The 56084-nt window shown below is 73.0% G+C and carries 53 protein-coding genes, 1 pseudogene and 1 riboswitch (2 of these 55 cut by a window edge); of the genes and pseudogenes, 29 read left to right on the top strand and 25 right to left on the bottom strand.

The window, feature by feature from the left end; translation table 11 throughout:
- Positions 1 to 1148: the 5' portion of a uracil-xanthine permease family protein gene (locus ACZ68P_RS22230; RefSeq protein WP_471008727.1), read on the bottom strand. 253 nt of this gene lie to the left of the window's left edge; the window shows 1148 of its 1401 coding nt (coding positions 1-1148); it begins with the start codon at positions 1146 to 1148; its stop codon lies beyond the left edge, outside the window.
- Between the two features lie 574 nt (positions 1149 to 1722).
- Here ACZ68P_RS22230 and ACZ68P_RS22225 point away from each other — a divergent pair.
- From ACZ68P_RS22225 to ACZ68P_RS22210, 4 genes are all read left to right on the top strand, one after another.
- Positions 1723 to 3255 carry a nucleobase:cation symporter-2 family protein gene (locus tag ACZ68P_RS22225; RefSeq protein WP_471008725.1) on the top strand — a complete coding sequence of 511 codons (1533 nt, stop codon included), beginning with the start codon at positions 1723 to 1725 and terminating at the stop codon, positions 3253 to 3255.
- Between the two features lie 56 nt (positions 3256 to 3311).
- On the top strand, positions 3312 to 4019 hold the full coding sequence (locus ACZ68P_RS22220; protein WP_471008722.1) for a transcriptional regulator: 708 nt from the start codon (positions 3312 to 3314) through the stop codon (positions 4017 to 4019).
- A 318-nt stretch (positions 4020 to 4337) separates the two neighbouring features.
- Complete coding sequence (locus tag ACZ68P_RS22215; protein ID WP_471008719.1) at positions 4338 to 5996, top strand: catalase; 1659 nt, start codon at positions 4338 to 4340, stop codon at positions 5994 to 5996.
- A 231-nt stretch (positions 5997 to 6227) separates the two neighbouring features.
- On the top strand, positions 6228 to 6608 hold the full coding sequence (locus ACZ68P_RS22210; protein ID WP_471008717.1) for a VOC family protein: 381 nt from the start codon (positions 6228 to 6230) through the stop codon (positions 6606 to 6608).
- A 25-nt stretch (positions 6609 to 6633) separates the two neighbouring features.
- Here ACZ68P_RS22210 and ACZ68P_RS22205 read toward each other — a convergent pair whose 3' ends face one another.
- Positions 6634 to 8640, bottom strand: a complete 2007-nt coding sequence (locus ACZ68P_RS22205) for an FAD/NAD(P)-binding protein (RefSeq protein ID WP_471008714.1) — start codon at positions 8638 to 8640, stop codon at positions 6634 to 6636.
- Positions 8637 to 9722, bottom strand: coding sequence for an amino acid ABC transporter permease (locus tag ACZ68P_RS22200; protein ID WP_471008712.1), 1086 nt, complete (start codon positions 9720 to 9722; stop codon positions 8637 to 8639). The genes ACZ68P_RS22205 and ACZ68P_RS22200 overlap by 4 nt, the downstream gene beginning before the upstream one ends.
- An 832-nt stretch (positions 9723 to 10554) precedes the next feature.
- Here ACZ68P_RS22200 and ACZ68P_RS22195 point away from each other — a divergent pair.
- Positions 10555 to 11478 (top strand): ABC transporter substrate-binding protein, encoded by a 924-nt coding sequence (locus ACZ68P_RS22195; protein WP_471008710.1) that lies wholly within the window; start codon positions 10555 to 10557, stop codon positions 11476 to 11478.
- Positions 11479 to 11587: 109 nt separating this feature from the next.
- On the top strand, positions 11588 to 12655 hold the full coding sequence (locus tag ACZ68P_RS22190; RefSeq protein WP_471008709.1) for an LLM class flavin-dependent oxidoreductase: 1068 nt from the start codon (positions 11588 to 11590) through the stop codon (positions 12653 to 12655).
- Positions 12656 to 12720: 65 nt separating this feature from the next.
- On the opposite strand, the gene ACZ68P_RS22185 is transcribed toward ACZ68P_RS22190, so the two are convergent.
- The 6 genes from ACZ68P_RS22185 to ACZ68P_RS22160 all read right to left on the bottom strand — a co-directional run bounded on the left by ACZ68P_RS22185 (position 12721) and on the right by ACZ68P_RS22160 (position 18513).
- Complete coding sequence (locus ACZ68P_RS22185; protein ID WP_471008707.1) at positions 12721 to 13620, bottom strand: TauD/TfdA dioxygenase family protein; 900 nt, start codon at positions 13618 to 13620, stop codon at positions 12721 to 12723.
- 69 nt (positions 13621 to 13689) lie between these two features.
- Entirely contained in the window at positions 13690 to 15039 is a 1350-nt protein-coding gene (locus ACZ68P_RS22180; RefSeq protein WP_471008704.1) for an LLM class flavin-dependent oxidoreductase, read from the bottom strand.
- A 106-nt stretch (positions 15040 to 15145) separates the two neighbouring features.
- Positions 15146 to 16102: an ABC transporter permease gene (locus tag ACZ68P_RS22175; protein WP_471008703.1), complete on the bottom strand. Its 957-nt coding sequence runs from the start codon at positions 16100 to 16102 to the stop codon at positions 15146 to 15148.
- Positions 16099 to 16992, bottom strand: a complete 894-nt coding sequence (locus ACZ68P_RS22170) for an ABC transporter ATP-binding protein (protein WP_471008701.1) — start codon at positions 16990 to 16992, stop codon at positions 16099 to 16101. The genes ACZ68P_RS22175 and ACZ68P_RS22170 overlap by 4 nt, the downstream gene beginning before the upstream one ends.
- A gap of 5 nt (positions 16993 to 16997) precedes the next feature.
- A complete protein-coding gene (locus ACZ68P_RS22165) occupies positions 16998 to 18068 on the bottom strand; it encodes an ABC transporter substrate-binding protein (RefSeq protein ID WP_471008698.1) in 1071 nt (356 codons plus the stop codon).
- Between the two features lie 361 nt (positions 18069 to 18429).
- Complete coding sequence (locus ACZ68P_RS22160) at positions 18430 to 18513, bottom strand: putative leader peptide (RefSeq protein WP_365715794.1); 84 nt, start codon at positions 18511 to 18513, stop codon at positions 18430 to 18432.
- A gap of 183 nt (positions 18514 to 18696) precedes the next feature.
- Positions 18697 to 18804: riboswitch (ZMP/ZTP riboswitch) on the top strand.
- Between the two features lie 72 nt (positions 18805 to 18876).
- Here ACZ68P_RS22160 and ACZ68P_RS22155 point away from each other — a divergent pair.
- Complete coding sequence (locus ACZ68P_RS22155) at positions 18877 to 19707, top strand: bifunctional 5,10-methylenetetrahydrofolate dehydrogenase/5,10-methenyltetrahydrofolate cyclohydrolase (RefSeq protein ID WP_471008810.1); 831 nt, start codon at positions 18877 to 18879, stop codon at positions 19705 to 19707.
- 226 nt (positions 19708 to 19933) lie between these two features.
- Complete coding sequence (locus ACZ68P_RS22150; protein WP_471008696.1) at positions 19934 to 20674, top strand: hypothetical protein; 741 nt, start codon at positions 19934 to 19936, stop codon at positions 20672 to 20674.
- A gap of 52 nt (positions 20675 to 20726) precedes the next feature.
- Here the strand turns inward: ACZ68P_RS22150 and ACZ68P_RS22145 are convergent, their stop codons facing one another.
- Together ACZ68P_RS22145 and ACZ68P_RS22140 are read right to left on the bottom strand one after the other, a co-directional pair.
- Positions 20727 to 22004: an SWIM zinc finger family protein gene (locus ACZ68P_RS22145; protein WP_471008694.1), complete on the bottom strand. Its 1278-nt coding sequence runs from the start codon at positions 22002 to 22004 to the stop codon at positions 20727 to 20729.
- Complete coding sequence (locus ACZ68P_RS22140; protein WP_471008692.1) at positions 22001 to 24925, bottom strand: DEAD/DEAH box helicase; 2925 nt, start codon at positions 24923 to 24925, stop codon at positions 22001 to 22003. The genes ACZ68P_RS22145 and ACZ68P_RS22140 overlap by 4 nt, the downstream gene beginning before the upstream one ends.
- A gap of 499 nt (positions 24926 to 25424) precedes the next feature.
- Between ACZ68P_RS22140 and ACZ68P_RS22135 the strand changes: the two genes are divergently transcribed.
- The 3 genes from ACZ68P_RS22135 to ACZ68P_RS22125 all read left to right on the top strand — a co-directional run bounded on the left by ACZ68P_RS22135 (position 25425) and on the right by ACZ68P_RS22125 (position 27382).
- On the top strand, positions 25425 to 26525 hold the full coding sequence (locus ACZ68P_RS22135) for a fatty acid desaturase family protein (RefSeq protein ID WP_471008690.1): 1101 nt from the start codon (positions 25425 to 25427) through the stop codon (positions 26523 to 26525).
- A gap of 45 nt (positions 26526 to 26570) precedes the next feature.
- Positions 26571 to 26750, top strand: coding sequence for a hypothetical protein (locus ACZ68P_RS22130; protein WP_471008688.1), 180 nt, complete (start codon positions 26571 to 26573; stop codon positions 26748 to 26750).
- 80 nt (positions 26751 to 26830) lie between these two features.
- Complete coding sequence (locus ACZ68P_RS22125; RefSeq protein ID WP_471008685.1) at positions 26831 to 27382, top strand: MOSC domain-containing protein; 552 nt, start codon at positions 26831 to 26833, stop codon at positions 27380 to 27382.
- Positions 27383 to 27412: 30 nt separating this feature from the next.
- Here ACZ68P_RS22125 and ACZ68P_RS22120 read toward each other — a convergent pair whose 3' ends face one another.
- The 4 genes from ACZ68P_RS22120 to ACZ68P_RS22105 form a co-directional block, all read right to left on the bottom strand.
- Positions 27413 to 28804: a tannase/feruloyl esterase family alpha/beta hydrolase gene (locus tag ACZ68P_RS22120; protein ID WP_471008683.1), complete on the bottom strand. Its 1392-nt coding sequence runs from the start codon at positions 28802 to 28804 to the stop codon at positions 27413 to 27415.
- Between the two features lie 362 nt (positions 28805 to 29166).
- Positions 29167 to 30027 (bottom strand): hypothetical protein, encoded by an 861-nt coding sequence (locus tag ACZ68P_RS22115; RefSeq protein WP_471008680.1) that lies wholly within the window; start codon positions 30025 to 30027, stop codon positions 29167 to 29169.
- Positions 30028 to 30273: 246 nt separating this feature from the next.
- The gene (locus ACZ68P_RS22110) at positions 30274 to 30594 is read right to left on the bottom strand and encodes a hypothetical protein (protein ID WP_471008678.1); all 321 of its coding nucleotides are present in this window, start codon (positions 30592 to 30594) and stop codon (positions 30274 to 30276) included.
- Positions 30595 to 30716: 122 nt separating this feature from the next.
- A complete protein-coding gene (locus tag ACZ68P_RS22105; RefSeq protein WP_471008676.1) occupies positions 30717 to 31328 on the bottom strand; it encodes a class I SAM-dependent methyltransferase in 612 nt (203 codons plus the stop codon).
- A 184-nt stretch (positions 31329 to 31512) separates the two neighbouring features.
- On the opposite strand from ACZ68P_RS22105, the gene ACZ68P_RS22100 reads away from it, so the two are divergent.
- The 8 genes from ACZ68P_RS22100 to ACZ68P_RS22065 all read left to right on the top strand — a co-directional run bounded on the left by ACZ68P_RS22100 (position 31513) and on the right by ACZ68P_RS22065 (position 40375).
- Positions 31513 to 32349, top strand: a complete 837-nt coding sequence (locus tag ACZ68P_RS22100) for an MHYT domain-containing protein (protein WP_471008674.1) — start codon at positions 31513 to 31515, stop codon at positions 32347 to 32349.
- Positions 32350 to 32442: 93 nt separating this feature from the next.
- Positions 32443 to 35265 carry a sensor histidine kinase gene (locus ACZ68P_RS22095; protein WP_471008672.1) on the top strand — a complete coding sequence of 941 codons (2823 nt, stop codon included), beginning with the start codon at positions 32443 to 32445 and terminating at the stop codon, positions 35263 to 35265.
- A complete protein-coding gene (locus ACZ68P_RS22090) occupies positions 35262 to 35696 on the top strand; it encodes a roadblock/LC7 domain-containing protein (RefSeq protein WP_471008670.1) in 435 nt (144 codons plus the stop codon). The genes ACZ68P_RS22095 and ACZ68P_RS22090 overlap by 4 nt, the downstream gene beginning before the upstream one ends.
- Positions 35697 to 35889: 193 nt before the next feature.
- On the top strand, positions 35890 to 36276 hold the full coding sequence (locus ACZ68P_RS22085; RefSeq protein ID WP_471008808.1) for a DUF742 domain-containing protein: 387 nt from the start codon (positions 35890 to 35892) through the stop codon (positions 36274 to 36276).
- The gene (locus ACZ68P_RS22080) at positions 36257 to 36874 is read left to right on the top strand and encodes a GTP-binding protein (RefSeq protein ID WP_471008667.1); all 618 of its coding nucleotides are present in this window, start codon (positions 36257 to 36259) and stop codon (positions 36872 to 36874) included. The genes ACZ68P_RS22085 and ACZ68P_RS22080 overlap by 20 nt, the downstream gene beginning before the upstream one ends.
- Positions 36875 to 37004: 130 nt before the next feature.
- Entirely contained in the window at positions 37005 to 37418 is a 414-nt protein-coding gene (locus ACZ68P_RS22075) for a roadblock/LC7 domain-containing protein (RefSeq protein WP_365715780.1), read from the top strand.
- A 134-nt stretch (positions 37419 to 37552) separates the two neighbouring features.
- On the top strand, positions 37553 to 38779 hold the full coding sequence (locus ACZ68P_RS22070; RefSeq protein ID WP_471008665.1) for a DUF6397 family protein: 1227 nt from the start codon (positions 37553 to 37555) through the stop codon (positions 38777 to 38779).
- A 48-nt stretch (positions 38780 to 38827) separates the two neighbouring features.
- Entirely contained in the window at positions 38828 to 40375 is a 1548-nt protein-coding gene (locus ACZ68P_RS22065) for an ATP-dependent DNA ligase (RefSeq protein WP_471008662.1), read from the top strand.
- A 72-nt stretch (positions 40376 to 40447) separates the two neighbouring features.
- Here ACZ68P_RS22065 and ACZ68P_RS22060 read toward each other — a convergent pair whose 3' ends face one another.
- On the bottom strand, positions 40448 to 40945 hold the full coding sequence (locus tag ACZ68P_RS22060; RefSeq protein WP_471008805.1) for a DUF6328 family protein: 498 nt from the start codon (positions 40943 to 40945) through the stop codon (positions 40448 to 40450).
- 118 nt (positions 40946 to 41063) lie between these two features.
- Between ACZ68P_RS22060 and ACZ68P_RS22055 the strand changes: the two genes are divergently transcribed.
- Positions 41064 to 41819, top strand: coding sequence for a DUF6766 family protein (locus ACZ68P_RS22055; RefSeq protein ID WP_471008659.1), 756 nt, complete (start codon positions 41064 to 41066; stop codon positions 41817 to 41819).
- A 144-nt stretch (positions 41820 to 41963) separates the two neighbouring features.
- Here ACZ68P_RS22055 and ACZ68P_RS22050 read toward each other — a convergent pair whose 3' ends face one another.
- A complete protein-coding gene (locus ACZ68P_RS22050; RefSeq protein ID WP_471008656.1) occupies positions 41964 to 42413 on the bottom strand; it encodes a hypothetical protein in 450 nt (149 codons plus the stop codon).
- Between the two features lie 86 nt (positions 42414 to 42499).
- On the opposite strand from ACZ68P_RS22050, the gene ACZ68P_RS22045 reads away from it, so the two are divergent.
- Positions 42500 to 43354 carry a DUF3592 domain-containing protein gene (locus tag ACZ68P_RS22045; RefSeq protein WP_471008654.1) on the top strand — a complete coding sequence of 285 codons (855 nt, stop codon included), beginning with the start codon at positions 42500 to 42502 and terminating at the stop codon, positions 43352 to 43354.
- A gap of 53 nt (positions 43355 to 43407) precedes the next feature.
- On the opposite strand, the gene ACZ68P_RS22040 is transcribed toward ACZ68P_RS22045, so the two are convergent.
- Positions 43408 to 44199, bottom strand: a complete 792-nt coding sequence (locus ACZ68P_RS22040) for a class I SAM-dependent methyltransferase (protein WP_471008652.1) — start codon at positions 44197 to 44199, stop codon at positions 43408 to 43410.
- Positions 44200 to 44535: 336 nt separating this feature from the next.
- Between ACZ68P_RS22040 and ACZ68P_RS22035 the strand changes: the two genes are divergently transcribed.
- The 4 genes from ACZ68P_RS22035 (at position 44536) to ACZ68P_RS22020 (ending at position 47398) form a co-directional block, all read left to right on the top strand.
- On the top strand, positions 44536 to 44910 hold the full coding sequence (locus ACZ68P_RS22035) for a hypothetical protein (protein ID WP_471008650.1): 375 nt from the start codon (positions 44536 to 44538) through the stop codon (positions 44908 to 44910).
- 229 nt (positions 44911 to 45139) lie between these two features.
- Positions 45140 to 45922 (top strand): polysaccharide deacetylase family protein, encoded by a 783-nt coding sequence (locus ACZ68P_RS22030; protein WP_471008648.1) that lies wholly within the window; start codon positions 45140 to 45142, stop codon positions 45920 to 45922.
- Between the two features lie 439 nt (positions 45923 to 46361).
- A complete protein-coding gene (locus ACZ68P_RS22025) occupies positions 46362 to 47030 on the top strand; it encodes a hypothetical protein (protein WP_471008646.1) in 669 nt (222 codons plus the stop codon).
- Entirely contained in the window at positions 47027 to 47398 is a 372-nt protein-coding gene (locus tag ACZ68P_RS22020; protein ID WP_471008643.1) for a peptidase inhibitor family I36 protein, read from the top strand. The genes ACZ68P_RS22025 and ACZ68P_RS22020 overlap by 4 nt, the downstream gene beginning before the upstream one ends.
- Positions 47399 to 47546: 148 nt before the next feature.
- On the opposite strand, the gene ACZ68P_RS22015 is transcribed toward ACZ68P_RS22020, so the two are convergent.
- Both ACZ68P_RS22015 and ACZ68P_RS22010 read right to left on the bottom strand, forming a co-directional pair.
- Positions 47547 to 48002, bottom strand: coding sequence for a peroxiredoxin (locus ACZ68P_RS22015; RefSeq protein ID WP_471008641.1), 456 nt, complete (start codon positions 48000 to 48002; stop codon positions 47547 to 47549).
- A 52-nt stretch (positions 48003 to 48054) separates the two neighbouring features.
- Positions 48055 to 48621, bottom strand: coding sequence for a PadR family transcriptional regulator (locus tag ACZ68P_RS22010; RefSeq protein WP_471008638.1), 567 nt, complete (start codon positions 48619 to 48621; stop codon positions 48055 to 48057).
- A 77-nt stretch (positions 48622 to 48698) separates the two neighbouring features.
- Here ACZ68P_RS22010 and ACZ68P_RS22005 point away from each other — a divergent pair.
- Both ACZ68P_RS22005 and ACZ68P_RS22000 read left to right on the top strand, forming a co-directional pair.
- Positions 48699 to 48779, top strand: a pseudogene (locus tag ACZ68P_RS22005) (TetR family transcriptional regulator); the annotation flags it as partial.
- A 136-nt stretch (positions 48780 to 48915) separates the two neighbouring features.
- Positions 48916 to 49401, top strand: coding sequence for an SRPBCC family protein (locus tag ACZ68P_RS22000; RefSeq protein WP_471008635.1), 486 nt, complete (start codon positions 48916 to 48918; stop codon positions 49399 to 49401).
- Between the two features lie 114 nt (positions 49402 to 49515).
- On the opposite strand, the gene ACZ68P_RS21995 is transcribed toward ACZ68P_RS22000, so the two are convergent.
- Positions 49516 to 51189 carry an extracellular catalytic domain type 2 short-chain-length polyhydroxyalkanoate depolymerase gene (locus ACZ68P_RS21995; RefSeq protein ID WP_471008632.1) on the bottom strand — a complete coding sequence of 558 codons (1674 nt, stop codon included), beginning with the start codon at positions 51187 to 51189 and terminating at the stop codon, positions 49516 to 49518.
- Between the two features lie 169 nt (positions 51190 to 51358).
- On the opposite strand from ACZ68P_RS21995, the gene ACZ68P_RS21990 reads away from it, so the two are divergent.
- The gene (locus ACZ68P_RS21990) at positions 51359 to 51880 is read left to right on the top strand and encodes a tetratricopeptide repeat protein (protein ID WP_471008631.1); all 522 of its coding nucleotides are present in this window, start codon (positions 51359 to 51361) and stop codon (positions 51878 to 51880) included.
- A gap of 22 nt (positions 51881 to 51902) precedes the next feature.
- Here ACZ68P_RS21990 and ACZ68P_RS21985 read toward each other — a convergent pair whose 3' ends face one another.
- Positions 51903 to 52235 carry a cupin domain-containing protein gene (locus ACZ68P_RS21985; protein WP_365714051.1) on the bottom strand — a complete coding sequence of 111 codons (333 nt, stop codon included), beginning with the start codon at positions 52233 to 52235 and terminating at the stop codon, positions 51903 to 51905.
- A 184-nt stretch (positions 52236 to 52419) separates the two neighbouring features.
- On the opposite strand from ACZ68P_RS21985, the gene ACZ68P_RS21980 reads away from it, so the two are divergent.
- Positions 52420 to 53043, top strand: coding sequence for a histidine phosphatase family protein (locus ACZ68P_RS21980; protein ID WP_471008629.1), 624 nt, complete (start codon positions 52420 to 52422; stop codon positions 53041 to 53043).
- Between the two features lie 248 nt (positions 53044 to 53291).
- Here the strand turns inward: ACZ68P_RS21980 and ACZ68P_RS21975 are convergent, their stop codons facing one another.
- From ACZ68P_RS21975 to ACZ68P_RS21965, 3 genes are all read right to left on the bottom strand, one after another.
- Positions 53292 to 54947, bottom strand: coding sequence for an acyl-CoA dehydrogenase family protein (locus ACZ68P_RS21975; protein ID WP_471008626.1), 1656 nt, complete (start codon positions 54945 to 54947; stop codon positions 53292 to 53294).
- Positions 54931 to 55548 (bottom strand): TetR family transcriptional regulator, encoded by a 618-nt coding sequence (locus tag ACZ68P_RS21970; protein ID WP_471008624.1) that lies wholly within the window; start codon positions 55546 to 55548, stop codon positions 54931 to 54933. The genes ACZ68P_RS21975 and ACZ68P_RS21970 overlap by 17 nt, the downstream gene beginning before the upstream one ends.
- A 162-nt stretch (positions 55549 to 55710) precedes the next feature.
- Positions 55711 to 56084: the 3' portion of a TMEM165/GDT1 family protein gene (locus tag ACZ68P_RS21965; RefSeq protein ID WP_471008621.1), read on the bottom strand. Its footprint extends 211 nt past the window's final position; 374 of the gene's 585 nt are visible here — the last part of the coding sequence; its start codon lies off the right edge, out of view — the gene reads right to left on this strand; it ends in the stop codon at positions 55711 to 55713.

Below are 56084 nucleotides of genomic sequence, written 5' to 3'. Positions count from 1 at the left end.
ACACCGAGCACGGTGATGACCGCGAAGACGACCATGGCGGTGCCGCCGATGACCGCCGACGGGACGACGCTGATGGCGCGGGTCACCGGGGCGAGGAAGCCGATGGCGATCAGGACCACGCCGGCCGCGGCGGTGACGTACCGGCTGCGGACACCGGTGACGCGGACGATCCCGATGTTCTCACCGCTCGTCACCATCAGCGGCAGGCCGAAGAATCCGCCGAAGAGGGAGGTGAGCGCGTCACCCCGGACGGTCTGGGGGACGGCGGTGCGCCGGTCGATGTCCTTGCCGACGGCCTCGGCGTTGATGACGGTCTGGCCGGTGGCCTCCGCCATCGAGGCGAGGCTGTAGAGCATCAGCGGCAGCGCGGCGAGGAGGTTGAACTGCGGCGAACCGAACGGCATCAGCTGCGGCAGGCTGACAAGGCCGCCGTCGGCGGCGCGTGCCAGGTCCATGTGCCCGAGGAGGGCGGCCAGCACGGTGCCGGCGAGGAGCCCCAGCATGACGGCGAGCTGACGCAGCACGCCGGTGAACAGCAGGTAGAAGACGACGGTGAAGCCGATCGTCGCCATGCCGAGGAGAAGGTTGGAAGGGTCGGCGAAGCCCGGCTCGCCGGGGCGTCCGGTGACCAGGACGGCGCCGACCTTCACCAGGTTGACCCCGACGATGACGATCATCGTGCCGATGACGAGGGTCGGGAAGAAGGCGAGGAGCCGTGAGAAGAGGGGCAGCACGACGAAGACGAAGAGGGCGGTGAGGATGACCGCGCCGGTCGCCGTGCGCGGCCCGTGCTGCTCGGCGATGGCGAGGAAGAGGATGAGCGGCGCGCCGCCCGGCAGCATCACGAAGGGCAGCCGGGGTCCGAACTTCCACGGCCCGAGCGACTGGATCAGGGATCCGGCGCCGGAGAGCACGAAGGCCGCGGAGAGCAGGTCGACCGTCAGGCCGGGATCGAGCCGGAGGGTGGCGCTCATCAGGAAGATCGCCGATATGGGTGTGGCGGCCATGACGAGGACGTGCTGGATCCCGAAGAGCAGGATCCGGCCCCAGGGGCGGGACTCGTCGACCGGGTGGACGGGTGCGGGGTCGGTGGGCTCCGGCGTCGGTGACGGATCCGTACCGGGAAGGGTCTGGCGGGGACTGGACACGTTCGAGCTCCGATCGGCGTTCGACACGCTCTGGTTCAGCCGCGATCCGGCCCTGGACGGGGAGCCAAATCGATTTGGCCAAATCGATTTGGCCGTCAGTATGGGAGGGTGGAAGACAGCCGTCAAGGGTCCCGGCCGTCGAGGCCCGGTCCCTGACCGGCTGACGAAGCCTCAGATCAGGGCAACGGAATCCGCACTTGCACGGCCCTTTGACCATCGATTCGTAAGTTACCGAAGGGTTTTGCTTCAAGAGCTGCGATCCAGGGCCTTGCGCGGTGCCGTGCCCGTCGGCAAGGATCTGTTTCCGGCCCGGGCCTTCGCCCGGCCCCCTCACGCCTCCACGTCTGGACGCCTGGCCGCGCACCGGCAACCCCGTGCCGCCAGCCGGTGCACCGCCTGATCCGCGCGGTCGCCCGTACGCCCCCTTCGAGGCCTCCCCAGCGAACCGCCGGTCCCGCGATCCCCCCGCTTCGGCGCGCCCGGCGTCGCGCCCCTTCTCGTTCACCTACCTCAAGGCAAGGCAGAGATGGCACCACCGGCCTCACGCCGACGACCCCCCACCACCGTGCACCCGGTGGACGAGGTCCTCCCGCTCCCCACCCTCGCGCTCTACGGATTCCAGCACGTCCTGGCGTTCTACGCCGGTGCCGTGCTCGTGCCGGTGATCCTCGGCAGCAGCCTCGGGCTCTCGCGGCAGGAACTCGTCTACCTCATCAACGCCGACCTGGTCACGGCCGGCATCGCCACCATCATCCAGGCGTGGGGCTTCTGGCGGATCGGCGCCCGGCTGCCGCTCGTCCAGGGCGCGACCTTCACGGCCGTCTCCCCCATGATCGCCATCGGACAGGGCGCGGGCGGCGGAACCGCCGGACTGCTCGTGGTCTACGGCGCCGTGATCACCGCCGGCCTCGCGGCCTTCTTCCTCGCCCCCTTCGCCGGGAGGCTGACCGCGTACTTCCCGCCGATCGTCACCGGGACGCTCCTCACGGTCATCGGCATGGTCCTCATACCCGTCGCGCTCCAGGACGTCGGCGGCGGTTCGGGCCTGGTCGACGGGCCGCACTTCGGGGCGCCCGCCCACCTCGCGTACGCCGGCGGAACCCTCCTCTTCATCCTGCTCGTGATCCGCTTCGGCGGACCGTTCCTGCGCAGCATCGCGGTCCTGCTCGGCCTGGTGGGCGGCACCGCCGTCGCCTGGCTGCTCGGCGACGCGGACCTCGGCGCGGTCGACCAGGCCGACTGGCTCGGGGTCAGCACGCCCTTCCACTACGGCCTGCCCACCTTCTCGGTCTTCCCGATGCTGGCGATGGTCGTCGTCGTGCTCATCACCATGGTGGAGACCACCGGGGACGTGTACGCCATGGGCGAGATCACCGGGCGGAAGGTCGACGGCGAGACGGTCAGCCGCGCGCTGCGAGCCGACGGCGTCGCCACCGTGCTCGGGGGCGTCTTCAACTCCTTCCCGTACGTGGCCTTCGCGGAGAACATCGGTCTCGTCAGGATCTCCCGCGTCACCAGCCGGTTCGTCGTGGTCGCCGCCGGTGTCTTCATGATCCTCCTCGGCCTGGTCCCCAAGGCCGGCGCCGTCGTGGCATCCGTCCCGCACCCCGTGCTCGGCGCCGCCGCCGTCGCGATGTTCGGCATGGTCGCCTCCGTCGGCATCCAGATCCTCACCAAGGTCGACCTGCGGGAGGAGCGCAACGCCCTCATCCTGGCCGTCAGCCTCGGCGCCGCGATGCTCCCGACCGCCGTCCCGCCGTTCTTCGAGCGCATGCCCACCGAGGTACGGGCCGTCCTCGGCAGCGGCATCACCCTCGGCACGCTGACGGCGGTCCTGCTCAACCTGTGCTTCCACGTCTTCGAGAACCGGCGCGGCAAGGAGGACATCGACTGGGACGGCCTCGCCGCGTACGACGAGAGCCGGCCGACGGACGACGAAGGACTCGACGGCCTCGCCCCGTACGGCGACGGCGGTGCGGGCCGCGGTGACGGCCACGCCCCGCACGGCGGCGGCCGCGCCGACCATGGGGACGGCCACGTTCCGTACGACGGCGGCCGCACGCCGTACGACGACGGGACGGGTCCGCAGAGCGCATCGGCCCGCTGACCCGCCCCCGCTCCGGCAGGCCCGCCGCCTCCGTAGCCGTCCCCGAGGATCCGCCCGTGCTCCACCCCCCGTTCTCACCCGCCCAGGCCCGGGCCGCCCGTCTCCGCATCGGCCTGACTCCCGAACAGGTCGCCGCCGCCATGGCGCAGCTGGGGGTGCGCCGCCCGGTCGAGTCCGTCACGGCCTGGGAGTCCGGGGCGGTGGCGCCTTCGGAGGGAGAACTCCTCGCGCTGGCCGACGCGCTGTGGTGCCCCGTGCCCACGCTCATGGCCCTGCGGCCGCGGTCCCTGCGCGAGCACCGGCTGGCCAGGGGCTTCAGCGCCGAGCGGCTGGCGCTGCGCATCGGCATGCCCGTCACCGACTACGTCCGTGCCGAGGGCGACCACCGGTGGAGCGGAACCGACGTCCAGACCGTGCTGCTCGCCGACGCTCTCGGCCTTGAACCGGACGAGGTGGTCCGCGTCATCGGACGGGCCGGTGAACTCGACGGACTGCTCCGCCAGGCCGTCGAGGGCCGGTGGAAACAGCACACCGCCTCCCTCGCGCGGCTCGTCGACGCGCCCGAGCGCGGCGTCGCGCAGGCGCTGCGCACCCTGCACCAGGAGTACGCGCGCTTCGGCGAGCGCTACCGGGGGCATCTCGTCGCCCGCAGCGACGACGCCCGGCTGAAGGAGATCGCCACCGAGCGCGCGCGCTGGTTGCGCGGCCTGTCGGACCGCTTCCTGCACCTGGTCGGCCACGGCACCGGGCCGCCTCCGTCCTGAACGGCGCCCTCGCCACGGTGACCGAGGCCGGGACGGACGGGCGGTCGGCGGCCACCGTACGGGAGGCGTGAATGACCCTGCGTACACCTCGTGCGGACCGCGGACCGCGGGCCAGGCGCGGGACTGGTCCGTCGGGACGACGCCCGTACGGCCCCCCGTGCGCCACGGGAGAGTGGTTCCCGCCCGAGGCGACAGCGCGTGCGAACAGCCCGCGACTGCGTGAGGATCGATAGTGCGGGTACCAGGAGGCTGCCGCGCCGGTCGGCCGTGCGCCGAGGCGGCGCCGCTGCCACGTGCAACCTTTCGAAGGAGCCGGCCGTGACTGACGTATCAAGCATGGGATCCCCGCCCGACGACGACCGCCCGGTCCTCACCGACCGCCAGGGACATCCGATCTACGACAACCAGAACCAGCGCACGGTCGGCGCCCGGGGCCCGGCCACCCTGGAGAACTACCACTTCCTGGACAAGATCAGCCACTTCGACCGGGAGCGCATCCCCGAGCGGGTGGTCCACGCCCGCGGCGTGACCGCGTACGGCTACTTCGAGGCGTACGGAGCCTGGGGCGACGAGCCGATCAGCCGATTCACCCGGGCCAAGCTGTTCCAGGAGCGCGGCAAGCGCACGGACGTGGCGGTCCGCTTCTCCACCGTCATCGGCGGACGCGACTCCTCCGAGGCCGCCCGTGACCCCCGCGGCTTCGCCGTGAAGTTCTACACCGAGGACGGCAACTGGGACCTGGTCGGCAACAACCTCGGCGTCTTCTTCATCCGGGACGCCGTGAAGTTCCCCGACGTGATCCACTCCCTGAAGCCGGACCCCGTCTCGCACGAGCAGAAGCCCGCGCGGATCTTCGACTTCATGTCGCAGACCCCCGAGTCCATGCACATGCTGGTGAACCTCTTCAGCCCTCGTGGCATCCCGGCCGACTACCGGCACATGCAGGGCTTCGGCGTGAACACCTACAAGTGGGTCGACGCCGAGGGCAAGACCGTCCTGGTCAAGTACCACTGGATGCCGAAGCAGGGCGTCCGCAGCATGACCGAGGAGGACGCGGCCAACGTCCAGGCGGAGAACCTCGGCCACGCCACGAAGGACCTGTACGAGGCGATCCGCCGCGGCGACCACCCCGAGTGGGAGCTGCTGGTCCAGATGATGGAGGACCACGACCACCCCGAGCTGGACTTCGACCCGCTCGACGACACCAAGACCTGGCCCGAGCAGGACTTCCCGCCCAAGCCGGTCGGCCGGATGGTGCTCGACCGCACGGTGGACAACTACTTCGCCGAGAACGACCAGATCGCCTTCGGTACGGGCGTCCTGGTCGACGGTCTGGACTTCTCGGACGACAAGATGCTGGTCGGCCGCACCTTCTCCTACAGCGACACCCAGCGCTACCGCGTCGGGCCGAACTACCTCCAGCTGCCCGTCAACCAGGCCAAGAACGCCGACGTGCGCACCAACCAGCGCGACGGCTTCATGGCGTACCACGTCGACGGCCAGGGGGAGAACCCCGAGGTCAACTACGAACCGTCGATCACCGGTGGCCTGCGGGAGGGCCAGTACCCGACGCACGACGAGCAGGGGCCCGAGATCCAGGGGCGCCTCACGCGCAAGCGCATCCCGCGGACCAACGACTACCAGCAGGCCGGCCAGCGCTACCAGCTGATGCAGGACTGGGAGCGGGACGACCTCGTGCACAACTTCGTCTCGCTGATCTCCCAGTGCGACCGGGCCGTGCAGGAGCGCATGGTGTGGCACTTCCTCCTGGTGGAGAACGAGCTGGGCCTGCGCGTCGGCGAAGGTCTCGGCATCGGCCCGTCCGACGTCTCCCACCTGCAGCCGCTCGCCGGTCAGACCCTGACGGACGACGACCGCAAGCGTCTGGAGAACCTCGGCAGCAACCCGCCGCGCGATGTCGAGGGCCTCACCATGACGCACTGCGTCCCGGACGAACGGCACGTCGTGACCCGCTGAGCCCGGCGCCCGACCCGCACGGGCCCCGGCCGCGAGGAGGCGGCCGGGGCCCGCGCGTGTGCCGGGACGCGTCGCCTCCACCGCGTCCTGGCGGACGCCTTCCGCCGGGCGCCCCGCCGATCAGCGCCTCCGCGGTGACACGGCGGTGTTACGGCGGTGACACGGCGCGAAGGCGGGTAGCGGCACCCTATGGAGCCATCCCAGCCATCCCAGCCACTGCCGCGGCGCACCTTGACCGCGACCGTCCTCGACGCGCCCGACGCCCGGGAAATCGCCGCGTTCTACGGCGCGCTGCTCGGCTGGCCGGTGAAGGACGACGAGCCGGACTGGGTGACGCTCGCTCCGCCCGGGGGAGGAGCCGGACTCTCGTTCCAGAGCGAGCCGCACTTCGTCCGGCCCCGGTGGCCGTCCACGCCCTCGGCGCAGCAGATGATGGCGCACCTGGACATCGAGGTGGACGACCTGTCCGCCGCCGTCGGGCACGCTCTCGCGCTGGGTGCGACGCCCGCCGGGTTCCAGCCACAGGACGACGTCCGCGTCCTGTACGACCCGGTGGGGCATCCGTTCTGCCTCTGGACCCGAGGCGGAACGGAGGCGCCACCGGGCCCCTGACAGGGACGATCGCCGCCCCCGACCGCTACCGCCTCGTGCTGTGCTCACGCGTCTGGACCTGAGCGGCCGGGGCCGGGCGGCGCACCACGTCCGCCGCGGCGCCCGGCCCCGGCGGCGACAGGGCGCGGAGCAGGGAGCGGGCCACCGCGTCGTTCTCCCGGAAGGCCGGGGCGTCGGTGCGGGGGCGGGCGAAGGCGGCGACGTCCCGGGCGTTGGTCGGCGCGCCCAGGGCGACGCGCCGGGGATGGGGTCCTCCCAGGGAGGCGTCGTGCATGCGGCTGCCCCCGGCCGTGACCGCGAGCAGGCCGGTGCGATGGGTGTGGGTGGCGTCGGCGACGACCTCCTCCGTGACGGCGCCGGCACGGTGCAGGCCCCGCAGGAGCGGGTCCTCGGTCCGGTCGAGCGACGGCCGTGGCAGGTACGCCTCGATCAGGGCCGTGGCGTGGACGGTGTGGCCCGGCACGGTGGCGCTCGTCCCGGTGAAGGTGCCCGTGGTCTCGTTCGCACCGACCCGCAGGTCCGCGCCGAGGAACCGGACGACCCCGGCCCGGGAGAGGGCGAGCAGTTGCCGCAGCCGGAACCCGGGCGGCCCTGAGGCGAGGAAGGCGAAGAAGCCCTGCCACCAGCCGTCGAGCCCCTCGGCCACGGACCGAGCGGTCAGCCGGCCGCCCGCGACGAGCCGGGGCAGGTGGCCGTAGAGGGAGAGCAGCGCGTGGAACGCGCCGAGGTCGGCGCTGTGGGCGGGGTCCTCGCGCCGGGTGACGTCCCGGGTGATGTGATCGCGCAGATGCTCCTGGAACGCCTCGGGCGTGGCGAAGACCTGCCCGGCCAGCGGCCGGTCGAGGGCCTCGAAGTCCAGCCGGTCCGCCGGGTCGGGTACGGCGGCGGCGACGAGGGCCTCCCTGGAGGCGGAGTACCAGTCCGCCCGGTCGTAGGCGGCGAGGAAGTCCGGCCACGCCATGCGCGTCCGCCCCGGATGGGCGTGGAACAGCTCGTGGTAGTGGCCGAACCCGATCTCCTTGGCCATCAGCGGCCACACGTCGCGACGCAGGTCGAGGGGACGGTCGAGGGCGAGCAGCGCGTCGACCGCTTCGGGGCCGAAGTGGCGGGGCAGCGCGGGGCGGGGCCCGCGCAGCCGGTAGCCCGTCTTGGAGTGGTACGGCACCCCGCGCCGTGATCCGACGTGCAGGACCGGCTCACGCCCGGACGGCAGGTAGGTGAGCGTGCCGTCGGGCTCGGTCCGGTAGCCGCCGCCCCGCCCTTCGGTGAGCAGCACCATCAGGTCGACGAAGGCGAGCCCGAAGCCGCGCAGGATGACGTGCTCACCGGACCGTACCCCCGACAGGTCGGCGTCGGACGAGAACGCCGGCGGGAGGTGGAACAGGCCGTGCCGACGGGCGAACGCGGCAAGGTCCAGGTGTTCGGCGGCCGGCGTGGAACCCAGGTGCCCCTGGGCGAGGACGACCAGGTCGGCGGTGAGCGGGGTGGCGCGCCCGGCCAGGCGCACGTACTGCGGTCCCTCGGGCGGACCGGTGACGGCCGTCGCGGTGGTGGGGTGCCACTCGACGGTGACGGACGGCGGAAGGTCGGCGAGAGCCTTGCGGAACACCCACTCCAGATAGGAGCTCTGGGCCCGGCGGGTGGGGAAGTCGCCCGGCCGCAGGGCGCGCAGTTCGGCGAGGACCTCCGGGTCGGAGGGTTCGGCGTACGGCGGGAAGCGCGGCCCGCGGCCGGAGAACTGCGCGGCCCATGCGGCCAGCGACGGCCCGGGCCGCACGGGACCGTCGATCGTCGAGGTCTCGTCGGTGAAGAGGGTGACGTCCTCGGCCATGGAGTTCATCCGCAGCAGCGGGGACTGGTCGTGCCGCCACACCCTGCCAGGACCCGGCGGGTGCGGATCCACCAGGTGGATCCGCAACTCCCGCTCACCGGACCACAGTTCGGGTGCACTGGCGGCGATGCGCTCCAGCAGGCCGGTGCCGCGCGGGCCCGCGCCGACGACGACGAGCACGGCCGCCGGACGTCCGTTCACCGGTCGCCGCCGATCGCGGACCGGCCGTCGGCGGCGGTCAGGGCGCGGAGCCGGGCGCGCATCACGGCCAGATGGACGCGGGACCGCTGCCACGGGGTGGGCGGCAGGGCGCGGGCCGCGCCGCGCGCGTAGTACCGCTCGACGTAGAACTGGCCCGCGCTGAGCACGGTCGTCACGGCGACGTACCAGAGGGTGGCCACCAGCAGCAGAGGGATGACCTGGTACGTCTGGTTGTAGACCAGCTGTACGGAGTACAGCAGGTCGTGCACGGCGAGCACGCTCACGATGCTGGTGCCCTTCAGCGTGCCGATCAGCATGTTCCCCGCGGTCGGCACGATGGAGCGCATCGCCTGCGGGACGACGATCCGGCGCAGGGTGCGCCGTCTGCCGAGGCCGAGCGCCTGGGCGGCCTCGGTCTGACCGGCGTCCACGGAGAGGATGCCGCCGCGCACCACCTCGGCGGCGTAGGCGGCCTCGTGCAGCGTCAGCCCGATGACGGCGGTGAGCGTGGGACCGAGCAGGTTGACCGTCTGGACGGAGACGAACTGCGGTCCGTACGGGATGCCGAGAGCGAGCGTGGGGTAGAGGGCGCCGATGTTGAACCAGAAGAGCAGTTGCACCAGCAGCGGCGTGGACCGGAAGATCCACACGTAGCCCCAGCTCAGCGTCCGCAGCACCGGATTGCCGGAGAGCCGCATCACCGCCAGCGGGGTGCCCAGCAGGAATCCGAGCACCATCACGACGCCGGTCAGCCACAGCGTCAGCAGCAGGCCGTCCAGCACCGCTCCGGTGGTGAAGTAGCGCCCCACCACGTCCCATTGGAAGGCGGGGTTGCGGACGACGGAATCCACCGCCATGACGAACAGGAGCAGCGCGACGGCCGCGGTCAGCCGCCGGCCGACGCGCCGGCGCGGGACGATCCGGGGCAGGTCGTCGAGAGCGGCCGGACCGCCGGGCGGCGGACTGCCGGGGGGCGAGCCGCCGGGGGAGGGGGCGTCGGGGAGCGGGCCGGCGTTCTTCAGCCGTCCGGAAGGAGGGACGGACGCGGGATCGGCCGGGGTGACGGGGGAGGGCGAGACCATGCGAGGTTCTCCAGGGAGGGAAGCGCCGCGTCGTCGGCGGCGTCGGTGACCCATCCGGTGCGCGCGTACGCGGGCACCGCGCGGCTGCGCGGCGTCGGCGCGCGAACGGCGCTGCCGGTACCTCGGCGTCATCACGGGACCGCGTCCCTCAACGCGGCCGGAGCGGCGGCCGCACTCGACGGCGCCGGTCCTGCGCCGATCGTATGTGCCGACGGTGAGGCCCTGTCAACCACCTTGTTCAGGGCGGGCGTTCACGGCGGGTCCGACATCCGGGCGGAGGTTGACGGAATCCCGCACGACATGGTCAATTGGCCGTATGAATGCTGAGCGGCGTCTGGTCACGCGCGACCACATCGACTTCGGTCGGGTGTGGTCCGCGGCGTGTTGCGCCTGACTCGGCAGCGGGCTGTCTGACCGGCCCTTCCCTCCCTCGGTGACCCCGTCGCGGGCCGAGCTCTCCCTTCGTATCCCCGTCGTACGCCGGCGCTGACCGGCGTACGCGCGGTTCTACGACCCCCGGACGCGCGCTGCCGCCGCCCTCTTCACCGCCCGAGGCCCCTGCCCTCGGCGCCATCACACCCGGTACCCCTTCGCCCCTTCCTGCCCCGACGCGCCGGCACCCGGCCGTCCCGAGGGCCGCCTCGCCCTGCCCGGCTGCGGCCCGCACACCCTGAAGACCGACGAAAGGCCCTGTGCCATGCCCGTGGAACTCCCCGGCCACACCGCCACAGACGACGGATCCGCCTCCCGCACCTCAGCCGCCTCCCGCCACGAAACCGCCGCGCACGCCGGAGCCGATGTCCGAGCCCCTCGCCGACGGACCCGGACCCGCGTGCGCCTGGCGGCCGCCGCCGTCGCGCTGCCCTCCCTGCTGGTCCTGAGCGCGTGCGGTTCCGGCGACACCACCCCGACGGGCGCCGTGGCCTCCGCCACCCCGGGCGACGACCCGGTCGCCACCGTACGGAAGGTGGACGCCGCCGCCGCCCTGCTGCCCGCCGACGTCCGGACCAAGGGCACCCTGCGGGTCGGCAGCAGCGTCGGCTTCCCACCCGGCGCCTACTACCCGAACGGCTCCGACAGAGCGCCCGCGGGCCAGGACATCGACCTCGCGGACGCCGTCGCCAAGGTTCTCGGTGTCCGCCTGGAGCGGCAGGTCGCCTCGTTCGAGACGATCCTGCCCGCACTCGGCAGCGGCAAGTACGACCTCGGCACGGGGAACTTCGGCGTCACCACCGCCCGGCTGAAGACCATCGACTTCGTCACGTACATCAACGACGGCCAGGGCTTCGCCGTACGGAAGGGCAACACCGCGCTCGGCACCAAGGTCACCGACCTCACCCAGCTGTGCGGCCTGACCATCGGCACGGGGGCCGGCACCACCTTCGAGACCACGCTCGCCGCGCAGAAGGGCGTGTGCGCGAAGGCGGGCAAGAAGCCCTACGACGTGAAGGTCTACTCCGAGAACGGCGCCACCGTCACCGCCCTGCAGCAGGGCCGGATCGACGTGGTGATGTCCACCATCAACGGCCTGCGCTACCAGGCGGCGCAGCCCGCCTCCCGCACCGCCTTCCTGGGCGAGTACCACCGCCTCGACGTCGGTTTCGCCTTCAAGAAGGGCTCCCCGCTCACCCCCGCCTTCGAGGCCGCCGTCAACCAGCTCATCAAGGACGGCACCTACGCCCGGATCCTCAAGAAGTGGGGCACCAGCGCATCCGCGATCGAGACCTCGCGGATCAACCCGCCCGAACACCGGTGAGCACGGTCGACACCGTGCTTCCCACCCGGCCGGCGTCCCCGTGGGGCGCCGGCCCCGTCCCCCTGCCCTCCTCCTTCCGCACAGGACGACCACGTTCCGGAGGCTCCGCGTGAGATTTCAGGTCCTGACCATCGCCGGCCACGCCGCGCACCCGCTGACCGGCGAGCTCGGCCCCGCAGCCGACCGGCTCGCCGACGTCGTCGAGACCGGCGTCGTGGCCGAGGAACTGGGTTTCGACGCCTACGCCGTCGGCGAGCGCCACGCCGGCTCGTTCCTCTCCTCCAGCCCCACGGTGCTGCTCGGCGCCCTCGCCGCCCGTACCACCCGCATCAGACTGCTCACCGGAGTCACCGTCCTCGCCGTCCTCGACCCCGTGCGGGTCGCCGAGGACTACGCGACCCTCGACCAGCTCTCCCGGGGCCGTATCGAGCTGGTCATCGGCAAGGGGGCCGAGAAGGGCCACTTCGACCTCTTCGGTCTGGACGAGGAGCTGCAGTGGGACTACCAGGCCGAGAAGTACCGGCTGCTGCGCAGGCTGTGGCGCGAGGAGGACGTGAGCTGGGACGGCCGGTTCCGCCCGCCGCTGAAGGACGTCACCACCGTCCCCCGTCCCTACGGCGACCGGCCGCCGCGTGTCTGGCACGGCTCGGCCACCAGCCTGAACTCGCCCGAACTGGCCGCCGAGCACGGCGACCCGCTGTTCAGCGCCAACGCCGTCCAGCCCCGGCAGGCGTACGCCCGGCTCGTCGACCACTACCGCGAGCGGTTCGAGGCGCACGGGCACGACCCGCGCGACGCCTACGTCGGCGCCGGCTCGGGCGGACTGTTCATCGCGGACACGACCCAGGAGGCGATCGCCCGCTTCAAGGACTACTACGAGGCCCGGGTCCGGCAGACCCACAACCCCCGGCTGGAGGGAAGGCCCGGATACAACACACCCTTCCGCACCATCGAGGAGGCCGTCGCCGACGGCCCGCACCTCATCGGGAGCCCGCAGCAGATCATCGACAAGATCCTCGGCTTCCACTCGTCCTACCGCCACGACCTGCAGTCGATCACCGTCGACGCCTCGGGACTCTCCCTGCCGGAACAGACCGATCAGCTGCGCCGCTTCGCCGACGAGATCGCCCCCGTGGTACGGCGGGAGGCCCCCACCACCCTGTGGCAGGAGCCGTGATCCGCTGACGAGCCGCCGACACCGTCGCCGGGCGGGGCCATGTGCCCCGCCCGGCGACGGTGTGTTCAGGCCGCGACGGGCGTGTAGTGCGCCGCGTCGTCGCCTTCGAGGACGTGACTGCGGTTGCCGTCGACACCGACCGGGACGTCGCCGGCCACCGTCACCCGGTGCAGGAGGCGCGGCAGGTCGCCGTAGTCGTCGGGGGCGTAGTGCTGGGTGATGCGGTTGTCGAAGAGGACGACGTCGCCGGGGGCCCATACCACCCGCACGATGTTCTCCGGGCGCGTGACGTACGACTGGAAGATGCGGAGCAGGTCCCGGGACTCCGACGGGCTGAGCCCGATGATGCTCTGCGCGAAGCCGCCGATGAACAGGCCGCGCTCCCCGGTCTCGGGGTGGACGCGGACGACGGGATGGGCGGTGCGGTACTTCCGGGACACGAACCGCTTGCGGTGCTCGGCCGCCTTCTCGCTCTTCGGCGCCGCGTAGTCGTAGTCGTTGGTGTGCACCGCCCACAGCCGGTCCGCCAGCTCGCGCAGCGGTTCGGGCAGGTCCCGGTAGGCGGCCGCCGAGTCGGCGATCAGCGTGTTGCCGCCGTAGGGCGGGACCACGATGCCACGCAGCGTGGACGCCTTCGGCGGCGTCCGGACGAAGGTGACGTCGGTGTGCCACTGGTTGGCGCGGACGCCCTCGTCACCGTCCACCGGCAGGATGCCGGGCTGCCCGTCGACCGAGGGCACGGTGGGGTGCGCGGTGGTCAGCTCGCCGAACAGGGCGGCGAAGCGGAGCTGACCGGCGTCGTCGAGGTTCTGGTCACGGAAGACGAGCGCCTTGTGTTCCAGGAGCGCTGTGTTGATCTCGGCGACGACGGCGGGAGCGATCTCGCCGGACAGGTCCACGCCGAGGATCTCGGCGCCGATCCGGCCGCCGATCCTCCGGATGTCGAACGCGGTGCTGGTGGTCATGTGCGGTGTCCTTTCGATGGTGCCGTGCGAGGTGCGGACGGGTGCGGTACGAGGGTGGTCAGGCGCCGGTCATGCGGGGCTTCGGGCGTCCGCCGCCAACCGGTTGGCCGGCCGCGGCAGGCCGTAGTGCTCGCGCAGGGTCCGGCCGGTGTACTCCGTACGGAACAGGCCACGGCGCTGCAGGATCGGGACCACGTGGTCGACGAAGTCCTCCAGCCCGCCGGGGAGATGCGGCGGCATGATGTTGAAACCGTCCGCGGCCCCCTCGGTGAACCAGCTCTGCAACTGGTCGGCGATCTGCTCGGGCGTCCCCGCGAACACCCGGTGGCCGCGCCCGCCGCCGAGCCGGGCGATGAGTTCGCGCAGGGTCAGGCCGTCACGCCGGGCCAGTTCGGCGACGAGCGTGAAGCGGCTCTTGTTCCCGTTGATGTCCCGCTCCTCCGGGAGGTCGGGCAGCGGGCCGTCCAGCGGCAGTCCGGTCAGGTCGGTGCCGAGCATCCCCGACAGCTGGGCCAGCCCGTACTCGGGCACCTGGAGGTCGGTCAGCTCCCGCTCCAGGGCGCGGGCCTCCGCCTCCGTGGACCCGATGACGGGGCAGATGCCGGGAAGGACCTTCAGATCGCTCTCCTCCCGGCCGTGCCGGGCCAGCCGGCTCTTGAGGTCCTTGAAGAACGTCTGCCCGTCGGCGAGGGTCTGCTGCGCGGTGAACACGGCCTCCGCGTACCGCGCGGCGAACTCCTTGCCGTCCTCGGACGATCCCGCCTGGACGAGCAGCGGATGACCCTGGGGAGAGCGCGGTACGTTCAGCGGACCCCGCACCCCGAAGTACGTCCCCCGGTGGTCGATCTTCCGGACCTTGTCGGTGTCGGCGTAGAGCCCGCGCTCCCGGTCGAGCAGGATCGCGTCGTCCTCCCAGCTGTCCCACAGCTTGGTCGCCACCTCGACGAACTCCCGCGCCCGCTCGTAGCGCAGTCCGTGCTCGAGGTGCTCGTCCTGCCCGAAGTTGCGGGCCTCGTCGACCGTGCCGGAGGTGACGATGTTCCAGCCCGCCCGGCCTCCGCTCAGATGGTCGAGGGAGGCGAACTTGCGGGCGGTGTGGAACGGTTCGTTGAAGGTCGTCGACACGGTGGCGATCAGGCCGACGCGCTCGGTGACCGCGGCCAGGGCGGACAGCAGGGTCAGCGGCTCGAAGCCGCCGAGCGCGTTGTGGCGCACGTTGCCCCACAGGGCCAGGCCGTCCGCGAAGAAGATCGAGTCGAGCTTGCCGCGCTCGGCGGTCCGCGCGAGCTGCTGGAAGTAGGCGAGGTCGGTGACCCGCTCGGGCTGGGTCAGGGGGTGCCGCCAGGCGGCGTCATGGTGTCCGGCGCCCATCAGGAACGCGTTCAGGTGCAGTTGGCGGGGTGGGGCGGTCGCGGTCATGGAAGTCCTAGACGTGAGGTGGGGCGGGCGGTGGCGTGGGGCCTGCGGCGGTGCTGCCGGGCCGGCGGTGACGTGAGGCAGGCCCTGGCGTGGGGCCGGCGGTCCGTCAGGCGGGAAGGCGCCAGGAACTGAGCCGTCGTTCCACGGCCACCAGGAGCTGGTTGAAGGCCACGCCGATGGCCGAGATCGTGATGATCCCCGCGTACATCTGCGGGATCGCGAAGTTGTACTGCGAGGCGTTGATCAGGTATCCGAGCCCCGCCTTGGCGCCGATCATCTCGGCGGCGACCAGCACCAGGATCGACACCGCTCCGGCCAGCCGGATGCCCGTGAAGACGACCGGCACCGAGGCGGGCAGGATCACCTTCTGGAACAGGCGGGGCGCCGACAGGTCCATCGACCTGGCCAGGCGCAGAAGCGTGGGGTCGACATGGCGTACGGCACTGATGGTGTTGAGCAGGATCGGCCAGGTGCACGCGTACACGACGATGGAGATCTTCGACGTCTCGCCGATCCCGAGCAGCAGCACGAAGACCGGGAGCAGCGCGAGCGCGGCGGTGTTGCGGAACAGTTCCAGGACCGGACCGAGGACGTCGGCGACGGGCCGGTACCACCCGATCAGCAGGCCGAGCGGTACGGACACGGCCACGGCGATGCCGAAGCCGGTGAACGACCGGGTCAGACTGGCCCCCGCGTTCTCCGCGAGCTGCCCGTCGAGGGCCAGCTGCCACCAGGCCGTGGCGACCTCGCTGAACGGCGGCAGGAAGGTGCGGTCGACGAGGTCGAACCGGGGGGCCGTCTCCCAGAGCAGGAGCAGGCCGACGATCGCCACCGACTTGACGGCCACCGTCCGCAGGAGCCGGAGCACGCCGCGCCCGGCGGACCGGACGGCGGCCCCGTCCCCCGGTGCCCGCGCCGTCTTCCGCGTCCGCACGCCCGGCGCGGGCGATCCGGTCGGCGCCGAGGGGCCGGCCGGTGACGGGAGGGGCCCGGCGACCGGCTCAGGGACGGCCGGGGCGAGGGACTGCTCGACGTTCGTACGCGTACCAGCTGCGGGACTCATACGGCGGCACCTTCCTTCTCTTCCTGCTGGGCCTTGGCCACCTCGTCGTGCAGCAGGGACCAGATCTCATGCCGGTGGCGTGCGAACTCGGGGCTGGAGCGCAGGTCGTCCGTGGCGGTGCGGGAGGTGAACTCGATCGGCACCACCTGTTTGATGCGGCCGGGCCGGGAGGTCATGACCGCGACCCGCCCGCCCAGGTACACGGCCTCCTCGATGCCGTGCGTGATGAAGACGATCGTTTTGCCGGTGCGCTCCCAGATCCGCAGCAGTTCGTCCTGGAGGGACTCCCGGGTCTGCGCGTCGAGGGCGGCGAACGGCTCGTCCATCAGCAGGACGTCGGGGTCGTAGGCGAGGCTGCGGGCGATCGCCACCCGCTGCCGCATCCCGCCCGACAGCTCGTGCGGGTGGCGCGACTCGAACCCCGAGAGGCCGACCAGATCGAGGAACTCCCGTGCCTTCCGGGCGCGTTCGCGCCGGGGAACGCCGGTCGCCTCCAGGCCGAACTCCACGTTGCCCTGCGCGGTGCGCCAGGGCAGCAGGGCGTACTGCTGGAAGACGATGCCCCGGTCCAGACCGGGCCCGGTCACCGGTTCCCCGTCGAGGAGGACCCGTCCGCCGTCGGGGCGGGCGAGACCGGCGAGCAGGTCCAGGAGGGTCGACTTGCCGCATCCGCTGGGACCGACGACCACGACGAACTCACCGGCGGCTATCTCCAGGTCGAGGCCGTCGAGCGCGGCCAGCTCCGACCTCCTCCCCGCGCCGGGGCGGCCGCCGGCCGGTCCGGCGCCGGGGTTCCGGCGCGCACCACGGCCCCCCGAGGTCTCCTTGACGGGAAAGGTCTTCCGTACGCCTTCGAACACGATCTTCGGCGGGGCGGTGGGCTCCGTCATGGGGATCAGCTCCTTCCCTGTGCCGCGGAGGCCGAGGCGGCGGCGGACGGCCGCCCGGCGGCGCCGGCCGCGTTGAACTCGTTGGTGTACAGCTCCGAGAGCTTGATCCGGCCCTTGTCGATGTCACCGCGTTCGGCCAGCCAGTCCACCCACAGCTGGAGCTCCTTGCCGGTGATGAGGCCCGCCTTCTCGGCGACGCCGAAGGACCGCCAGTACTTCAGGGGCCCGGTGTCCTCGTTGCGGCCGCGCTTCTTCACGATGTCCGTCATCCGGGCGACGACCTCGTCCCGCGGAGTGACCCGGGACCATTCGATGGCCTTGCCGACGCCGGTGACGAATGTCCGCGCGGTGTCCGGGTTCCGGTCGAGGAAGCGGTCGGTCATCACGAAGGTGCCGGCGCTGAACGCCCCGAGGAGCTGGAAGTCCGTGAAGAGCGGCCGTATGCCTCCGGTGGCCAGGGCCTTGTCCCGCAGGATGCCGCCGAGCACGGCCACGTCGATCTGCTTCTGGCGCAGCGACTGCTCGGTGTTGACGGGGGGTACGACCAGTGGCTCGACCCGGCTCGCCTCCGCGGCGGACAGCCCCGCGCGGCGCACGAAGATGTCGAGCATCGCCTCGGCGTGGGCTCCGAGGGTGTTCATCCCGACCTTCTTGCCCACCAGGTCACGCGCCGAGCGGATGGGGCTGTCGGCGAGGACGTAGTAGCCGTTGTACGCGTACTTGTCGGCGCCGTAGTAGCTGATGACGGCCTTGACGGGGGTGTTGTTCGCCGCGAGTTTGACCACCGCGCCGTTGAACGCCCCGCCGAAGTCGGTCTGCCCCGTGGCCGCGGACTGGATGTCCTGCGGCCCGCTGATGGTGTTGCCGACCCACTCCAGCTTCACGTCCTCCAGATAGCCGAGGTCCGCGGCGAGCTCCGGCAACGTGACCGTGCCCGCCCACCCCTGGTAGCGCAGGGTCTTGGTCTGCCCCGTGGTGGAGGAACCGCCGCCGAGGGCCGTACCGCAGCCGACAGCGGCGGCGGACAGGCCGAGCAGGGTGAGGAATTGTCGTCGCGTCGATGCGGTCGGGGCCATGGAAGGTCCTGTTCGGGATCGGGGAAAACGGGCAGCGCAAAACAGCCCGTCGGGTGCTGGTGATGAGCAGGGGAAAGGGACAGGGAAAGGCGGCGAATTCCCTCGGAATGGCCGTCGGTATTTCCCGGCGGTAATCGTTTCAGTGACGGCGCCGTGGATGTCGCCGTGCACGTCGCCGTGTGCGTCGAAGGAGCCCGGCAGGGCGATCCCCCGTGGCTCGAGACGACGTCAACGCGGCTTCGGCACGCGGCTGACACCGGGTCGAAGCTTGGAGTGGCGCACGGCGTGACGGATGGTCCCGCAGGCGGTCAAACGGCCGGAAAGGCCGGAAGAAGTGAGGAGGCGAAGCCGACCGCGGGGTCTAGCGACCGGCGGCACAGATGGCGCTGGCCTGGCGTCGCAGATCGACGTGCAGGCGCGCTACGAAATCCTCGGACTGGCTCACATGTAGGATCCTGGCAGCACGTCGGTTCCCAGTCAATGTCCGTGTTGTTTCGTCTCACATTCCGAATTGGGCGCGGAGTTGACTGCCGGCCGCTTCGCCGACGACTCCTAGGACCGGCCTTCTTCCTTCCGCCCTCGGTGAGGGGTGGCCCGAAGGGGCCCTGCGGGGCCCTCGCGTAAAGTGGGCCCGGGCCGTGACTGGCGCTTGAGGTGGATCACCACCGGGGAGCGGCCCCGTGCGACACCGCGCACCCGCGCGGAGCCGACGCTGCCGTGCGCCTGGGCGATCACCCTGTCACCGACGACGCCCAGGAGTGGCCCCGTGTCCCGCATCAGCGCAGCCCCCGACAGCACCGCCGCACTCATGGACGGCACCGCGCTCGCCCGCCGCACGGTCGAGGAGACCGCGGCGCGAGCCGCCGAGATCACCCGCCGCACCGGCGTCACGCCCTGCCTCGCGACCGTGCTCGTCGGCGAGGACCCGGCCTCCGTCACCTACGTACGGATGAAGCAGAACCGGTGCGCGAAGGCCGGAATACGCTCCCGCCAAGTGGAGCTGCCCGCCTCCACCACGACGGCGGAGCTGGTCGCCGCCATCACCACCCTCTCCGCTGACCCCGACGTGCACGGCATCCTCCTGCAGCACCCCGTCGGCCCCCACATCGACGAGCGTGCCGCCTTCGAGGCGATCGACCCCGCCAAGGATGTCGACGGCGTCACGATGGCGTCGTTCGCCGCGATGGGCTTCGGGCTGCCCGGCTTCGTCTCCTGCACGCCCGGCGGCATCATGCGCCTGCTCGACGCGTACGAGGTCGGGCTGAGCGGCAAGCGTGCCGTCGTCGTGGGCCGCTCCGCCATCCTCGGCAAGCCCGCCGGACTGCTCCTGCTCGGCCGCGACGCCACCGTGACGTACTGCCACTCCCGTACGACCGAACTCTCCTCGGTGATCCGCGAGGCGGACATCCTGGTCGCCGCGGTCGGCAAGCCGAACTTCATCAAGGGCGAGGACATCAAGCCCGGCGCCGTCGTCATCGACGCCGGCTACAACCCGGGCAACGTCGGCGACGTCGACTTCACGTCCGCCGCCGAGCGGGCCTCCCTCATCACCCCGGTCCCGGGCGGTGTGGGCCCGATGACGATCGCCGTCCTGCTCGCGCAGACGGTCGAGGCGGCCGAACGTCAACTGGGTCTCTGAGGGCTCTCCCGGAGCGGGCGTCCGGAACGTGCCGGCGTCCGGTCCCTGTGAGGTGTGCTGTCCGGGCGAGGCTCTTCGCCCCCTCCGCTGCACGGCAGCCGTAGCACGGCGGCGACGACGGGAACAGCCCGAAGGCGGTGCGCGATTGTCACGGTTCTGTACGAGACGTGCTGCAACTCGTCCGCGACGGCGGCGTGTCGGCCGATTCCGGGTGACCCTGGGCACCATGGCCCCGTTCTCCGCCGACCCGTCGTCGCCCCTGCGGTACCTCCTCCTGCCCGTTCTGCTCGTCCTCGCCGCCGCCCTCGTGGCCGCCGCGCTGGTCGCGGGCCGCGACGCGGGGGACGAAGCGACGCCGGAGGGCCCGGCGGCCGGCAGGGCCGACGCGGCGGGCAGGACCACCCGGACCACGCAGGCCGGCGCCCAACAGCCCGCCCCCCAGGGCGGGATCGCCGGGCGACGGCCCTCGTCCGCCGCCGGCAAGCCCTCGGCGTCCCTCCGCCCGTCCAAGACGGCGTCCCCGTCATCGACCTCGCCCACCGCCTCGCCCGTTGCCCCCTCCGCGAGCGCACGGCCGGAGCGCCGACGGGAACCCGCGCCGTCCGCCCTCTCCTATGACAGGCTCCGGGCGGGGGAGTGCTTCGACATCGACCGGTCCGCCCCCGGCACCGTCACCCGGCGCGCCTGCGACCGTCCCCACGACGCCCAGCTCGTCACCGTGCTGAGGCTGACCGGCGACCTCATCAGCGACCAGGACGTCCGGGACGCGGCCGCGCGCCTGTGCCGGGAACCACTGCGCCGCAAAGCGGCGCAACAGCCGCTCGGCACCCGCTGGACCACCTTCGTCCAGTACCCGTACCGGACCAGCTATCTCCTCGGCTCCGACACCGTGGCCTGCAGCCTCGCCGCGCACACCGACGACGACACGCCGGAGCGGGACCGCAAGCTCACGGCCCCGCTCCTCTGACCCCGCCGGTGACGGCCCCTCGTGACACCACGGCGCGGGGCCGTCGCCCCGGTCAGTCCTCGACGGCCGACAGCGCCGCGAGCGCGGCTCCCGGGTCCTGGTCCGCCGGGCCCGCGGGCGCCCACCGGCCGCCCTCCCTGCGGTAGGGCCACCAGCGGCCGTCCGCGCCGAGCCGCAGCTGCGCCTCCGCGCCGACCACCGTCCACCTCCCCGATCCCGCCGGGCGCAGCACCGGCCGCTCACCGTCCTCCCAGGCCTCCGCGAGCCGTGCCTTCGCCCGGGTCAGCGCCTCGGGCGGCGGCGTCCACTCCTCCTCCAGTACGGACAGGGCGGCGGCGCCCCCGAACCGCCACGCGCGCGTGGCCAGGTCCAGATCGGCGCGTCGACGCCCGGAGCCGGTGGCGAGCCGGGTCGCGATCCACCCCGCCGGGGACGCGGCGGCGAGCCGCACGGCGTCCTGGTCCACCGTCAGCGGCATGCCCGCCACGGCCCCTCCACGGGACGGGGCCAGTGCCTCCGCCAGCATCCGGTGGGCCCGGGCGGCCGCGTCCGCCGCCAGGAACTCCAGCGCCGCCGGGTCGAGGCCCGGACCCGGGTCCGCCTCGGTGTCCAGGGACGGCGGTTCGCCGGCCGCCGGGGGCAGCGCCGGGGGAGCGGGCAGCGGCGGCAGGATGTCCCGCGCCGCGAACGCCTCGCGCGCCGGCACGCCTTCCACGGCGGTGTCCTCCGCCGGCGCGGCCGGCGCGGCCCGGGACGCGCTGCGCTCCTGAAGCTCTTCGAGGAGCGCCCGCTCCCCACGGCCCCGCATCAGCAGCAGGACGAACGGATCCTCGTCGAGCAGCCGCGCCATCTGGTGGCAGAGCGCCACCGTGTGCGGACAGTGGTCCCACGCCTCGCAGCCGCACTCGGGGTCCAGGTCGCCGATGCCCGGCAGCAGGTCGAGCCCGGCGGCCGCCGCGTCCTCCACGAGATGCGGCGGCATCTCGCGGTCGAGCAGGGCCGCGATGTGCCCCGCGCTGTCCACGGCGAGGTCGAGCAGCCGGTCCCACTCGCCTTGCGAGAGCTCCCGCAGGAGCACGTCACTGCGGTACGAGGTGCCGTCGCGGTCCTTCACGACGGCCGTGATCCGGCCCGGCCGGACCGACACCGCGCCCACCGCGCCGTCGCGCGCGTGCCGCCGCCCCCGCTTCAGCTGCTCGTTGTCGAGCGCGGTGTCCTCCAGCGCCTTCAGCCACGCCCGGCCCCACCACGTACGGGCGAAGGCCGCGCCGCGCAGGGGCGGCAGGGCCGCGAACGTCCGTTCCTCGCCGCCGGTCTCGTATCCGCTCATCGTGCGTCCCCTTCCCCACGCAGCTCCACCAGGTCCGCCAGCTCGGCGTCGGTCAGTTCGGTCAGGGCCGCCTCGCCCCCCGAGCCGAGCACGGCGTCGGCCAGCGCCCGTTTGCGTACGAGCATGTCGGCGATCCGGTCCTCGATCGTGCCCTCGGCGATCAGCCGGTGGACCTGCACCGGCTGGGTCTGCCCGATGCGGTAGGCCCGGTCGGTTGCCTGCGCCTCCACGGCAGGGTTCCACCACCGGTCGTAGTGCACGACGTGACCGGCCCGGGTCAGGTTGAGTCCCGTACCCGCCGCCTTCAGGGAGAGGAGGAAGACGGGCACGTCCCCGTTCTGGAAGCGTTCCACCATCCTCTCGCGCTCGGCGACGGGGGTGCCTCCGTGCAGGAACTGCGTCGGCACGCCCCGCGCCGCCAAGTGCTCCTCGAGCAGCCGCGCCATCCGCACGTACTGGGTGAAGACCAGCACGCCCGTGTCCTCCGCGAGGATCGTGTCGAGGAGCTCGTCGAGGAGGTCCAGCTTCCCCGACCGGCCCGGGATCCTCGGGCGCTCCTCCTTCAGGTACTGGGCGGGGTGGTTGCAGATCTGCTTGAGGGAGGTCAGCAGCTTCACCACCAGACCGCGCCGCTCCATGCCGTCGGCCTCGGCGATCGCCGCCATGGTCTCCCGTACCACCGCTTCGTAGAGGCCGGCCTGCTCCCTGGTCAGGGAGACGGCGCGGTCGGTCTCGGTCTTCGGCGGCAGCTCGGGCGCGATGCCGGGGTCCGACTTGCGTCGGCGGAGCAGGAACGGCCGGACGAGGGCGGAGAGCCGTTCGGCGGCGGCGGGGTCCTCGCCACCCTCGACGGCCGAGGCGAAGCGGGAGCGGAAGGTCCCGAGCCGGCCGAGGAGACCGGGTGTCGTCCAGTCGAGGATGGCCCACAACTCGGAGAGGTTGTTCTCGACCGGCGTGCCGGACAGGGCGACGCGTGCCTTGGCGCCGATGGTGCGCAGCTGCCGGGCGGTGGCGGAGTACGGGTTCTTGACGTGCTGGGCCTCGTCCGCGACGACCATGCCCCACGTCCGGCTGCGGAGCTTCTCGGTGTCGAGCCGCATGGTGCCGTAGGTGGTGAGGACGACCGCGTCGTCGGACAGGTCGGCCAGGCCGCGCGCGGCTCCGTGGAAGCGGCGCACGGGCGTGCCCGGCGCGAACCGCTCGATCTCGCGCTGCCAGTTGCCCATCAGGGACGTCGGGCAGACGACGAGCGTCGGCCCGACCGTCGAGGGATCGGTCTGCCGGTGCAGATGGAGCGCGATGACGGTGATCGTCTTGCCCAGGCCCATGTCGTCGGCGAGGCAGCCGCCGAGGCCCAGGGAGGTCATGCGGTGCAGCCAGTCGAGCCCGCGCAGCTGGTAGTCGCGCAGCGTCGCGGCGAGCGCGGCGGGCTGGGCGACCTCCCGGGGCTCGCCCTCGGGGTCGGCGAGGCGGGCGCGCAGCTGCTCCAGCCGCCCGGTCGCCCGCACCTCGACGCGCCGGCCGTCGACCTCGGTGCTGCCGGTGAGCACGGCGCCGAGCGCGTCCACCGGGCTGAGCTTGCGGTCCGCCGAGGCGCGGGCGCGGCGCAGTTCGGCCGGGTCGATCAGCACCCACTGGTCCCTCAGCCGGACCACGGGGCGGCCCGCCTCGGCGAGCCGGTCCAGCTCCGCGCGGGTGAGCTCTTGGTCGCCCACGGCGAAACGCCAGTCGAAGGCGAACAGGGAGTCGGCGGAGAGGAGCGAGGGCAGGGCGGAGGAGCGGGGGTCGGCGCCTTCACCGGTGCCGGTGCCTTCGCCGGAGCCGGCGTCGTCCGGCGCGCCGGACGCCCGTGGGACGTCCGTGCCGAGCCGTTCGTCCCACGGGCCGATCACCGCCTGGGCCGTGAGGCGGTGGGCCAGTTCCCGGGGCCAGTGGATCTGCACGCCGGTCGCCTGGAGCGCCCGAGCCGCGGGGCCGAGGAGTTCGGTGACCTCCTCGTCGGCGAGCTCCATCGCGTCCGGGACCGCCGCCGAGAGCAGCGGGGTCAGCGGCGCCCAGGCCCGGGCCGCGCGGCGCAGGGCGAGCAGCGCGTCCATCCGGGCCCGGGGCCCGAACGCCGACCCCGCGGGCCCCGAGCCGGCCCATACCTCGGCCGCGTCCGCCACCAGCGTGGGGTCCGCGGCGCTGTGGATCTGCAGGACGGCGCGGAAGGCCGGTGCCTCGACGTCGGTGAGACCGGGCAGTTCGACACGCAGCGACAGGCGTACCCCGGCGTCGTGACCGGCCGCCACGTCCGCGGCCCAGGCCCGCTGCCCGGGCAGCACCTGCGGCTCGTCGGCGGCGAAGGCGGGGCCGCCGGCCGCGAGCGACGCGGCCGGGGTACGCGGCAGCCCGTCCGCCACCGCGTCGATGAACTCCCGCAGCAGGGACTCGGGTTCGGGCAGGAGCGGATCGCCGTCGGGCCCGGTGCCCGGCAGCGGTACGGCATGGGCGGAAGGCGGCATGGAGGCGGCGAGCGTCCGCAGGGCGGCGAGCTCCTCGGGGCCGAGGGGCCCCGCGCGCCAGGCGTCGTGGTCGCTTCCCGTGAGGCCCGGCAGGATCAGCCCGCGGGCCACCAGATGCAGGGCGAACAGGGCGGCGGCGCCCCAGAAGGCGGCCGAGGGCGAGGCCGTCCCGGAGAACCGGGCACGGGCGAGGTGCGGCAGGGCGTCCCGTACGGGAAGGAACGAGCCGGCCACGGTGTGCGGTCGGAGGTCGTCGGCCACCACGGTGAGGTCCGCCGTCTCGGTCTGCGCGGCGAAGGGCTCCTCAGCGTCCCCGTCGGGTGACCAGAAGGCGATGCGGCCGGCGCGGGGCGGGTCGGAGGGCAGGAAGACGGCGGAGCGGCGGACGAGTTCATCGGGTCTCTGCGACTGCGACAACGCATTCCTCAAATTTGACTAGCGGGGGCCGAGCGGCCGAGGGTACCTGAAGCGGAGACCGTCGGGGCGCCCCGCAGGGGTGAGATGGATCACTCCCGGCCGTCGCTCGGTCACCGTCCGCTCGCGACGACGGCGACGACCGATGACTGCGGCGGACCGGCGACTGCGCTGACCGACGACTGCGGCGACCGCGGCCTCCGGCCCCCGCGCGCGTTCCCGCGGCGTTTCCGGCGCGAGGCGTGCGCCGGGCGAAGCCGACCCTGCGTGCGCCGGACGAAGCCGACCCCGCGTGCGCCGGACGAAGCCGACCCCGCGCGCGCCGGGCGAAGCCGACCCCGGCGCGCGCGCCGGGGGTGGAGCCAGCCCCACCCCGGCACCCGGGCCATCCCCCGAGGATGTCGGGGGATGACGCCATGGCTGCGGGCGATCACCCCTCCGTAGGTTCGAAGCAGCCGGGCGGGCCGCGCCCGGGCCCCGCCCACGGACCCCGGAGACCGCCATGCCCCAGGCCACCGCCACCCTCACGGCGCCCGATCGGAGCACGCCCCCGGCACCGGCGCCCGCCACCGCGAGCAGAGGCGCCGGCAGCGAGTTCGCACCGCTGCTGCGCACCATCAAGGAACAGGGCCTGCTCGAACGCAGGGCCGGCTGGTACGCCCGCGGCATGGCGGTCAACCTCCTCGGCCTCGCCGCCGTGGTGGCCGGCCTGGTCCTCCTCGGCCCCTCCTGGTGGGCCCTCCTCCTCGCCGTGCCGCTCGCCCTGCTCTCCGCCCGCGTGGCGTTCGTCGGCCACGACGCGGGACACGCGCAGATCACCGCCGACCGCCGCCTGGGCCGGATCCTCCAGCTCGTCCACGCCGACCTCCTCCTCGGCATGAGCCGGGAATGGTGGAACGACAAGCACAACCGCCACCACGCCAACCCCAACCACCTCGACAAGGACCCGGACGTCGCCGCCGACGTCCTCGTCTTCGCCCAGCACCAGACCGAGGGCCGCACCGGACTGCGCGGCTGGCTCACCCGCCATCAGGCCTGGCTGTTCTTCCCGCTCACCACGCTGGAGGGCATCGCCCTCAAGGTGTACGGATTCCAGGCTCTGTTCGCCGAGGAAGGGCCCTTCAGGACCCGGCGCGAACGGCTCCTCGAAGGCGCCCTGCTCCTCGCCCACGTCGTCGGCTACGCCGCCCTGCTGCTCTCCACCCTCACCGTCGGCCAGGCGCTGCTCTTCGCCCTGATCCACCAGATGCTCCTCGGACTCCACCTGGGCCTGGCCTTCGCCCCCAACCACAAGGGCATGGAGACGCCCGACGCGCACCCGGACGGCGACAGCTGGGGCCACCTGCGCCGCCAGGTGTTGACCTCACGCAACATCCGGGGCGGAGCCCTGACGGACTGGTTCCTCGGCGGGCTCAACTACCAGATCGAGCACCACCTCTTCCCGAGCATGCCGAGGCCGCATCTGCGGCTCGCCCAGCCCGCCGTGCGTGCGCACTGCCGCACACTGGGTATCCCCTACACAGAGACGGGTTTCGTCGAGTCCTACCGGCAGGCGCTCGGTCATCTGCACGAGGTCGGCGAGCCGCTCCGTACGACGGCCTGAGCGCTTCGGCGCGGTGGCCCCGAGAGAAGAGACGAGACGACGACCATGACGACACGTACGAAGGTAGTGGTCGCGGGAGTGGCCGTCGGCCTCCTCCTGATGCCCCTGATCGGATTCTGGATGTCGCTCCTCGTGGTCCTCGGTGTGCCGGCCGTGGCCTACCTGGCACTCGACCCCGCCCAGCGGCGCCGGCTGCGCCGGATCTCCCGCAAGGAACTCCGCTGACGAGGAACCTCCGCCGACGCCCGCGCGGGCTCCCGTAGGGTCGGAGGTGATCATCAGCCCGGAGAGGGGAGCTCGGCGGCATGAGCGGGACCGACGGGACCGTGACGACGGTCAGCAGCAACGGCGTGTACGCCTTCACCAAGCCGAACCGGGAGAGCATCACCCTGCTCGCCGGTCTGGGCGTGGAGGGCGACGTCCACGCGGGCGTGACGGTCAAGCACCGGTCGCGGATGGCGAAGGACCCGACCGTCCCGAACCTCCGGCAGGTGCACCTGATACACGCCGAGCTGTTCGACGAGGTGGCGGACTCCGGTTTCGACGTCGCGCCGGGCGCCCTCGGCGAGAACATCACGACCCGGGAGATCGACCTCCTCGGCCTGCCGACCGGGACCCGGCTCCGCCTCGGGGCCGAGGCGGTCGTGGAGGTGACGGGGCTGCGCAACCCGTGCGCGCAGATCGACGGCTACCAGCACGGGCTGCTCAAGCAGGTGCTCGGCCGCGACGAGAACGGCCGGATCGTCCGCAAGGCCGGGATCATGGGCATCGTGCTGACCGGCGGAGTGGTGCGTCCCGGCGACCCGATCGCCGTCGAACTGCCGGCCGAGCCGCACCGCCCCTTGGAGAAGGTCTGAGCCTCGGCGTCCGCCGGCGCGCGTGTGCACTCAGCGCGACGGGCCGGGCCCCTCCAGCGCGCACGTGTTGACGACGTCACCGGTGGCGGGCCGGGAGACCGTCCGGTCGGCCGGCGGCGCCACGTCGCCTTCCACCCAGCGCCTCAGGGCCGCGAAGGCCGAGCGGTAGCAGGGCAGGATCGGCCGCAGCCGGTCCGGGTAGGTGTCGAAGAGGCCGTCGGTGTGGGTGCCGTCCTGGATCGTGTAGTAGCGGTGCAGCCCGCCCCGTCCCCGGTCGTCGATCATCCGCGCGTAGACGTCCGAGTCGGCGGCGATCGGCAGCAGCGTGTCGAGGTCGCCGTGCAGGGTGATGAGCGGCTTGCCGATCCGGCCCGTGAGGGCGACCCTCTCGACCGCCCGGTGGACCGAGCGGGGCCGTGAGGCGTAGTCGTACGCGGCGTCGGACGCGCACGGCGCGAGGATCCGCTCGACCGTCGTGCCGGCGGTCCCGCCCGGGCAGTGCGGATCGTACGCGGGGTCGAACTCGGCCCGGAAGATCTTCTGGGTGAGTCCCCAATAGGCCTTCTCGTGGTACGGCCACAGGAAGCGCGAGCCGGGTGCGAAGCCCGCGTCGATCAGGTCCTCGTCGGACGCCCGGCCGAGGGAACGGGCCACGGTCACGGGCAGGGTGGTGAGCAGGTTCGGTCCCCGGGTGGTCCAGAGCACGCCCTCCCAGTCGACCCCTCCGTCGTACAGCTCGGGCCGGTTCTCCAGCTGCCAGCGGGTCAGATAGCCGGCGTTCGAGATGCCGGTCATGTACGTGCGCTCCGGAGCCCGGCCGTACCGCTGCCGCACGGCCTTCTTGGCGGCCCTCGTCAGCTCGGTGACCCGGTGGTTCCACTCGGCGACCGCGTCTCCGGGCCCGCGTCCGTCGGTGAAGAAGTCCGGCCCGGTGTTCCCCTTGTCGGTGGCGGCGTAGGCGAAGCCCTGGGCCAGCACGTGGTCGGAGATGAGCGCGTCGGTGGAGTACTGGCGGCGGGTCCCGGGAGCGCCGGTGACGACGAGGCCGCCGTTCCAGTCGGCGGGAAGGCGGATCACGAACTGGGCGTCGTGTGCCCAGCCGTGCGTGGCGTTGAGACGGGAGTCGTCGGGGAAGTAGCCGTCGATCTGGATGCCGGGGACCCCGGACGGGTTCGCGGTGCCCTTCGAGGCCAGACCGGCCTGGTCGGCCATGTCGGTGTACGGCGTACCCGCCAGGGCGGCCGTCGTCAGATCGGCCAGGCAGGCGGTCTCCTGGTGGGCGGCCCCGGGGACCGTGAGCCGGTCCTGGCGGGCGCAGGCGGCTGGGGAGCCGGTGTCGGCCCCGGCGGGCGCGACGGGGCCGACGACGGTCACCCCCGCCAGGAGCGCGGCGAGCAGCGGGACGCCTCTGAACAGGCGCATGGACGGCCTCCGGTGGGACGAGGGGAACGGGGGTGCGCCGCCACATCGTGCTGGGGGCCCTCGGCCCGGACCATGGTTCCGGCCCACACCTCGGATCGCGGATCCATGTGGGCTCCCGCGCGGACCGACCGCGCAGCGGTCGGGGCTGGAGTGACCGCCGGGGGCGTCGGCCGCGTCGAAGGGTCGCCTGGGCGGGGGACCTCCGCGCGTTCGGGGCGGTCGAGGGCCCGCCGTTCCAGGAGGATCGCCGGGGGCTTTCCCCTGGGCTGGGGGATCGGCCGGCGGGACCCTCGGGGATGCGGGGGAAGGCCCGACGGGGCCCTCTCCACGCCGGGGGACCGCCTGGGCGCGGGTGCTCCGCGTCAGGAGGGGCGTACCGCCATCGCGTCCAGTGCTTCCAGGAGGGCCGGAAGCTCGGGGCCGCGCGTGACCGGGAGCACCTCGCGCGGTTCGTCGTCCAGGAGGACGAAGGCCATGTCGTCGGTGCGGGCGACGAGCGACCAGCCGGGCCCGTCGGCGCGCAGCATCCGCGCCCCGCCGGACGCGAAGCTCGACCGCACCCGGCCCACGGGCGGCGGGGCCTCCAGGTAGCCGCGCAGCTCGGCGAGGGCGCGCCGGACGCCGCCGTAGGGGCCGACCGGAGCGTCGGCGCTCCCGCCGGCGCCGTCCCCGGGCGGCTCCTCGGTGCCCGCGCCTTCCTCGTCCGTGCCTTCCTCGTCGTCGTCCATCCGGGCCCGCCAGGCAGCCCACTGCAGGGCCACCTCGTCGGCGCCGAGGCGGCGCTGGGCCGGTCCCCAGACGTCCGCGGAGGGCGGCGTCAGCGGCGTGGGGTCGCCCTCCTCCGGCTCCGGGTCGTGCGGCTCCGGCAGGTCGGAGGCGGCGGTGGCCACGGCGAGCGGCCAGCCGGGGAGCGCGGCCACGACGGAGCGTTCGTCGGGGGAGAGGTCGTAGGCCATCCCGCAGTCCCAGGAAGCGATCGCGACGGCGACCAGCGACACGTCGTCGACCACCACGGTCCAGCGGGCGCCCTCGCCGTCCTGGCCGAGCACGAGCCCGTACCCCTCGGCGTACGGTTCGAGGCCCAGCGCGGCGCACGCCGCCGGGTAGTCGTCGCCGAGCACGCTGGGGAACTGCGCGGGTGTGAGCAGCACAGCCGTCAGTACGTACAGCGCGTCGTCGGTGCCGTCGACGGTGTTGTCGGCGGCAGGGTCCGTTCCGCCCACGGCAGCCTCCCCATCTGGTCGTCGGCGCACCTTAACCAGTGGGTAACCCGCACGTCGAGGGTCTCCGGGAGGGAAGCACCGGAAAGTGGCGCCGCTCGTTCCGGCCCACTCACGGTCAGACGGCTCGTTGGCCCGGCGGTGGCACGCCGGCGGCTGGCAGTCCGTTCGGCCGGTGGCCCGGCGCGAAGGGGCGGCCGTCCGGTCGTGGGTTCCTCGTGGGTTCGGCGTGGCTTCGGCGGCGCTCGGTCAGTGGTCCGGCAGGCCGAGGAGCGTCCGGGCCACGGTCTGCGGGGACTCGTTCCGTTCCCGGGCGAGCGCGATCACCGCTCGGCAGGCCAGCTCGTTGACGCCGAAGGAGAGCGCTTCGGGGGAGACCCAGCCCGACGCCTCCTCCGCCCGCCGCTGATCGTCCTCGACGCAGCCGACGACGTACTCGGACGCGGCCTCGAAGACGTTGTGCCGCCGCTGGTGCCCCGGCGGGCGGTCGGGCGTCGGCTGGTTCGAGGGATCCGCCGCCCGACGGGCGGAGGGCAGGATGCTGCGCAGAATCGCGGGTATGCGGGCCACGGCCTGCCGCCTTCCCCGGGCACGGCTGCCCGGAGCTTCCACCGTAGTCACCGAACCGCCATGACAGAAGGGCGCCGCCGCCGCCCGCGGTGCCGGCCGCGCACGGCCGGGTCGCCCCCGGCTCACCCCTGCGGGCCGCCCTCCCGTACGGCGAGCGCCAGGAAGCGGTCGTCCCGGTCCACGTACGTGGTCAGCCGCCAGCCGGAACCGGCGAGGAGGCGGCGGAGGTTCGGCTCCGCGCGCAGGTCGTCCTCGGTGATCCGTCGTCCGTGGCGGGCCGCGAGGGCGGCCCGGCCGATCGGGTGGAAGAGGGCGAGCCGGCCGCCGGGGCGTACGACACGGGCGAGCTCCCGCAGGTCGTCGGCCGGTCGCGCCAGATGGGAGATCAGCCCCGCCCCGAACACCGCGTCGAGGCCGCCGTCGCGCAACGGCAGCCGGGCCACGTCCGCGAGCAGCAGCGCGGCCGCGTCGTCGCGCCCCGCGCGTACCGCCTCGGCGAGCATCTCGGGGGTCAGGTCCGCACCCAGGACCGTCCCTCCGGCACCCACGGCCGCGCGCAGCGCGGGCAGCGCCCGCCCCGTGCCGCATCCCGCGTCGAGCACGGCGTCGCCCGGCCGCAGACCGAGATCGGCGACGGCGGCGGCGTAGGCGGGCCCGTCGTCGGGGAAACGGGCGTCCCAGTCGGCGGCGCGGGCGCCGAAGAACTCCTGGACACGCGTGGGGTCGTCGCTCATGCGTCCATGATCCCCCACCGGGGCGTTCCGTACCGAAGCCCGCACGTTCCGCCCCAGGGGTGAACGTCCTGTGCGCACGTTCGAGCGCGGCACGATCGTTCTGGAACATCTCTACGTCATATTCCATCAGCTTTCGAAATGCGCCCCCAGTGCGCCCCGTTGTGCGGTCTAGCGTCCCTGGGTCATGGGACACCTGGACCACGCCACCTTCGGCTGGCTGACACCCGTACTGTCGTACGCGATGGCCTGCACCGGCGCCGCCCTCGGGCTGCGCTGCACCGTCCGCGCGCTCGACGCCACCGGCCGGTCGCGCCGCAACTGGCTGCTCACCGCCGCGTCCGCGATCGGCACCGGGATCTGGACGATGCACTTCGTCGCGATGCTCGGCTTCGGCGCGACCGGGACGGACATCCGTTACGACGTACCGCTGACCATCCTCAGCCTGCTGATCGCCATGGCCGTCGTCGGGGTCGGCGTCTTCGCCGTCGGCTACGGACGCGACCGGATCCGCTCCCTGCTCGTCGGCGGACTGACCACCGGCGTCGGCGTCGCGAGCATGCACTACATGGGCATGGCCGCGCTGCGCCTGCACGGACAGGTGCGGTACGACCCGCTGCTCGTCGCGCTCTCCGTCGGCATCGCCGTCGTCGCGGCGACGGCGGCGCTGTGGGCGGCCCTCAACATCCACGCGCCCGCCGCCGTCGCGGTCGCGTCCCTGGTCATGGGGGCAGCGGTCAGCAGCATGCACTACACCGGGATGTTCGCCGTCTCCGTCGAGGTGACCCCCTCCGCGGACGCCCTCCCCGGAGCGTCGGCGATGCAGTTCATCTTCCCCCTCGCGGTCGGCCTCGGCTCCTACCTCTTCATCACCTCGGCCTTCGTCGCCCTCTCCCCGACCGCCGGGGAACGCGCCGCGTACGCCTCGGCCGGACGCCTCATCGAGCCGGACGAGAACGCCGTCGACGTGGCGCCCCCCGGCTTCCACCACGATCCCCCGGCCGCCGCGGGTTCACGGGCCTGAGCGCACCGCCCGCCGGCCCCCACCGCGCGCAACAGCGCACACCGCACAGCAGGGCACACCGCACCAGGAAGACGCAGCCGGAACGAGGAGGCCATGCGAACTCCCCGCAGGACCCAGGACACCGACGCGAAGGCGAAGCCGCGCCCGGCGGCGCGTGGGCGCCGCGCGCACGCCGGGCCGCCCGCCCCGGAGCCACCGGAGCGCGTCCCGCACACCGCGCCGCGCGCCCCCCGGCACCCGGCCGGACCGTCCGCCGCACCCGGGTCCCCCGCTCCAGCCGGGAGCTCCGCCTCACCGGGGTCCCCCGCCTCACCCGGATTCCACGCTTCACCCGGGTCCTCCGCCCCGCAGGGGCCCTCCCGGTCGCCGGGCGCGGCCGTCCCGCCCCGGCGGCTCGGTCTGCGCCCCCGTACCGTCCGCGCGAAGATCGTCTCGCTCCTGATGGTCCCCGTCGTGTCGCTGCTCGCCCTCTGGGGATTCGCCACCGTCACCACCGCCCAGGACATCGCCCGGCTGCGCCAGCTCCAGCGGGTCGACGCCGAGATCCGCGCCCCCGTCGCAGCCGCCGTCACCGCCCTCCAGGCCGAGCGCCGCGCCGCCGTCCGGCAGATCGCCGCGCCCGGGACCGGGCGCGCCACCGAACTCAAGGAGAGCGCGGGGCGCACCGACGCCGCTGTGGCCCGGCTCCGCCTGTCCGACGGCCACACCGTCGGCAACACCGGCGACCTCCCGCGCGAGGTCGCCGACCGCATCGGACGGTTCGTCACCAAGGCCGAGGCCCTCGGGCCGCTCCGCACCGCCGCGACCGCGGGCCGTGCCGACTGGGACCGGACGTACGAGGAGTACACAGCGGCGATCTCGGCCGCCTTCGCCGTGGGCGGGGCCCTGAGCGGCATCCAGGACGCCCAGGTCGGATCCGACGCCCGCGTGCTCCTCGAATTCGGCCGCGCGGGCGAGATGCTGGCCCGCGAGGACGCGCTGCTCGGCTCCGCGCACCTCACAGGAGAGTTCACCGCCGCGAGGCTCCGGCAGTTCGCCGGCGCGGTCGACACCCGCCGCACCCTCCTCGAAGCGGCCACCGCCGACCTGCGCGGGCCCGAGCGCGCCGCCTGGCAGCGCCTCGCCGCCCAGCGGGGCCACCAGCAGTTCGTCGCCGCCGAGGACCGGGTCCGCGCGGCCGCCCCGGGACGCAAGGCCGCACAGGCCGTCCCCGCCGTCGGCTGGGACGACGCGGTCGCCGTCGTACGCACCGGACTCGCCGGGATCGAGACCGACGCCCGGCGCGCCGCCGCCGACCGTGCCGACCCGTTCACGGGCGGCGCGCTCTCGGCCGGCGGCGCCGCGGTCCTGCTCGGCCTCGGCGCCGTCGCCGCCTCCCTCGTCATCTCCGTACGCATCGGACGCGCCCTGGTCATCGAACTCATCAGCCTGCGCAACACGGCTCTGGAGATCGCCCGGCGCAAACTCCCCGCCGCCATGCGCCGACTGCGCGCCGGCGAGGACATCGACGTCCAGGCCGAGGCCGCGGCCGGGCCCGCCCCGCAGGACGAGATCGGCCAGGTCGGCGAGGCCCTCACCACCGTCCACCGCGCCGCGCTCTCCGCCGCCGTCGAACGCGCCGAACTCGCCAGCGGGATCTCCGGCGTCTTCGTCAACCTCGCCCGCCGCAGCCAGGTCCTGGTGCACCGTCAGCTCAACCTCCTGGACAGCATGGAGCGCCGGGCCGACGACCCGAACGAACTGGGCGACCTCTTCCGCCTCGACCACCTCACCACCCGGATGCGACGCCACGCCGAAAGCCTGATCATCCTGTCCGGCGCCGCCCCCGGCCGCGCCTGGCGGATGCCGGTCCCGCTCACCAACGTCGTCCGCGCCGCCGTCTCCGAGATCGAGGACTACGCGCGCGTGGAGATGCGCCGCCTGCCCGAGACGGCCGTCGTCGGCGGCGCCGTCGCCGACCTCACCCACCTGCTCGCCGAACTCATCGAGAACGCCGCCCAGTTCTCCCCGCCCCACACCAAGGTGCGGATCAGCGGCGAACCCGTCGGCAACGGCTACGCCCTCGAGATCGAGGACCGGGGCCTCGGCATGGGCAAGGAGACCCTGGCCGAGGCCAACACCAGGATCGAGCAGTCCGAGACCCTCGACCTGTTCGACAGCGACCGGCTCGGCCTGTTCGTCGTCAGCCGGCTCTCCTCCCGTCACGGCATCAAGGTCCATCTGCGGACCTCGCCGTACGGGGGCACGACCGCGGTCGTCCTGCTGCCGACGGATCTCCTCCAGGGCGCGCTCCCGCCGGGCGCGGGGACCCGCACGGCCGGAGCGGAACCGGGCGACGAAGCCTTGGCACCGACACCGACACCGGCGTCGGCACCGGCTCCGTGGCCCGCCGCCGTCCCGCCCCCTCCGGCACACCGCCCGCCGCGCGTCCCCGCTCTCGGGGCGCGGCAGGAGGCCACCGGCGACGACTCGGCGAGGAAGCTCGGCGTCGACCCCGCGCAGGCGCCAGGCGCCGACTCGTCGCCGACGCCGACGGCGGGTGTCACCACCTTGCGCCTGCGCGGCCGTTCGGGCGCCGCCCGGCAGGCGTCCGTGCCGGCCTCGCAGCCGTCCCCGCCGCCCCCGCGCGCGTCCTCCCCGGTCCCGCCGCCTCCGCCGGAGGCCGGCGCCGGGGACGACTCGGGCGACCTGCCGCGCCGGGTCCGTCAGGCGAGTCTCGCTCCGCAGCTGCGAGAGGCGCCCGCGCCGGACCCCCTGCCCGCCCCGGCCGTCCAGGGCGAGCGGGAACGCACCCCCGAACAGGTCAGGGACCGTATGTCCGCCTACCGCGACGGCTGGACGCGCGGCGGCGGCGAGGCCTCCGGCACCAGACGCACCCTCGGAACCGGCTTCGGCAGAGAAGGAGACCAGGAATGATCGACCACGAGAGGCCGTCCCACCATCGGTCCGGTGAACTCGACTGGCTCCTCGACGACCTCGTCTTCCGGGTCCGCGAGGTCCGCCACACCGTCGTCCTGTCCAACGACGGGCTCGCCGTCGGCGCCTCCAGCGGTCTGAGCCGGGAGGACGCGGAGCACCTCGCCGCCATCGCCTCCGGGTTCAACAGCCTCGCCAAGGGGGCGGGCCGGCACTTCCACACCGGCGGCGTGCGCCAGACGATGGTCGAGATGGACGACGGCTTCCTCTTCGTCGCGGCGGCGGGCGACGGTTCGTGCCTGGCCGTCCTCAGCTCGGCGGCCGCCGACATCGGCCTCATCGCGTACGAGATGGCACGCCTCGTGAAGCGGGTCGGCGAGCACCTGCACACCCCGCCGAGACTCACCGTGACCCCACCGGCCGCCGGCTGACCCGGAGACACCCATGAACGAGGACAGCACCGGCCAGGCCCCCGGGCTCGGGTACGGCCCCGGGCTCGGGTACGCCGGTCACGGCTCGGCTCCGGGGCCCCCGGACGGCTCCGGGGACGGCTTCGGGCCCGGGCCTGGATACGGCCGCGGGTACGGCCCCGCTCCGGGCACCGGCTCCGGTAGCGGTGGCGCGGTGGCGCCGGGCAGTCACTGGTACGACGCCGACGCCGGACCGCTCGTACGGCCCTACGCCATGACCGGCGGCCGCACCAAGCCGGGCCCCAGCAACGTCCGGTTCGACCTCATCGCGCTGGTCGTCGTCGACGACGATCCGCCCGGCGGGGCCGAGGAATCGCTCCTCGGCCCCGAGCACCGGGCCCTGCTCTCCCTGTGCCGGGCCGAGACCCAGTCCGTGGCGGAACTGGCCGCCGACGCCGACCTCCCCGTCGGCGTGGTCCGGGTCCTCCTCGGCGACCTCCTCGAAGCGGGCTTCGTCAAGGTCAGCAGGCCCGTACCGCCCGCACAGCTGCCCGACGAACGGATCCTGAGGGAAGTCATCGATGGCCTACGAGCGCTCTGACAGCACCGGCGAGGACGGCGACGTGGACAGCACGTCCCTCGCGTTGAAGATCCTGGTCGCCGGCGGATTCGGCGTCGGCAAGACGACCCTGGTGGGCGCGGTCAGCGAGATCCGCCCCCTGCGGACGGAGGAACGGCTCAGCCGGGCGGGGGAGTCCGTGGACGACACGGGGGGCGTCCACCAGAAGACCACCACGACCGTGGCCATGGACTTCGGCCGGATCACGATCCGCTCCGGCCTCTCCCTGTACCTCTTCGGCACGCCGGGGCAGGACCGCTTCTGGTTCCTCTGGGACGAGCTGTCCCAGGGCGCGCTCGGCGCGGTCGTGCTCGCCGACACCCGGCGCCTGGAGGACTGCTTCCCGGCCGTGGACTACTTCGAGCACCGCAAGATCCCGTTCGTGGTCGCCGTGAACTGCTTCGTCGGAGCCCGCAACTACGGTGCCCACGAGGTCTCGCGCGCACTGGACCTCGACCGGGGCACGCCGGTGGTGCTCTGCGACGCGCGGGACCGCGACTCGGGGAAGGAGGTGCTGATCAGGCTGGTCGAGTACGCGGGCAGGATGCACACCGCCCGCCTCCTGGATTCGGTCGGGTGAGCGGTCGCCCGCGGCGCGCACGGCCCGAGGGGTGCTTGCCCTGTCCACGACAGTGCGTAAGGCTTGCTCACGACACGCGGACCACGGGGACTACGGGTCGACGGGGACGCGCACACAGGGGGAGGACCGCATGGCGCTGGACAAGGGACTGGACTGGCTCCTGGACGACTTGACCCAGCGGGTCGGGTACATACGGCACGCGCTGGTCCTGTCGAACGACGGGCTGGTCACCGGCGCGAGCAGCGAGCTCGAGCGGGAGGACGCCGAGCATCTGGCCGCCGTCTCCTCGGGCCTGCACAGCCTGGCCCGGGGCTCGGGGCGCCACTTCAAGGCCGGCCGTGCCCGGCAGACGATGGTGGAGTTCGACGACGCGCTGCTCTTCGTGACGGCGGCGGGCGAGGGCAGCTGCCTGTGCGTGCTGAGCGCCGCCGAGGCCGATGTCGGGCAGGTGGCGTACGAGATGACGTTGCTGGTCAACCGAGTCGGTGAGCACCTCGCCGTCGCCGCGCGGCAACCGGGCCGGGCGGGTTTCGCCGAACTCTGACCGGCGTCGCCCTCCGTGCTCCACCGGTGCGCGGAGGTGGGTCCGGGCCAAGTTGTCCACAGGCCCGGGCGGAGCCGGTCACCACGAGCTACGGTCGTCACCGAGAGTATTTGCCACTCACGGGGGAGATCGTCATGACGGTGGAGGACAGCGCGCGCACGCTGGCACTGGGGCGGGCCGCGCAGGAGCTGGAACTGCGGCGCGAGGAGTTCCGGCTCGCGCTGCAACTGGGCCTGGTCCGCACGGTTCCGGCCGCCGGATCCGGCGCCCCTGCCGGTGACGGCACGGTCGGCACGCGCGGCCCCCTCGGCGCGCGGGGTGCGCGGCGGCGGGTGGACCGGCGGGAGATCGACCGGCTCCGCGCCGCACCGGACTTTCCGCGCGGCCTGCGTGAGCGGGTGCGGGCGGTCGGGACGGCGGAGGCGGCCGCACTCCTCTCCGTGACACCGGACCGCTTCACCAAGCTCGCCAGGACGGGGCACTTCAGTCCGGTGCGGTTCTATCTGAACCGCTATCGGGCCGTGGTGTGGCTGTACCTCGCCGGTGAGCTGGGCGAGTTCGCCCTGGCCCACCGGGAACTGCTCACGGGCAGGCTTCCGCAGGCCGTCCGCGAAAGGTTCGAGGCGGGGGAGGACCACCGCCCGCGCAACTGGCGGGCGAGAAGGCTGGGCCTGCTGCTGAGGTCGACCGAGGACCCCTGGGAGCGGGCGGCGGCGATCGCCTCGCTCCTCGACCCCGTCCAGCTCGCCGAGGTCGTTGACGACCCCTACGAACGCGCGTATCTGGACAGGCTGCGTCCCGAGCCGCCGTCCGGCCGCACCGAATCCGCTGCCGCCCTGGAGATCACGGACCGGCTGCTCCTCGCGGACGACCCCGACGAGATCCTCTGGCACCGGCTCAGTCTGGTCCTCGCTCTCGACGAGGCCCGAGAGCAGCGACAGGCCCCCCGCCCCGACCGGGGAGCGCGTCCCCTCCCGGCGCTCGCGCCGCCCGGCCGGACCCTGCGAGCGCCGTCGTCCTCGGGACCTGCGTCGTCCTCGCGCCCTGCCTCACCCTCGCGTCCGGCGGCGCTCCCGCGTCCGGCCCGCCGCCGGACGGCGCGCGGGCTCCTCGACCGCTTGTGGCGCCGGAAGGAGACGTGCGCGAGCGGACCCGGCACCGCGCCGCCCCCGGACCGGCCCGGCACCGCGTCCGACCACGGCCCCGGCACCGCACCCCGGAACCGACCCCGCACCGCGTCCAAGAACAGGCCGGGGACCACCCCTCGGGACCGGTCCGGCTCACCGTCCGCGGACCGGCCCGGCGGGCGGGCCCGCCCGCCGGCGGCGGAGGGCGGGCGGGTGGCGGGAAGCGGTGGCTGAGCGGAAGTCCGAGGTGCGGAGGCGGGGTGGCGCGGGCACGATGACCGCATGCTGCTGGCCCGACTCGCCGACGCCTCCCACCAGGTGGCCGCCACCTCCGCCCGCTCGCGGAAGATCGCGGTCCTGGCCGAGCTGTTCTCCGAGGCCGTGCCCGAGGAAAGCCCGCTGGTGATCGCCTATCTCTCCGGGAGGCTCCCGCAGGGCCGCATCGGAGTCGGCTGGAGCGTGCTGAAGAACGCGGCCCCGCCCTCCGTGCCGCCCGCTCCGGAGCCCACGCTCACCCTCGCCGGCACCGATGCCGTCATGGCCGCGCTCGCCGCCGTCTCCGGCGCCGGGTCGCAGGCGCGGCGGGCCGCCCTCCTCCACGAGCTGATGGCCGCCGCCACCCTGCCCGAGCAGGAGTTCCTGATCCGGCTGCTCTCCGGGGAGGTGCGCCAAGGGGCTCTCGACGCCATCGCGCTCGAAGGCGTCGCCCGGGCCGCGACCGTGCCCTCCGCCGACCTCCGGCGCGCGGTGATGCTCGAAGGGTCCCTTCCCCGCGTGGCCAAGGCCGTCCTCGCGGAGGGTCCGGCGGCCCTGGACGCCTTCGCGCTGCGGGTCGGTGTCCCGGTCCAGCCGATGCTCGCGCACACCGCCGCGTCCGTCACCGAGGCGGTCGCCGCTCTTGGCGCCTGTGTGGTCGAGGAGAAGCTCGACGGCATCCGCGTCCAGGTGCACCGTCAGGGTGACGACGTGCGCGTCTTCACCCGCTCCCTGGACGACATGACCGACCGGCTGCCCGAGGTCGTCGCCCTGGCCCGTGAGACGTCCGCCGACCCCTTCATCCTGGACGGCGAGGTCATCGCCCTCGACCCCGCCACCGGCCGCCCCCTGGCCTTCCAGGACATCGCCTCTCGCGTCGGCTCCCGCGTCGACGTCGCCACCGCCCACGCCACGCTGCCCCTCTCACCGGTCTTCTTCGACGTCCTCGCCGCCGACGGCGAGGTCCTCATCGACCATCCCGGTCACGAACGCCACGAGGTCCTCGCCCGGATCCTCCCCGAGCCCCTGCGGGTGCGCCGTACCGTCGTGGCCGACCCCGCCGCCCCCGACCGGGTCGAGGCGGCCGAGCGGTTCTTCGCCGACACCCTGGGCCGTGGCCACGAGGGAGTGCTCGTGAAAGCGCTGGACGCCCCCTATGTGGCCGGGCGCCGCGGCCGTACGTGGCTGAAGGTGAAGCCCGTCCACACGCTCGACCTCGTCGTCCTCGCGGCGGAATGGGGCCACGGGCGTCGCACCGGACTGCTCTCCAACCTCCACCTCGGGGCCCGGGCCGCCGACGGCACGTTCGTGATGCTCGGCAAGACCTTCAAGGGCCTCACCGACGAGATGCTCCGACGGCAGACCGAGATCCTGCGTGAGCTGGCGATCGAGGACGACGGGTTCACCGTACGGGTCCGGCCGGAACTGGTCGTCGAGATCGCCTACGACGGCCTGCAGCGCTCCACCCGCTACCCCGCCGGGGTCACCCTGCGCTTCGCCCGGGTCCTGCGCCATCGTCCCGACAAGCCGGCCTCCCAGGCCGACACGATCGAGCAGGTCACCGGCGCCGCCTGACGGGGGACACCCCGACCGCCCTCACGGCCCCCACCCGCCCCTACCGCGCTGGGCGGCCCCCTGATCCGCCCGTCACTGGCCCCCACCGTCACCGTCGTCGTTGCGGTTGGTGTACCGATGGCGCACCCAGAGCGGAAGGACGTACCAGCTGAGCAGGTACCAGGCGACCAGGCCGCCGACCAGCCAGGGGACGTAAGCGGCTCCCGTCGCGACCCGCAGGATCAGGGTCAGCGCCGAGGCCAGGGTCGCGAGCAGCAGGAGCAGCCCCACGGCCGTCAGACGCGAGGCCCACACCACGGCCTGCGGTTTGATCCGGCGTCCCGCCACCAGACGGTGGAACGACACCGGCCCGATGAGCGCGCCGGTCGCCGCCGCGCCCAGGGAGACGGTGATGATGTAGATGGTCCGGTCGGCCGCCGGAAGCTCCGGGAACCGGGCGGTGAAGACCACGGTGAGAAGGAAGCCGAAGAGGATCTGGACGCCCGTCTGGGCCACCCGGATCTCCTGCATCAACTCGCCCCACCGCCGGTCTGCGCGTTCCTCCGGCGTCTCGTGGCGCCCCCGCACCAGACCGTCCCCTCCACCCGTTTGCCCTGGATCCGCACGGCTGGACACGGGACCTCCCGTCTTCGTTCCTCTGTCGCGGGTAACCGGCCGCACCGACGTTCAACCCCAGGAGGGCCGACGAATGAGACCGGGCCGTGCCGCGTCCTTTCTGGTGCCCGTGGCGGTGGCCGTCGCCCTGCTGGGCGGTTGCTCGGTCCCGGAGGAGCGCACCGACGCGGTCAGCGCCACGGCGGAGCGGTTCGCGCGAAGCGCCGCCGCGCACGAGATGGCCGCCGCCTGCGCCCTGCTCGCGCCGACCGTGCGTGAGGAACTGGCCGACGATCCCGGCCCGACCTGCGCCGACGGGCTCACCGACGCGGATCTGCCGTTCGACGGAGCCGTTCGCTCCACCGCCGTCTACGGCCGCCACGCACAGGTGGTCCTCGACGGGGACACGTACTTCCTCGCCTCCTCCGCGGGGGGCTGGCGGGTCACCGCGGCCGGCTGCACGCCGGAGTCCGACCGGCAGCAGCACACGGGCGCGCACGCCCGGGACGACTCGCCCCGGTGGGCAGCGGTCGGCGGGCTGCGCCAGGCGCTCTACTCCCGGTCCCTCGGCGCGCTGATGCTCCTGATCTTCCTGGGCTCCTGGTTCGCCCAGTCGGTGGCAGGCGCCGCCGCCGAGAGCGAGGAGCGGCTCGGTTCCCTCCAAGATCCGCTGCCGTGGACGGAGTACCTCGGGCCGCCCGACTTCTGGAGCCGTACGCTGCAGAACTGGCAGTCCGAGCTGCTCGCGGTCGGCTCGATGGCGATCTTCGCCGTCTTCCTGCGCCAGCGGGGCTCTCCCGAGTCCAAGCCGGTCGGCGCGTCGCACGGGGCGACCGGAGTCGAAGGCTGAGGGCCGTCCCGTACATGCTCTTCCGGTCATCTCGGGCGGACCGGGCCGACCGTGCGGCCCGCCGGCCGTCGGCCCCCGAGATCCGCCGGACAGCAGCCCGCCCGCAGTCGTCACCGGCTGCGTGCCTTCGCAACCTGACGGCCGTCAGGGGCTGATGATCAGCCCCACCGTCGCCAAGGCGCCGCCCGCGAGGCCCAGGAGCGCCATGCGCTGGGCGCTGCGAACGTAGCCCTGGCGGCGCTTGCGCTCCCTGCGGACCGCGACCTTCGTCCCCAGGTGTACCCGCCTGCTGTCCCGCGGGTCGAAGACGAGGGGGTAGCTCTGTCCGACGACATGGGCGTGGCCCACGTTCGCACCCTTCTGGTGCCGGCCGGAGCCTTCCGGGGACTGCCACTCGTAGACAGCGCTCGCGTAACCCTTGGTGCCGAACGGCACCAGGCTCACCAGCTCCGCTCGCACCTCGACGCCGGATTCGTACAGCTCCGTCATCTTCTTGAGCTCCGCTCCTTCGCCTTTGATCAGCATCAGGCCGAAGAAGCAGAAGGCCGCGGACGCGAGGACGGCAAGGAGGAGCACGGTCATCACCAGGTTCACAGACGGACGGTACGGCACCACGGGTTCCATCCGAAAGCCCCGCAGACTCTTCACCAGCAGGGACTTCGCCACTTACGATCACGCGCATGTCGATCTCTTCGCCCGTCCCCGTCCTTCGTGGCGACAGGGGCATCGAACTCCGCTCCACCGGTGAGGAGCTGCTGCTGCGGCGTCCGGACGCCGAGCTGCGCATACCGTTCGCCGCGATCGCCCGGGTCCACGCCGAACGGCGCGACATCCTCCTGGAGCTGACCGCTCCGGCGGGAGTCGATCCGACGGTGTACCGCGTCGGCGACGTCAGCGCGGCCGCGGCAGGCGTCTTCGCCGACGCCGTGAACGCCGCTCTGCCGGAACGGACCGCGGACGAGGAGACAGTCGACGGCTCCACGCTGGTCGTGATCCAAAGCCTTGTCATCGGTGACGAGGGCGAGGACGAAGCGGACGAGAACGTGGTCGACGTCGGATTGCCCTCCCACGGCATCCGGCTGATGTACACCGGCTGCGCGGTCATCGCAGCCCTGGCCGTCGTCGTCGGTGTGCTGGACGGGGACTGGAGTCGGGCCATCGCGACGCTGCTGCTCGGGACGACGGGCACGGCCTGCTCCTACTTCGTCGTGATGCTGTTCGCGATGGTGTGGCGGGACTGGTACCTGCCCCGCTACGGCATCACTGTGGAGGGGCGGCAGGTGTTCCGGGAGGACGACGGCCACACCGTCCACGCGTTCTCGGCCACCGACGGCGTGACCCGCTACATCCCCGGCCATGACAAGGGGAAGACCGTTCGGATCGCCTACCACCCGCAGAACCCGGCATACGCCGTTGTCTGCCCTCCGACAGGCGACAGGGTGCTCTGGCTCGTCGTTTCCACGGTCGCCGCCGTCATCGCGGGGTTCATGAACTACGGGACGTACCGGCTCGTGCTCCCCGCCTTCACAGGCTGATCCTCGCCCTGCCTGCAGCCGTAAACGCTCCCACGCTGCTCTCCCGGGGTGGGTCAGCCCGGCTTGACCGCCAGCGTCGCGAAATAGTTCGACATGTAGGGAGCGGATGCGTTGGACTGGTGCGGCGCTTCCGCGAACCCGGTGAGAACGAACCCCGCGGCGAGTTGCCCGCCGATCTGGTCGGTGAGGGTGTGGCTGTACTCAAGAGGGGCATCCGCGCCGAACTTCGTGGCGCGTTCCTCGGCGGAGTAATGCGTGACATCGCTGTAGGGCAGCTTGTGCACGACGATCAGCTCGCCGCGCTCGTCGAGCGCCTCATGGTCGAACAAGTACGCATCAGGATTGAGGAAGCCCACGAGCAGGGTTCCGCCCGGTCGCAGGACGCGAGAACACTCACGCCACACCGGCGCCAAGTCCGGTACGAACACGTTGGAGACCGGATGGAAGACGACGTCGAACGCCGCGTCGGCGAAGGCGCTGAGGTCGCGCATGTCTCCGAGTACGGTGCGCAGCTCGAGTCCGTCGCGCGCCGCCACCATCCGGTCCTGGTCGAGCTGGCGGGGTGAGTTGTCGAAGACGGTGACCCGCGCCCCTGCGGCGGCGAGGATCGGACCCTGCTGGCCACCGCCGGAGGCCAGGCACAGCACGTCCTTGCCGGTCAGGTCCGTCGGCAGCCAGGAGCGGTCGACTGGCTCACGCCCCATGAGAACAACCGACCAGTCGCCCATGCGGGCGCGTTCGACATCCGAAGAGCTCACCGGCCTCGACCACTCGTTGCCCTCTTGGACACACCTGTCCCAGGCTGCCCGATTGTGGGCGACAGGGTCGACAGCACTGTCCTGCACGTTCAACCTCCTGCTACAGCCTGGCGGACACCTGCGGTACTGACACGTCGGTGCCGCTAGCCAACACGAGGGAAGGGCGAGGGCTCAACCGAATTGGTGGTATTCAGGTGTCCACGCGCTCGACGGTGGTCGCGCAGCGGGAGCGCAAGCGGCCGGTTGCCGGGGTTGCGCGGGCAAGGGCCGCACGGTGACCACCACGCGGTGGCCCGGAGGCCGTCGACGGCACAGCGCTTGAGGAGCGTCGCTCGGATCGTGCCGGGCGGGCCTCGCGGGAAGCGCGGGCGCGAGGGATGCTGGAAGCGTGGCACGACGAGCGATCCGGCGGGGCGCGAGGAGATGAGCGACGTGTACGACACCCACATCGACACCGACGTCACCGTGCAGCTGAGCGACTGCTCCCGGGAGGACGCCCAGGTGGTGTTCCGCGTCCTGGACGGCGTCTACGAACTCGAGGACCTGACCGTGCCTGGGTCGTCCTCGGCGGTCCCCGCCCCCACGGTCTGGACGGCCACCTTCGACACCGCCGCCGGGCGCCGCCAGGAGGCCCGGCCGGTGCCGCTGAGTGGGATGGTCGAAGCCGTACTGACCGGCGGCTATCACGCCGTCGACGAGGTGCGGAAGACACTCGCGGCCGGCTTCGACCTCAAGTCGTCGGACTCCGCCTCGGGTGACCAGGAGACCGAGGCCAGGCTCCTCCTCGCCTCCCGCTGACCCACCCACCGGCCCCCGTCGGACGACCGGTCGGTGACCGCACCCCGGGCGGAGCGGACGGGCGCCGGCGCCGCCCGGGGCTACCCGCATGCCGCGATACGAGTGCGCCACCCCCCTATGCACCACGTGTATACACCCTGTGTAGAGTGCTCCGCGAACCACTCCGAACCGCCCCTGACCAGGCGGGAGTGGAGACCGAGGACATCGACACGGGGAAGCGGGTTGCAGCATGTTCCGAACCGGACCGGGCAAGCGCCGGGGGCCGGCCGTCGCGATTCTCGCGGCGGCCTCGCTGATTCTCACGCTCGGCGGCTGCGGGGTGGACCCGGTCTCCCCCCGGGAGGCGCGTGGCAAGGCCGCCGGCACGGACGCCAAGGGGGGCTCGTCCGCGGGTGGCGCGGTCGACTGCGCCGCGGTGAAGTGCATCGCCCTGACCTTCGACGCCGGGCCGGGCAAGGACACGCCGCGCCTGCTCGACATCCTCCGCGAGGAGAAGGTGCCCGCGACCTTCTTCCTGCTCGGCAAGAAGCACGTCGACCGCTATCCCGAGGTCGTCAGGCGTATCGCGGACGAAGGCCACGAGGTCGCCAACCACACCTGGACCCACCGCGTCCTGACCGACCTCGACGCCGACGAGGTCCGCGACGAACTGTCCCGCACCCAGAACGCGATAGAGAAGATCACCGGCCGGAAGCCCACCCTGATGCGGCCGCCGCAGGGGCGCACCGACGACACGGTCTCCGAGGTGAGCCGCGAGCTGGGCCTCGCCCAGATCCTGTGGAGCGTCACGGCCAAGGACTACGCCACCACCGATTCGGCGCTCATACGGCAGCGGACCGTCGACGGCGCCGAGGGCGACGGCATCATCCTGCTGCACGACATCTACGACGGCACGGTTCCCGCCGTACCCGGGATCATCGGCGATCTGAAGCGGAAGGGCTTCACCTTCGTGACCGTCCCCCAGCTCCTGGCGCCCGCCAGGGCCGAGCCCGGGACCGTCTACCGTCCGTAGATCGGGCCCGCACCACCCCGGTGAGCCGTATCACACCCTTCATCCGAAGTCCCCGGAACAACGGCAGAAGGTTCACCGTTCATACATATGTGACGGCAAGGGGTCCGGTCCCCGAGTCCCCCCTCGAGGTGACCGCTCTTCGTCCGTCACGGCAGTCGGCCCCGGTTGGAATCCCCCGTCCTACCGGGGCTCTGTCGTTCCCGCTCCCGGCGCTCCGAGCCCCTCGTCGAATCTCCCGGCTCAGGCTCCGCTCGGAGGGCTCGCGCGCGGCGCGCACTCCGGCTCTTTGCACCCCTTCGGGTGACGCTCCGCATGCCGGCCACGCGGCCGGGAAATGATCGCCACGGCCCGCGACGATCACGCTCGCGGCTCCACTGACCAGGCACGGAGCACGGGGGGACGGTCATGTTCGACAAGCCTGCGCGCGCTCGCCGCGGGTATGGGAGCGTGCTCGCCGCGCTTCTGCTCACGGGGTGCGCCACCGTCGCCGGCGGGCCTCCGCTCCCGACCGGCGCCACGGCGCAGGACACCCTCCTCAGGACCGCCGGAACGCTCCCTGGTCGACCGCTGTCTCGACGGCCAGGGCCTCACCCTGGCGGCCCGGCCGCGGACGCGCGCCGAGGACGGCCGGCTCCAGGCGGCCCTCTTCGGCACCGGTCCGCGCGAGCTGTCCGTCACCCTCGCCACCGGCCAGACCGTCACCGCCCACAGCGACGGCTGCCTCGCCGCCGCCCGGAGCGCCCTCTACGGCGACCAGGCCGCATGGTTCCGCGCCCAGGTGACCGTCGACAACCTGCGGGCCGAGGCCCAGGCCCGGATGAAGACCGACCCCGCCCACCGCGACGCGCTGGACCGCTGGACCCGCTGCGCCACGCCACCCGGCCGCCCGCGCCCCGAACGCCCCGACCCCGCCGTCGCCGCCCGGTGCGAGCGCGAGAGCGGACTGGCCGACGTCAGGGCCCGGCTGGAACCCGTCGAGCTGGCGAAGGCGCGCGACCTGCGCCGGGACCAGCTCGCCGCCTACCGGCAGCTGCGCACCCGCGCACTGCAACGGGCAGCGGAGCTGTCCGTACGCACCACCGCACAGAAAGGTGAAGACGCCTCATGAAGCGCATTCTCGCCACCACCGCCGCGGCTCTGCTCGCCCTCACGGGCGGCCTGGCCCTCGCGGGCCCGGCCCAGGGGGCCGACTGCCCGAGCGGGCACTTCTGCGTCTGGCAGGAGGCCGACTTCGGCGGCCAGCGGGCCAACTGGAGCGGAGACGACGGGTGGTGGGAGAGCTGGGTCGCCGACACCGACTCCTCCTGGGCCAACCACGGCATCACCGGCCCCGGCGTCAAGGACCACGTCCGCGTCTACGAGAACGCCTGGCAGGGCGGCGCCATGACGATCTGTCTGGCCCCGGGCCAGGAGGTCGGCTACCAAGGCGCCGCCAACGACCGCGGCGACTCCCACACCTGGGCGATGAGCTGCTGACGTCAGGCCCCGGGCCCGCCCCCGCCCCACGCGGGCGCGGACGGGCCTGGGACCCGCCCCCCCTCGGCCGCGCCGCCTCCGCCCTCGCCGCGTAGAGCGCGGCGGACACGGACGGAAAGGAGCGGAGACGCGACCGTGGCGCCGCGCGTCAGGACGTCCGGGCGCCGAGCGCCGCCAGCGCACGGTCCGCGTGCGCGCTCATCCGCAGCTCGCTGCGGACGACCTCCAGGATCCGGCGGTCCTGGTCGATCACGAACGTGACGCGCTTCGTCGGGGCGAGCGAGAATCCGCGCGTCACCCCGAAACGGTCGCGTATCGCGCCCTTCGGGTCCGACAGCAGCGGGTACCCGAGGGAGTGGCGGTCGGCGAACTCCTGCTGCCGCTCGACCGGATCGGAGCTGATGCCGACGGGCGTGGCGCCCACGGCCCGGAACTCCCCGGCGAGGTCGCGGAAGTGGCACGCCTCGGCGGTACAGCCCGGCGTGAGAGCCGCCGGATAGAAGAAGAGGACGACCGGGCCCTCGGCGAGCAGCCCGGTCAGTGAACGGGACTGTCCCGTTTCGTCCGGAAGAGTGAAGTCCTCCACGAGGTCACCGACGTTCATCAGGCCCAGCCCCTTGTCCGCCACCGGTCCGTCCGGTCGCCGACCGGTGACGTTACCGCTGCCGTACGGCGCGGCGCTCCTCCAGGACGGCCAGGACCCGCTCGCCCCAGCGCAGGTTCTCCTCCTCGAAGGCGCGGCCCCGCATGAGCGTGAGGTACGGTCCGATCCGTTCGGCCTCGCGCAGGTACGTCTCCTCGTCCCGGCCGTCGAGGAGCCATTCCCGCGTCCGGTCGTAGCGCGCGAGCTTGCCGCGTGCCCACTCCATCCGTTCCTCGACGAAGCCCCGGATCGCGTCCGTGTCGCCCTCGTCGCACGCCTGCACCTGCACCATCAGCTCGTCGCGGATGGCGGTCGGGCGTGGAGCGGCGGCCGTGTAGGCGACGAGGTCCGCCCGGCCGGCCTCGGTGAGCGTGAACATGCGCTTGTTGGGACGCCGTTCCTGCTGCACGACGCGGGCGGCGATCAGACCGGCGTCGGCGAGCCGGTCCAGCTCGCGGTAGAGCTGCTGCGGGGTCGCCGCCCAGAAGTTGGCGACCGACACGTCGAAGAGTTTGGCCAGGTCGTACCCGGATGCCTCGCCCTCCAGAAGGGCGGCGAGGACGGCGTGCTTGAGGGACATCCGGCCACGCTAGCAGTCGGTTGAATAGTTCCTTCCACACCTATTCAACGGGTTCCTCCCGGCCTTCGCCGGTCGCGCGTTCCCCCGCACGCTACGCCCGCGCCCCCGAGAGCGTGCGCGACCCCGCATTGCGCGAAATCCTGGTTCCACGGGAGAACCCCGCGGGAGCGTCTCGGTGGAGGAGGTCGAGGGACTGGTGACGGCGGCGCTGCGGCCTGCCGGAGCCGGACTCGGTGAGCAGTGCGCCCCGAGCGCTTGTCGCGCTCGCCGCCCGAAGCATGGGAGCAGACCTCGATGGACAGCAACGCGTTCGTCTACACCACGTACCTCCGTACCACCCCCGACGAGCTCTGGCAGGCACTGACGGACCCGGCTCTCACCCGCCGGTACTGGGGGGTGGCCTTCGAGACGGACTGGACCGCCGGCGCGCCGATGGTCTGGGACGAGGGGGGCCGCAGCACCGCCGATCCCGAACAGATCGTCCTCGCGGCCGAACCCGGCCGGCTCCTCTCGTACACCTGGCACACCTTCACGCCGGAGTGGGCCGAGGCGGTCGGCATCGGCGAGGAGGTGTACGGCAGGCTCGCCAAGGAGCGCCGGTCGAAGGTGACCTTCGCCATCGAGCCGGCCGGGGACATCGTCAAGCTCACCGTCGTGCACGACGACCTGGAGCCCGACGGCATGATCAGGGAACTGATCGGCGAAGGCTGGCCGGCGCTGCTCTCCAGCCTCAAGTCGCTCCTCGAAACGGGCGAGGAGCTGCCGGAACCGCCCCGCTGACCGGCGCCCGCCCGAGTCGCGGCGCGCGGGCCGGAAAGCCCCCGCCCGGTCAGGACGGGGGCCTCCGTCTCACGGTGCCGTCCGGCACCCCACGTACGGGCGCCGGGACCGGCTTCAGCGGTACTCGACGGTCAGGGTCACCGGCGTGTCCTTGTTGAGGAAGAGGTACGCGGTCGTGGGCGGGGCCGTCTCGAAGCGCAGCCGCATCTGGGTCGTGCCGGTGCGGTCCAGCGCGGCCAGCGAGGCCGCCGACAGGTCCGTCGACGACGCGCCGCCGGAGGTGAAGGGGGCTATCCCCGCCCCGCCCGGCACCGTCGGCGTCGCCGACCAGTCCGCGGCCTCGACGGCACAGGCGCCGAAACAGCCCGACCGCACGTCCACCAGCAGCCGGTTGCCCGCCGGCGAGGACCAGGGATCGCCCGATCCGCTGCTGCGGTTCACCGTGAGGTACGCCCGGATGATCTCCTTGCCGGCCGGGATCCGCGAGGTGTCGAAGGAGAGCAGCGTCCGGTTCACCTTGCCGTCCGTGCCGCGGCCGAGCGCCAGGCCGTAGGTGTCCTCCAGTGCCCCGACCGCGGGACCGGTCCCGTCCGCCGCGGCCTTGACGTAGCCGTCCTGCGCGTCCGTGCTCGGCAGGGTCATCCGGTTCGCCTCGGGCGGGGGAGTGGAGCCGCGCAGCGCCCGGACCATGCCCATGATCGCCTCGATCTGCTTGCCGCCGTGCCGCCCGTAGGCGGAGTCGCCGAGGTAACCCCACCAGTTCCAGCAGCCGTTCGGGTTCTCCAGGGTCGTGGTGGCGATGGCCTGCGGATAGAGCACGATCATGTCGTTGGTGTCGGCGTACTCGTTCAGATAGGCGGTCTCGATGAACCGCGTCCCGAAGCCCTGGTAGCCGTGGCCCTGCTTGCATCCGTGCAGCGCCACCATCAGCGTGCAGGTGGCCCCGGAGGCGCACGACGTCGGGACGTAGACGAAGCCGTTGTCGTCCAGGGACAGGGGTGCGGCCGACCCGCCCGGAGCGTAGGCGTTCTGGTCGAACCGGATCAGCGAGCCGCCCGGGGTGGCGCTCGGCGCCGCCGCCGCGCGGCCCAGCAGATGGCCCAGCAGTTCGCCCTCGGCGTCGATCCCGCAGTCGTTGACCCACGGATTCTGCGTGACCGTGCAGGAGTTGGGCCCGAGCGGGCTGATCCAGGCGTGCCCGGCGGCGGTGGCGCGGTTGTACCGCACGCGGGCGCCGAAACGGCCGTAGTAGTCGGCCAGCGCGTCCGCCACCGGCCGCTTCACGGTCGCGTCGCCCGAGCCGCTGAAGACGTAGACCGGGTCACCGGAGAGGTTCGACACGGGGTCGACGAGTCCGGCCGACGACCAGTCCCGGGTGGTCTGTTCCAGCTTCGCGAGCTGGAGGTCCTGCGTGGTGTTCATAGAGGCGTTGAGGGCCGTCGCCAGCGTGTTCTGGGCGCAGTGGTACGGGCCGGAGGCGAAGGCCGCCGAGCCGCTGAACGTACCCGAGTAGGCCACGTGGAGCTGCGTGGCCATGTAGCCGCCGGAGGAGATCCCGGCGCTGTGGACGGCGCCGACAACGTACGGCCGCAGCCGGCCGGGCACGGGCACGGGGGCCGCGGCCGCCACGGGAGCGACGGCGGGTGTCGCGGAGGCGGTCGCCGCGGTCGTGGCCGTGGGCGACAGGAAGGGGAGGAGGAAGGAGAGGAGGAGGACGGCGGCCGACAGCGGCAAGGCGGCTGCCGGCCGGCGCGGAAGGCGTCGGCGCGTGGTGCGGGACGGTCGCATGGAGACTCCCGGGCGGCTCGTTCATGTCGGGTTGATGGCCGGGAGGTTAGGGGCGTCGCGCGTCCGGCTCCTATGGGCCGGGCCGACACAAGGACCCGGGTCCGCTATGGCGGCCCCCGACCTGGCAGTCCCCGATCCCGAGCCACGACCGGCCTGCGACGATGAGCCCATGAGCCACGACGTGAACGACGGGACCAGGGACCGGCTGCTGGCCGAGGCGGTCGGGCTGCGCGAGCGGGGCGAGCGGGAGGAGGCACGGTCCCGGCTCCTCGCCCTCGCCGCGCGCCACCCCGAGGACCCGGAGGTCGCCTACCAGACCGCCTGGGCGCACGACGTCCTCGGCCTGGAGGCCGAAGCCGTCCCCTTCTACGAGCGGGCCCTGGACGAGACGGCCGCCACCCGGCTGGGGGAGGAGGACCGGCGCGGCGCACTCCTCGGTCTCGGCAGCACCTACCGCGTTCTCGGCCGCTACGGACAGGCAGTCGCGACCCTGCGCCGCGCCACCGGGGAGTTCCCGGACGACGCCGCGCTGCGCACCTTCCTGGCGATGGCCCTGTTCAACACCGGGCAGCACGAGGAGTCCACCCGGCTCCTGCTGGGCGTGATCGCGGCCACCAGCGACGATCCGTACGTACGCCGGTACCGTCCGGCCATCGAGTACTACGCCGGGAACCTCGACGAGACGGTCTGAGACCGTGCCGATCGTCCCGCGGTCAGTCGTTGACCGCGGTGAGCAGGACCACCGCGTCCTCCAGGGCGACGAGCCCGTGCCGCTCCTTGGGGATCATCTGCAGCTCGCCCGCCGCCAGCTCCTCCGACCGGCCGGCCGCCGTCAGCTTCACCCGTCCGCGCAGCACCTGAAGGCTCGCGGCGGGCGGGGCGTTGTGCTCGTCGAGACCCGTTCCCGACGTCAGGGCGATGACACTCTGCCGGAGTACTCCGTCGTGGACCACCCGATGGGCACTGCGGCCGTGGGCGTCGGAGCGTGCCTTGGCCAGATGCTCCTCGACCAGGGTCGCGAGGTCGACAGCTGCGGACTCGTGCATCGTTTCTCCCTGCGGGGGCGCGGGCGCGGGGTTGCGCCTCCCAGCCTCGCGCGTGTCCCGGGGAACGCAACTCGGGGCGCCGGGCGGCGACGGGCCCCGGCCCCGGAGCGGGCCGGGAACCGAGCCGGGAGAAGGCTGCGTCCGACGATGAACGAGATCGTTCATGAGTGCGAAGGAACCCGAGATGACCGGCACAGCCACCCGCTACCTCTACCTCGTCCGGCACGGCGAGGCATCGCCGGACGAGAGCGGGCTGACCGACGGCGGTCGCCGGCAAGCCACCCTGCTCGGCCGCCGTCTCCGGGACGTGCCCCTCGCGGCCGTTCACCACGGTCCGCTGCCCCGCGCGGAGCAGACCGCGCGTCTCATCGGTGCCGAGCTGGACGACGTCCCCCTGCTCGTCTCGGACGTCGCCGGCGACTACGTCCCCCACCTGCCCGAGCGCGAGGAGCTTCCGGCGGACTCGGCGGACCTCTTCCTCCGCTTTCTCGCGGGTGCCACGGAGGAGGAGCGGGAGCGCGGGCCCGCGCTGGCACGGAAGGCGCTGGACCTGTTCACCGGGCCGGTGGACGGTGAAGAGGACCGGCACGAACTCGTCGTCACCCACAACTTCCTGGTCGCCTGGCTCGTCAGGGACGCGATGCACGCGCCGAAGTGGCGCTGGCTCGGGCTCGACCACGGCAACGCCGCCCTGACGGTCATCCGGTACGCGCCCGGGCGGCCCGCCTGCGTCCTCGTCGCCAACGACATGCGGCACCTGCCCGCAGAGCTGCGCTGGACCGGCTTCCCTCCCGCGTCGCACGTCTGAACGCGGCCGTCCCGGCGCGCCGATCCGCCGGCCAGCCGCTGACCGGCCCTCGACGCCGGCCAACCGCGGGCCCGCCCCCGACGCCGGCCACCCGCACCGACGTGCCCGGACGCCTGCGCGCCGACCCGTCGACGCCTGTGTACCGCCCCGTCGGCGCGCGGACGCCTGTGCACCGCCCCGTCGGCGCGCGGTCGGGCGGGGGAGGGCGTTCGACGCCGTACCGTGCCGGTCGCCCGGGGGCGGGGTGGTCAGGCGGCCCCGGCCATCCGCGGCGCACCGCGCTCGATGATCGCCGCCGTGTCCAGGCCGGGCGGCAGCGTTCCAAAAGCGATGCCCCAGTCACCGTCCAGGCGCGAGGCGCAGAACGCGTCCGCCACCGCCGGGTGGCCGTGCCGGACGAGCAGCGAGCCCTGGAGGACCAGCGCCATGTGCTCGACCAGGCGGCGCGCCCGGTACGCGAGCGCGGCGGGGTCGCCCAGGTCGCCCAGGTCCTTGCGCAGCCGCGCCGTCGCCGCGTCCAGCCGGCGGTCCGCGCCCGCCGCCCGGTCGACCTCGGCGAAGAACGCCTCGACGGCCTGGGGCTGCTGGCCCATCGCCCGCAGGACGTCGAGCGCGGCGACGTTGCCCGAGCCCTCCCAGATGGACGGCAGCGGCGACTCGCGGTAGAGCCGGGGCAGCCCCGAGTCCTCGACGTAGCCGTTGCCGCCCAGACACTCCAGGGCCTCGGCCGCGTGGGCCGGGGCCCGCTTGCACACCCAGTACTTCGTCACGGCGAGGCCGATCCGGCGCAGCAGCTCCTCCTCGTCGTCGCCCGCCGCCGCGCGGTCCACGGCCCCGGCCAGTCGCAGCCCGGCGATCGTCGCCGCCTCCGCCTCCACGGCCAGGTCGGCCAGGACGTTCGTCATCAGGGGCTGGTCCACAAGGCGTGCCCCGAAGGCGTTGCGGTGGGTGGCGTGGTGGACGGCCTGCACCAGCCCCTGCCGCATCCCGGACGCCGAGCTGACCGCGCAGTCCAGGCGCGTCATGTTCACCATCCGGATGATCGTGGCCACGCCGCGGCCCTCCTCGCCGACCAGCCGGCCGAGGGCGCCCTCGTACTCGATCTCGGAGGAGGCGTTGGAACGGTTGCCGAGCTTGTCCTTCAGCCGCTGGAGGCGGATCGCGTTGCGCGAGCCGTCCGGCAGGACGCGGGGAACCAGGAAGCAGGAGAGCCCACCGGGGGCCTGCGCCAGCGTGAGGAAGACGTCCGACATCGGGGCCGAGGTGAACCACTTGTGACCGGTCAGCGCGTAGAGACCCGCCTCCCCGGTCGGCACCGCGCGCGTGGTGTTGGCCCGGACGTCCGACCCGCCCTGCTTCTCGGTCATGGACATTCCGGCGATGATCCCGCGCTTCGACGTCGGCTCGCGCAGCCCGAAGTCGTAGAAGGGCGAGATGAGCAGGGGCTCGTACACCTCGGCCAGGTCCGGCTGGGCCCGCAGCGCCGGCACGGCCGCGTACGTCATCGACACCGGGCACAGATGTCCCGGATCGGCCTGCCCCCACACGAACACCTTGGCCGCGCGCGCCACATGGGCCCCCGGACGGCTGTCCCGCCACGGGGCGCCGTGCAGGCCGTGGCGGACGGCGACCGACATCAGCTCGTGCCAGTACGGGTGGAACTCGACCTCGTCGACCCGGTGGCCGTAGCGGTCGTGCGTGTGCAGGACGGGGGAGTTCCGCTCGGCCGCACGGCCCCACTCCTGGGCCTCCTCGCCGCCGGCCCGCACCCCCAGCTCCCGCACCTCCGCCTCGGCCCAGCCGGCGCCCTCGCGGTGCAGGCTCTCCAGCAGGGCCGGGTCGGCCGACACGTCGTAACCGCTCAGCGGGGGCACTTGGTTGGTGACCTCATGCGTGGTCGGCATCGGGAACTCCCAGGGCTCTCAGGGTGAAGGTGACCAGGGCGGGTACGGTGTCCGGCCCGACCGACCCCTCCGCCAGGGGGCCGACGAGCGCCTCCGCCCCCGCTCCCACGAGCGCGGAGGCGGTCAGGGAGGCGTCCTGGGGCGGAAGCCGCCCGGTGCGGACGCCCTCGGCGATCCGTTCGGCGAAGACGTCGCGGAACGCCCGGCGGAAGACGAGGCGCTCGGCGTCGACGGCCGGGTCCACGGGCTCCGCGAGCAGGGCGTACGCCAGGCGCGGCGACTTCAGGGCGCGGTGGGCGAAGGTCTCGATGACCGCGACGACCCGCTCGGCGGCGTCCGCGTGGCCGGCCCGGCCCGCGGCCTCGGACACGGCGGCCACCTCGCGGGAGACCACCGTGCGGAACAGCTCGACGGCCAGCTCGGCCTTGCTGGGGAAGTGCCGGTAGACGCTTCCCGTGGCGATCCCGGCCCGTGCGGCGACGGCGGCCATGGTGCATCCGGCGTAGCCGTGCTCGGCGAGGAGCCCGATGGCCGCGTCGACGACCGTGGTGCGCTGGGCGTCGAGCCGGGCCTGGACGGCGGGGGTACGTCGGTAGGGCATGAAAGAAGTGAAGCAGTGATTCATTGCTTCAACAAGAGGATGGGAGGCGTGCGAAGGGGTGCGTACGGAGGGGCGCATGCCGAGGGACGCATGCGAAGGGGCGCGTGCCCCGGGCCGGTGAAGGTCCGGGCACGCGCCCTGTGTCGCTCGTCGCCCGACGGGTCAGCCGACGAAGATCTCGGTCAGGGACCAGATCGCGAGGGCCGCCATGCACAGGCCGCCGATGCGCTGCACCGTCTTGAGCGGAACGCGCTTGGCGATGAACCGGCCCGCGACGAGGGCGAGCGCCGAGACGCTCATCAGGGCGGCGGCGGCGCCGATCGCCGTCGACCAGGTGCCGTTGGTGGCGGCCAGGTTGGCCGTGGTGATCTGGGTCAGATCGCCCCACTCGCTGATGAAGACGGCCATGAAGGCGGTGGAGTAGACCGGCCAGAAGCCGGTCACGGTCCTGCCGCCGGCGTCGTCCTCGTCGTCGTCGCCCCCGCTGCGGAGCAGCATGAACGCGCCGAAGGCGAAGAGCAGGGCCGAGATCAGCT

Source organism: Streptomyces sp. NPDC036822 (genome assembly GCF_055609145.1).
The sequence above is the reverse complement of the archived record's forward strand: the minus strand, read 5'-3'. Positions and strand labels throughout refer to the sequence as shown.

Coding starts and splice junctions, on each gene's coding strand:
- ACZ68P_RS21985 (WP_365714051.1), bottom strand. CDS start 52,235: ATGCACGAGTCCGCAGCTGTCGACCTCGCGACCCTGGTCGAGGAGCAT.
- ACZ68P_RS22015 (WP_471008641.1), bottom strand. CDS start 48,002: ATGAACGTCGGTGACCTCGTGGAGGACTTCACTCTTCCGGACGAAACG.
- ACZ68P_RS21980 (WP_471008629.1), top strand. CDS start 52,420: ATGACCGGCACAGCCACCCGCTACCTCTACCTCGTCCGGCACGGCGAG.
- ACZ68P_RS22020 (WP_471008643.1), top strand. CDS start 47,027: ATGAAGCGCATTCTCGCCACCACCGCCGCGGCTCTGCTCGCCCTCACG.
- ACZ68P_RS22010 (WP_471008638.1), bottom strand. CDS start 48,621: ATGTCCCTCAAGCACGCCGTCCTCGCCGCCCTTCTGGAGGGCGAGGCA.
- ACZ68P_RS22080 (WP_471008667.1), top strand. CDS start 36,257: ATGGCCTACGAGCGCTCTGACAGCACCGGCGAGGACGGCGACGTGGAC.
- ACZ68P_RS22105 (WP_471008676.1), bottom strand. CDS start 31,328: ATGAGCGACGACCCCACGCGTGTCCAGGAGTTCTTCGGCGCCCGCGCC.
- ACZ68P_RS22135 (WP_471008690.1), top strand. CDS start 25,425: ATGCCCCAGGCCACCGCCACCCTCACGGCGCCCGATCGGAGCACGCCC.
- ACZ68P_RS22065 (WP_471008662.1), top strand. CDS start 38,828: ATGCTGCTGGCCCGACTCGCCGACGCCTCCCACCAGGTGGCCGCCACC.
- ACZ68P_RS22155 (WP_471008810.1), top strand. CDS start 18,877: ATGGACGGCACCGCGCTCGCCCGCCGCACGGTCGAGGAGACCGCGGCG.
- ACZ68P_RS22000 (WP_471008635.1), top strand. CDS start 48,916: ATGGACAGCAACGCGTTCGTCTACACCACGTACCTCCGTACCACCCCC.
- ACZ68P_RS22090 (WP_471008670.1), top strand. CDS start 35,262: ATGATCGACCACGAGAGGCCGTCCCACCATCGGTCCGGTGAACTCGAC.
- ACZ68P_RS22055 (WP_471008659.1), top strand. CDS start 41,064: ATGAGACCGGGCCGTGCCGCGTCCTTTCTGGTGCCCGTGGCGGTGGCC.
- ACZ68P_RS21995 (WP_471008632.1), bottom strand. CDS start 51,189: ATGCGACCGTCCCGCACCACGCGCCGACGCCTTCCGCGCCGGCCGGCA.
- ACZ68P_RS22045 (WP_471008654.1), top strand. CDS start 42,500: ATGTCGATCTCTTCGCCCGTCCCCGTCCTTCGTGGCGACAGGGGCATC.
- ACZ68P_RS22130 (WP_471008688.1), top strand. CDS start 26,571: ATGACGACACGTACGAAGGTAGTGGTCGCGGGAGTGGCCGTCGGCCTC.
- ACZ68P_RS22125 (WP_471008685.1), top strand. CDS start 26,831: ATGAGCGGGACCGACGGGACCGTGACGACGGTCAGCAGCAACGGCGTG.
- ACZ68P_RS22100 (WP_471008674.1), top strand. CDS start 31,513: ATGGGACACCTGGACCACGCCACCTTCGGCTGGCTGACACCCGTACTG.
- ACZ68P_RS22030 (WP_471008648.1), top strand. CDS start 45,140: ATGTTCCGAACCGGACCGGGCAAGCGCCGGGGGCCGGCCGTCGCGATT.
- ACZ68P_RS22165 (WP_471008698.1), bottom strand. CDS start 18,068: ATGGCCCCGACCGCATCGACGCGACGACAATTCCTCACCCTGCTCGGC.
- ACZ68P_RS22150 (WP_471008696.1), top strand. CDS start 19,934: ATGGCCCCGTTCTCCGCCGACCCGTCGTCGCCCCTGCGGTACCTCCTC.
- ACZ68P_RS22070 (WP_471008665.1), top strand. CDS start 37,553: ATGACGGTGGAGGACAGCGCGCGCACGCTGGCACTGGGGCGGGCCGCG.
- ACZ68P_RS22185 (WP_471008707.1), bottom strand. CDS start 13,620: ATGACCACCAGCACCGCGTTCGACATCCGGAGGATCGGCGGCCGGATC.
- ACZ68P_RS22075 (WP_365715780.1), top strand. CDS start 37,005: ATGGCGCTGGACAAGGGACTGGACTGGCTCCTGGACGACTTGACCCAG.
- ACZ68P_RS21970 (WP_471008624.1), bottom strand. CDS start 55,548: ATGCCCTACCGACGTACCCCCGCCGTCCAGGCCCGGCTCGACGCCCAG.
- ACZ68P_RS22025 (WP_471008646.1), top strand. CDS start 46,362: ATGGGAGCGTGCTCGCCGCGCTTCTGCTCACGGGGTGCGCCACCGTCG.
- ACZ68P_RS22200 (WP_471008712.1), bottom strand. CDS start 9,722: ATGGTCTCGCCCTCCCCCGTCACCCCGGCCGATCCCGCGTCCGTCCCT.
- ACZ68P_RS22175 (WP_471008703.1), bottom strand. CDS start 16,102: ATGAGTCCCGCAGCTGGTACGCGTACGAACGTCGAGCAGTCCCTCGCC.
- ACZ68P_RS21990 (WP_471008631.1), top strand. CDS start 51,359: ATGAGCCACGACGTGAACGACGGGACCAGGGACCGGCTGCTGGCCGAG.
- ACZ68P_RS22180 (WP_471008704.1), bottom strand. CDS start 15,039: ATGACCGCGACCGCCCCACCCCGCCAACTGCACCTGAACGCGTTCCTG.
- ACZ68P_RS22170 (WP_471008701.1), bottom strand. CDS start 16,992: ATGACGGAGCCCACCGCCCCGCCGAAGATCGTGTTCGAAGGCGTACGG.
- ACZ68P_RS21975 (WP_471008626.1), bottom strand. CDS start 54,947: ATGCCGACCACGCATGAGGTCACCAACCAAGTGCCCCCGCTGAGCGGT.
- ACZ68P_RS22095 (WP_471008672.1), top strand. CDS start 32,443: ATGCGAACTCCCCGCAGGACCCAGGACACCGACGCGAAGGCGAAGCCG.
- ACZ68P_RS22145 (WP_471008694.1), bottom strand. CDS start 22,004: ATGAGCGGATACGAGACCGGCGGCGAGGAACGGACGTTCGCGGCCCTG.
- ACZ68P_RS22120 (WP_471008683.1), bottom strand. CDS start 28,804: ATGCGCCTGTTCAGAGGCGTCCCGCTGCTCGCCGCGCTCCTGGCGGGG.
- ACZ68P_RS22035 (WP_471008650.1), top strand. CDS start 44,536: ATGAGCGACGTGTACGACACCCACATCGACACCGACGTCACCGTGCAG.